The organism is Apilactobacillus ozensis DSM 23829 = JCM 17196 (genome assembly GCF_001435995.1).
In the GTDB taxonomy this organism is placed as follows: Bacteria; Bacillota; Bacilli; order Lactobacillales; family Lactobacillaceae; genus Apilactobacillus; species Apilactobacillus ozensis.
On the sequence record NZ_AYYQ01000001.1, the window covers coordinates 57,672 to 115,342 of the forward strand.

At 32.1% G+C, this 57,671-nt stretch carries 64 protein-coding genes (2 of these 64 cut by a window edge); 11 read left to right on the forward strand and 53 right to left on the reverse strand.

Annotated features, from left to right (window positions below; genetic code table 11):
- The 6 genes from FD06_RS00285 to FD06_RS00310 all read right to left on the reverse strand — a co-directional run.
- Positions 1 to 47 carry the start of an NAD(P)H-dependent oxidoreductase gene (locus tag FD06_RS00285; RefSeq protein ID WP_056965524.1) on the reverse strand. The gene continues 658 nt to the left of window position 1, outside the view, so 47 of the gene's 705 nt are visible here — the first part of the coding sequence; it begins with the start codon at positions 45 to 47; its stop codon lies off the left edge, out of view.
- A gap of 113 nt (positions 48 to 160) precedes the next feature.
- Complete coding sequence (locus FD06_RS00290; RefSeq protein ID WP_056965525.1) at positions 161 to 1,978, reverse strand: ABC transporter substrate-binding protein; 1,818 nt, start codon at positions 1,976 to 1,978, stop codon at positions 161 to 163.
- A 74-nt stretch (positions 1,979 to 2,052) separates the two neighbouring features.
- Positions 2,053 to 3,000, reverse strand: coding sequence for an ABC transporter permease (locus FD06_RS00295; protein WP_056965526.1), 948 nt, complete (start codon positions 2,998 to 3,000; stop codon positions 2,053 to 2,055).
- Between the two features lie 11 nt (positions 3,001 to 3,011).
- On the reverse strand, positions 3,012 to 3,971 hold the full coding sequence (locus FD06_RS00300; protein ID WP_054657313.1) for an ABC transporter permease: 960 nt from the start codon (positions 3,969 to 3,971) through the stop codon (positions 3,012 to 3,014).
- A 2-nt stretch (positions 3,972 to 3,973) separates the two neighbouring features.
- Positions 3,974 to 4,957: an ATP-binding cassette domain-containing protein gene (locus tag FD06_RS00305; RefSeq protein ID WP_056965527.1), complete on the reverse strand. Its 984-nt coding sequence runs from the start codon at positions 4,955 to 4,957 to the stop codon at positions 3,974 to 3,976.
- An 18-nt stretch (positions 4,958 to 4,975) separates the two neighbouring features.
- On the reverse strand, positions 4,976 to 5,965 hold the full coding sequence (locus tag FD06_RS00310) for an ABC transporter ATP-binding protein (RefSeq protein WP_420834738.1): 990 nt from the start codon (positions 5,963 to 5,965) through the stop codon (positions 4,976 to 4,978).
- Positions 5,966 to 6,263: 298 nt separating this feature from the next.
- Here FD06_RS00310 and FD06_RS00315 point away from each other — a divergent pair, with 298 nt between their 5' ends.
- A complete protein-coding gene (locus tag FD06_RS00315; protein WP_054657315.1) occupies positions 6,264 to 6,467 on the forward strand; it encodes a cold-shock protein in 204 nt (67 codons plus the stop codon).
- A 61-nt stretch (positions 6,468 to 6,528) separates the two neighbouring features.
- On the opposite strand, the gene FD06_RS00320 is transcribed toward FD06_RS00315, so the two are convergent.
- The gene (locus tag FD06_RS00320) at positions 6,529 to 7,053 is read right to left on the reverse strand and encodes a TetR/AcrR family transcriptional regulator (protein ID WP_056965529.1); all 525 of its coding nucleotides are present in this window, start codon (positions 7,051 to 7,053) and stop codon (positions 6,529 to 6,531) included.
- A 149-nt stretch (positions 7,054 to 7,202) separates the two neighbouring features.
- Between FD06_RS00320 and FD06_RS00325 the strand changes: the two genes are divergently transcribed.
- Positions 7,203 to 7,436 carry a P8 family protein gene (locus FD06_RS00325; protein WP_054657319.1) on the forward strand — a complete coding sequence of 78 codons (234 nt, stop codon included), beginning with the start codon at positions 7,203 to 7,205 and terminating at the stop codon, positions 7,434 to 7,436.
- Positions 7,437 to 7,529: 93 nt separating this feature from the next.
- Here the strand turns inward: FD06_RS00325 and FD06_RS00330 are convergent, their stop codons facing one another.
- Entirely contained in the window at positions 7,530 to 7,844 is a 315-nt protein-coding gene (locus tag FD06_RS00330) for a DUF7671 family protein (RefSeq protein ID WP_420834740.1), read from the reverse strand.
- A gap of 153 nt (positions 7,845 to 7,997) precedes the next feature.
- Here FD06_RS00330 and FD06_RS00335 point away from each other — a divergent pair, with 153 nt between their 5' ends.
- Positions 7,998 to 8,648, forward strand: coding sequence for a DUF6198 family protein (locus FD06_RS00335; protein ID WP_054657430.1), 651 nt, complete (start codon positions 7,998 to 8,000; stop codon positions 8,646 to 8,648).
- A gap of 4 nt (positions 8,649 to 8,652) precedes the next feature.
- Here FD06_RS00335 and FD06_RS00340 read toward each other — a convergent pair whose 3' ends face one another.
- The 27 genes from FD06_RS00340 to FD06_RS00470 form a co-directional block, all read right to left on the reverse strand.
- On the reverse strand, positions 8,653 to 10,326 hold the full coding sequence (locus FD06_RS00340; protein ID WP_156403060.1) for a glycosyltransferase family protein: 1,674 nt from the start codon (positions 10,324 to 10,326) through the stop codon (positions 8,653 to 8,655).
- Positions 10,327 to 10,381: 55 nt separating this feature from the next.
- Positions 10,382 to 12,112: a glycosyltransferase family protein gene (locus FD06_RS00345; protein ID WP_056965532.1), complete on the reverse strand. Its 1,731-nt coding sequence runs from the start codon at positions 12,110 to 12,112 to the stop codon at positions 10,382 to 10,384.
- 31 nt (positions 12,113 to 12,143) lie between these two features.
- On the reverse strand, positions 12,144 to 13,079 hold the full coding sequence (locus FD06_RS00350; RefSeq protein ID WP_056965533.1) for a DMT family transporter: 936 nt from the start codon (positions 13,077 to 13,079) through the stop codon (positions 12,144 to 12,146).
- 118 nt (positions 13,080 to 13,197) lie between these two features.
- A complete protein-coding gene (locus tag FD06_RS00355) occupies positions 13,198 to 14,109 on the reverse strand; it encodes a DMT family transporter (RefSeq protein ID WP_056965573.1) in 912 nt (303 codons plus the stop codon).
- Positions 14,110 to 14,136: 27 nt separating this feature from the next.
- Entirely contained in the window at positions 14,137 to 15,552 is a 1,416-nt protein-coding gene (locus FD06_RS00360; protein WP_054657331.1) for an amino acid permease, read from the reverse strand.
- Between the two features lie 346 nt (positions 15,553 to 15,898).
- Positions 15,899 to 18,568, reverse strand: coding sequence for an MMPL family transporter (locus FD06_RS00365; protein ID WP_054657333.1), 2,670 nt, complete (start codon positions 18,566 to 18,568; stop codon positions 15,899 to 15,901).
- Positions 18,569 to 18,585: 17 nt separating this feature from the next.
- Positions 18,586 to 19,203 (reverse strand): TetR/AcrR family transcriptional regulator, encoded by a 618-nt coding sequence (locus FD06_RS00370; protein ID WP_056965534.1) that lies wholly within the window; start codon positions 19,201 to 19,203, stop codon positions 18,586 to 18,588.
- 109 nt (positions 19,204 to 19,312) lie between these two features.
- Positions 19,313 to 20,215 (reverse strand): DMT family transporter, encoded by a 903-nt coding sequence (locus tag FD06_RS00375; RefSeq protein WP_056965535.1) that lies wholly within the window; start codon positions 20,213 to 20,215, stop codon positions 19,313 to 19,315.
- A gap of 127 nt (positions 20,216 to 20,342) precedes the next feature.
- On the reverse strand, positions 20,343 to 21,248 hold the full coding sequence (locus FD06_RS00380) for an aldo/keto reductase (protein ID WP_054657338.1): 906 nt from the start codon (positions 21,246 to 21,248) through the stop codon (positions 20,343 to 20,345).
- A gap of 74 nt (positions 21,249 to 21,322) precedes the next feature.
- Complete coding sequence (gene galE, locus FD06_RS00385; protein ID WP_056965536.1) at positions 21,323 to 22,312, reverse strand: UDP-glucose 4-epimerase GalE; 990 nt, start codon at positions 22,310 to 22,312, stop codon at positions 21,323 to 21,325.
- A 120-nt stretch (positions 22,313 to 22,432) separates the two neighbouring features.
- Positions 22,433 to 23,668, reverse strand: a complete 1,236-nt coding sequence (gene fabF, locus FD06_RS00390; protein WP_056965537.1) for a beta-ketoacyl-ACP synthase II — start codon at positions 23,666 to 23,668, stop codon at positions 22,433 to 22,435.
- Positions 23,669 to 23,682: 14 nt separating this feature from the next.
- Positions 23,683 to 24,126: a 3-hydroxyacyl-ACP dehydratase FabZ gene (fabZ, locus tag FD06_RS00395; RefSeq protein WP_056965538.1), complete on the reverse strand. Its 444-nt coding sequence runs from the start codon at positions 24,124 to 24,126 to the stop codon at positions 23,683 to 23,685.
- Between the two features lie 21 nt (positions 24,127 to 24,147).
- Positions 24,148 to 24,873: a biotin--[acetyl-CoA-carboxylase] ligase gene (locus tag FD06_RS00400; protein WP_162255995.1), complete on the reverse strand. Its 726-nt coding sequence runs from the start codon at positions 24,871 to 24,873 to the stop codon at positions 24,148 to 24,150.
- A 44-nt stretch (positions 24,874 to 24,917) separates the two neighbouring features.
- Positions 24,918 to 25,526, reverse strand: coding sequence for a 4'-phosphopantetheinyl transferase family protein (locus FD06_RS00405; RefSeq protein ID WP_237757211.1), 609 nt, complete (start codon positions 25,524 to 25,526; stop codon positions 24,918 to 24,920).
- Positions 25,507 to 26,268, reverse strand: coding sequence for an enoyl-ACP reductase FabI (gene fabI, locus FD06_RS00410; RefSeq protein ID WP_054657346.1), 762 nt, complete (start codon positions 26,266 to 26,268; stop codon positions 25,507 to 25,509). The genes FD06_RS00405 and fabI overlap by 20 nt, the downstream gene beginning before the upstream one ends.
- Before the next feature lie 46 nt (positions 26,269 to 26,314).
- Positions 26,315 to 27,085 (reverse strand): acetyl-CoA carboxylase carboxyltransferase subunit alpha, encoded by a 771-nt coding sequence (accA, locus tag FD06_RS00415; RefSeq protein ID WP_056965541.1) that lies wholly within the window; start codon positions 27,083 to 27,085, stop codon positions 26,315 to 26,317.
- A gap of 12 nt (positions 27,086 to 27,097) precedes the next feature.
- Positions 27,098 to 27,874: an acetyl-CoA carboxylase carboxyltransferase subunit beta gene (locus tag FD06_RS00420; protein WP_056965574.1), complete on the reverse strand. Its 777-nt coding sequence runs from the start codon at positions 27,872 to 27,874 to the stop codon at positions 27,098 to 27,100.
- Between the two features lie 22 nt (positions 27,875 to 27,896).
- Entirely contained in the window at positions 27,897 to 29,273 is a 1,377-nt protein-coding gene (locus tag FD06_RS00425; protein ID WP_056965542.1) for an acetyl-CoA carboxylase biotin carboxylase subunit, read from the reverse strand.
- A 20-nt stretch (positions 29,274 to 29,293) separates the two neighbouring features.
- On the reverse strand, positions 29,294 to 29,707 hold the full coding sequence (locus FD06_RS00430) for a 3-hydroxyacyl-ACP dehydratase FabZ family protein (RefSeq protein ID WP_056965543.1): 414 nt from the start codon (positions 29,705 to 29,707) through the stop codon (positions 29,294 to 29,296).
- Between the two features lie 2 nt (positions 29,708 to 29,709).
- Positions 29,710 to 30,147: an acetyl-CoA carboxylase biotin carboxyl carrier protein gene (locus tag FD06_RS00435; protein ID WP_054657348.1), complete on the reverse strand. Its 438-nt coding sequence runs from the start codon at positions 30,145 to 30,147 to the stop codon at positions 29,710 to 29,712.
- A gap of 45 nt (positions 30,148 to 30,192) precedes the next feature.
- A complete protein-coding gene (gene fabG, locus FD06_RS00440) occupies positions 30,193 to 30,933 on the reverse strand; it encodes a 3-oxoacyl-ACP reductase FabG (RefSeq protein WP_056965544.1) in 741 nt (246 codons plus the stop codon).
- 1 nt (position 30,934) lies between these two features.
- Entirely contained in the window at positions 30,935 to 31,840 is a 906-nt protein-coding gene (locus FD06_RS00445; RefSeq protein WP_054657350.1) for an ACP S-malonyltransferase, read from the reverse strand.
- A 26-nt stretch (positions 31,841 to 31,866) separates the two neighbouring features.
- Entirely contained in the window at positions 31,867 to 32,112 is a 246-nt protein-coding gene (locus FD06_RS00450; protein WP_054657352.1) for an acyl carrier protein, read from the reverse strand.
- A 25-nt stretch (positions 32,113 to 32,137) separates the two neighbouring features.
- Positions 32,138 to 33,091, reverse strand: coding sequence for a beta-ketoacyl-ACP synthase III (locus FD06_RS00455; protein WP_056965545.1), 954 nt, complete (start codon positions 33,089 to 33,091; stop codon positions 32,138 to 32,140).
- Positions 33,092 to 33,300: 209 nt separating this feature from the next.
- Positions 33,301 to 34,239, reverse strand: coding sequence for a DUF4097 family beta strand repeat-containing protein (locus FD06_RS00460; protein WP_056965546.1), 939 nt, complete (start codon positions 34,237 to 34,239; stop codon positions 33,301 to 33,303).
- 15 nt (positions 34,240 to 34,254) lie between these two features.
- Positions 34,255 to 34,836: a DUF1700 domain-containing protein gene (locus tag FD06_RS00465; protein WP_054657360.1), complete on the reverse strand. Its 582-nt coding sequence runs from the start codon at positions 34,834 to 34,836 to the stop codon at positions 34,255 to 34,257.
- The gene (locus FD06_RS00470) at positions 34,829 to 35,146 is read right to left on the reverse strand and encodes a PadR family transcriptional regulator (RefSeq protein WP_054657362.1); all 318 of its coding nucleotides are present in this window, start codon (positions 35,144 to 35,146) and stop codon (positions 34,829 to 34,831) included. Before FD06_RS00470 ends, FD06_RS00465 begins: the two co-directional genes overlap by 8 nt.
- A gap of 176 nt (positions 35,147 to 35,322) precedes the next feature.
- Between FD06_RS00470 and FD06_RS00475 the strand changes: the two genes are divergently transcribed.
- Positions 35,323 to 37,056: a phospho-sugar mutase gene (locus FD06_RS00475; protein ID WP_056965547.1), complete on the forward strand. Its 1,734-nt coding sequence runs from the start codon at positions 35,323 to 35,325 to the stop codon at positions 37,054 to 37,056.
- Between the two features lie 46 nt (positions 37,057 to 37,102).
- On the opposite strand, the gene FD06_RS00480 is transcribed toward FD06_RS00475, so the two are convergent.
- Positions 37,103 to 37,423, reverse strand: coding sequence for a MazG nucleotide pyrophosphohydrolase domain-containing protein (locus FD06_RS00480; protein WP_054657364.1), 321 nt, complete (start codon positions 37,421 to 37,423; stop codon positions 37,103 to 37,105).
- 248 nt (positions 37,424 to 37,671) lie between these two features.
- On the opposite strand from FD06_RS00480, the gene FD06_RS00485 reads away from it, so the two are divergent.
- Complete coding sequence (locus FD06_RS00485) at positions 37,672 to 38,466, forward strand: methylenetetrahydrofolate reductase (RefSeq protein ID WP_056965548.1); 795 nt, start codon at positions 37,672 to 37,674, stop codon at positions 38,464 to 38,466.
- A gap of 17 nt (positions 38,467 to 38,483) precedes the next feature.
- Positions 38,484 to 39,701, forward strand: a complete 1,218-nt coding sequence (locus tag FD06_RS00490; protein ID WP_056965549.1) for a DUF2075 domain-containing protein — start codon at positions 38,484 to 38,486, stop codon at positions 39,699 to 39,701.
- Positions 39,702 to 39,728: 27 nt separating this feature from the next.
- On the opposite strand, the gene FD06_RS00495 is transcribed toward FD06_RS00490, so the two are convergent.
- The 3 genes from FD06_RS00495 to FD06_RS00505 form a co-directional block, all read right to left on the reverse strand.
- Positions 39,729 to 40,721, reverse strand: coding sequence for an SPFH domain-containing protein (locus tag FD06_RS00495; RefSeq protein ID WP_056965550.1), 993 nt, complete (start codon positions 40,719 to 40,721; stop codon positions 39,729 to 39,731).
- A 21-nt stretch (positions 40,722 to 40,742) separates the two neighbouring features.
- Entirely contained in the window at positions 40,743 to 41,099 is a 357-nt protein-coding gene (locus FD06_RS00500; RefSeq protein WP_056965551.1) for a V-type ATP synthase subunit E family protein, read from the reverse strand.
- A 108-nt stretch (positions 41,100 to 41,207) separates the two neighbouring features.
- The gene (locus tag FD06_RS00505; RefSeq protein ID WP_056965552.1) at positions 41,208 to 41,402 is read right to left on the reverse strand and encodes a hypothetical protein; all 195 of its coding nucleotides are present in this window, start codon (positions 41,400 to 41,402) and stop codon (positions 41,208 to 41,210) included.
- Positions 41,403 to 41,543: 141 nt separating this feature from the next.
- On the opposite strand from FD06_RS00505, the gene FD06_RS00510 reads away from it, so the two are divergent.
- Positions 41,544 to 42,656: a hypothetical protein gene (locus tag FD06_RS00510; protein ID WP_056965553.1), complete on the forward strand. Its 1,113-nt coding sequence runs from the start codon at positions 41,544 to 41,546 to the stop codon at positions 42,654 to 42,656.
- 45 nt (positions 42,657 to 42,701) lie between these two features.
- Here FD06_RS00510 and FD06_RS00515 read toward each other — a convergent pair whose 3' ends face one another.
- The 3 genes from FD06_RS00515 to FD06_RS00525 all read right to left on the reverse strand — a co-directional run bounded on the left by FD06_RS00515 (position 42,702) and on the right by FD06_RS00525 (position 46,127).
- Positions 42,702 to 43,601, reverse strand: coding sequence for a C39 family peptidase (locus FD06_RS00515; RefSeq protein ID WP_056965554.1), 900 nt, complete (start codon positions 43,599 to 43,601; stop codon positions 42,702 to 42,704).
- Positions 43,602 to 43,705: 104 nt separating this feature from the next.
- Positions 43,706 to 45,328, reverse strand: a complete 1,623-nt coding sequence (locus FD06_RS00520; RefSeq protein ID WP_056965555.1) for an ABC-F family ATP-binding cassette domain-containing protein — start codon at positions 45,326 to 45,328, stop codon at positions 43,706 to 43,708.
- A 145-nt stretch (positions 45,329 to 45,473) separates the two neighbouring features.
- A complete protein-coding gene (locus FD06_RS00525; protein WP_054657378.1) occupies positions 45,474 to 46,127 on the reverse strand; it encodes an SDR family oxidoreductase in 654 nt (217 codons plus the stop codon).
- A gap of 186 nt (positions 46,128 to 46,313) precedes the next feature.
- Between FD06_RS00525 and FD06_RS00530 the strand changes: the two genes are divergently transcribed.
- Positions 46,314 to 46,985, forward strand: coding sequence for a GH25 family lysozyme (locus FD06_RS00530; RefSeq protein ID WP_054657380.1), 672 nt, complete (start codon positions 46,314 to 46,316; stop codon positions 46,983 to 46,985).
- Positions 46,986 to 47,024: 39 nt separating this feature from the next.
- On the opposite strand, the gene FD06_RS00535 is transcribed toward FD06_RS00530, so the two are convergent.
- The 5 genes from FD06_RS00535 to FD06_RS00555 all read right to left on the reverse strand — a co-directional run bounded on the left by FD06_RS00535 (position 47,025) and on the right by FD06_RS00555 (position 50,867).
- On the reverse strand, positions 47,025 to 47,366 hold the full coding sequence (locus tag FD06_RS00535) for an iron-sulfur cluster biosynthesis family protein (RefSeq protein ID WP_054657382.1): 342 nt from the start codon (positions 47,364 to 47,366) through the stop codon (positions 47,025 to 47,027).
- A gap of 72 nt (positions 47,367 to 47,438) precedes the next feature.
- Positions 47,439 to 48,857, reverse strand: a complete 1,419-nt coding sequence (locus FD06_RS00540) for a PH domain-containing protein (RefSeq protein WP_056965556.1) — start codon at positions 48,855 to 48,857, stop codon at positions 47,439 to 47,441.
- Positions 48,847 to 49,311 (reverse strand): PH domain-containing protein, encoded by a 465-nt coding sequence (locus tag FD06_RS00545; protein WP_056965557.1) that lies wholly within the window; start codon positions 49,309 to 49,311, stop codon positions 48,847 to 48,849. The genes FD06_RS00540 and FD06_RS00545 overlap by 11 nt, the downstream gene beginning before the upstream one ends.
- A 14-nt stretch (positions 49,312 to 49,325) precedes the next feature.
- A complete protein-coding gene (locus FD06_RS00550; protein ID WP_056965558.1) occupies positions 49,326 to 50,141 on the reverse strand; it encodes a DNA/RNA non-specific endonuclease in 816 nt (271 codons plus the stop codon).
- A gap of 102 nt (positions 50,142 to 50,243) precedes the next feature.
- A complete protein-coding gene (locus FD06_RS00555) occupies positions 50,244 to 50,867 on the reverse strand; it encodes a C40 family peptidase (protein WP_056965559.1) in 624 nt (207 codons plus the stop codon).
- A 172-nt stretch (positions 50,868 to 51,039) separates the two neighbouring features.
- Here FD06_RS00555 and FD06_RS07470 point away from each other — a divergent pair, with 172 nt between their 5' ends.
- Positions 51,040 to 52,215, forward strand: coding sequence for a DUF3290 family protein (locus FD06_RS07470; RefSeq protein ID WP_082605225.1), 1,176 nt, complete (start codon positions 51,040 to 51,042; stop codon positions 52,213 to 52,215).
- A 34-nt stretch (positions 52,216 to 52,249) separates the two neighbouring features.
- Here the strand turns inward: FD06_RS07470 and FD06_RS00565 are convergent, their stop codons facing one another.
- Positions 52,250 to 52,852, reverse strand: a complete 603-nt coding sequence (locus FD06_RS00565; protein WP_054657394.1) for a nitroreductase family protein — start codon at positions 52,850 to 52,852, stop codon at positions 52,250 to 52,252.
- Positions 52,853 to 53,002: 150 nt separating this feature from the next.
- Between FD06_RS00565 and FD06_RS00570 the strand changes: the two genes are divergently transcribed.
- Entirely contained in the window at positions 53,003 to 53,326 is a 324-nt protein-coding gene (locus FD06_RS00570) for a DMT family transporter (protein WP_054657396.1), read from the forward strand.
- 24 nt (positions 53,327 to 53,350) lie between these two features.
- Here FD06_RS00570 and FD06_RS00575 read toward each other — a convergent pair whose 3' ends face one another.
- Entirely contained in the window at positions 53,351 to 54,475 is a 1,125-nt protein-coding gene (locus tag FD06_RS00575) for a glycerate kinase family protein (protein WP_056965560.1), read from the reverse strand.
- A gap of 168 nt (positions 54,476 to 54,643) precedes the next feature.
- Between FD06_RS00575 and FD06_RS00580 the strand changes: the two genes are divergently transcribed.
- Complete coding sequence (locus FD06_RS00580; protein ID WP_054657398.1) at positions 54,644 to 54,883, forward strand: hypothetical protein; 240 nt, start codon at positions 54,644 to 54,646, stop codon at positions 54,881 to 54,883.
- Between the two features lie 36 nt (positions 54,884 to 54,919).
- Here FD06_RS00580 and FD06_RS00585 read toward each other — a convergent pair whose 3' ends face one another.
- From FD06_RS00585 to FD06_RS00600, 4 genes are all read right to left on the reverse strand, one after another.
- Positions 54,920 to 55,615 carry a class I SAM-dependent methyltransferase gene (locus FD06_RS00585; protein ID WP_056965561.1) on the reverse strand — a complete coding sequence of 232 codons (696 nt, stop codon included), beginning with the start codon at positions 55,613 to 55,615 and terminating at the stop codon, positions 54,920 to 54,922.
- Between the two features lie 101 nt (positions 55,616 to 55,716).
- Complete coding sequence (locus FD06_RS00590; RefSeq protein ID WP_056965562.1) at positions 55,717 to 56,331, reverse strand: LemA family protein; 615 nt, start codon at positions 56,329 to 56,331, stop codon at positions 55,717 to 55,719.
- Positions 56,332 to 56,349: 18 nt separating this feature from the next.
- The gene (locus tag FD06_RS00595; protein WP_054657402.1) at positions 56,350 to 57,090 is read right to left on the reverse strand and encodes a hypothetical protein; all 741 of its coding nucleotides are present in this window, start codon (positions 57,088 to 57,090) and stop codon (positions 56,350 to 56,352) included.
- Positions 57,091 to 57,122: 32 nt separating this feature from the next.
- Positions 57,123 to 57,671: the 3' portion of a TPM domain-containing protein gene (locus FD06_RS00600; RefSeq protein WP_237757207.1), read on the reverse strand. Its footprint extends 258 nt past the window's final position; the window shows 549 of its 807 coding nt (coding positions 259-807); its start codon lies off the right edge, out of view — the gene reads right to left on this strand; its stop codon occupies positions 57,123 to 57,125.

Consider the following 57,671-nt stretch of genomic DNA (forward strand, 5'->3'; position numbering starts at 1 on the left):
ATCGAATTGTCATACTTGGGATGTGCTATGATTACTAAAGTTTTCATTCGATATCTCCTTTTAGGATTTTATAATCCGTTATCACCAATTCTAAATTAATCCCAAAGAAAATAACACTATTAAGCATTAATTCTTAACAGTGTTATTTTTTAATTACAAATTATTCAGGTTTAGATGATGTTAATGATAGATTGCTCCAGAATTCATTATTACCAGGTCTTATATCATAACCCTTAACACGTTTATTAACAGGATACCAGTTTAATCCCATTGATGTTGGTATATATGCAGCTTGTTCCTGCATATATGTTTGCCAATCTTTAAATTGTTTGGCTCTGTAACTATCATTCCAAGCTTTATCATTATTCATATCATTAAGCAATTGAGTATTTTTCTTGGTAGCAAAATGAGCCATGTTGAAAGATGCACCGGAACCATAAAATCCTGTAGGCGTAGGCTCAGAAGCTGTTCCAAATGCCCCAGAAAATACATCAAATTGATCTTGTTTTGGTTTTTCTAGAATGGCATAGAACTTGTTCATATCCATTGGACGACCACCAGCAAATTGAGCATTCAGGCCTAGCTTTCTCCATTGTTGTAGATAGTAATTATATTGTGCTTCACCTACAGGAGTACTTGTCATAGCACCATAATTGATGGTAAGTGGTTTTCCATTTGGTTGAACACGCCATTTACCCTTCTTTTTATAACCGGCCTGGTCTAATAGTTGATTAGCTTTTTTCATATTTAGCATATAACGTGGTGATTTGCTATTGTAGTATTTCTTGTAGTATGGCGAAATTAGTGAATTTGGATACCATGCTAAGCCATTATTAAACTTCTTACGTAATGCTCCAATATCTAGTGCGTAAAGCATTGCTTGACGAAGTTTCAAATTAGCCATTTTGGTGTTTTTATCCATAACATTTTGTTGGGTCTTGGTATCCATATGACCTAAGTTAAATGCAAGATAAGAGTATTGACTTTGTGGGCCTTCTAGTGTATTCCCCATACTTCCAACGGTAGTATAATTATTCATTTTGCTTACTTGAGGATAATCACTACTAATTCCACCACTAATAGAAAAGTCGAATTGTTTAGACTTCAAAGAACTAACAAAATTACTTGTGTTAACAACTTGAATGTCAACATGCTTAATTTGTGCTTGTTTACCATAGTAGTACTTGTTAGGTACCCAAGAAGTTGATTCACCAACAACTTGTTTACTCATCTTGTAAGGACCAGCCCAAATTGGGTTTTTACGAATTTGTGAAGACGAACCTAACTTAGAAATTGGAACATTCTTAATGTATTCATAAGGTTCAATTGAGGACCACATATATGAGTTTCCACCATATTGAAGTGAAGGAGCAAATCTATTGTAGTGAATAACTACCTTATTACCTTTAGGACCGTCTGGCATCTTAATACCTGAAATGGTTTTGGCTTTACCAGCATGGTAAGCTGCCATCCCATCAATCGCTTGCCAATCATCAGAGTATTGTTGAGAAGTAGTATCTTTAGCTGCAATAATTTCATATGGATACTCTACATCTTTAGCAGTGATTTTAGAGCCATTCGACCATTTAGCGTTATCACGCAAAGTAATCGTTGCTGTTTTTGATTTCTTATCTAGTTTCAGATTTGCTAATCCACCATCAACAACTTTATTATCAGCATCGGTTTTAAATAGCGAAACTGATCCAGGAGCATATACATCACCGTCTTCACCATTAGTTTGCAACGATGGTGATGTCATCCCAACGAATGGTGATGAATTATATTCAGCAACTTTCAAGGTCCCATTGTTATATGTAGACGTAGATTTTGCTTTATTATCATAGTAATCAGACATTTTAACTGATGGCTTTAATCCAGATTTAGCTTCATTATTGCCACCATTATTTGAACATGCGGCTAATGTTAATGCTGAAACCATTGTAATTCCAGCAGCTAGCCATTTTTTATAAGCTTTCATAATAAAATTCCCCCTAATTATTTAAAACCTTAAACTAAAAAACCACCACCACCTTTAATGGAATTAATCAAAATTTAGTCTGTGCTGCGTCTTTGTGTGGAGTTAGTTGCTCTACGCAAAGCTGCACCAATGTAACTAATTGCCAAACATAGTAAGATAATTTCAATAGTTGCAGGCAACCAAGTCCACCAATAAATAGTGATGTTATCTGCATCATTTGCATTTGCAATCAAGGTTCCTAATGAAGGTGTGCCAACTGGCAATCCAAAACCTAAATAGGAAAGACCAGTTTCAACCCCAATATTTTCAGCAAATGAAATTGTCGTATCAACGATAATCAATGAAGAAATATTGGGCATGATTTGTTTAAAAATAATGCTTAAATTACTACTACCAGATGTTTTAGAAGCTGAAACATAATCTTTTTGTGATTCAGCTAATACTTGTGAACGAATCAATCTTTGGGTTCCCATCCAGTAAAATAGCGAAAGTAATAAAGTTAAAGTAATTGCGTTGTAGTTTGGAATGATATTAACAATTTCAATAATAATCATAAAAGATGGAATAATCATCATGAAATCATAAACTCTTTGCATTGACAAATCAGCTACTTTACCAAAATATCCGGATATTAAACCATAGCAAATTCCGAATGCAGAAGAGATAACCGTTAAACCTAAAGCGATTAAAATTGAATTTCTTGATCCAACAATCAATTGTTCTAAAATAGGTCTACCACCAGCATCTGCTCCTAACAAAAAGTCAGAAGTAAATGGTTTCGCAAAATAATTCATAATATTGGTTTGCATCATTTGCGAAACGTTAATAAACATCGAAGCGATAATAACGAACAAGATAAATGCAACTAAAAATATTAATGAAAACAAGGCCATCTTATCAGCTTTAAATTCTTTCCAAAGAATTTTAAATGTCGATGGAGTGGCATTATTCTTTGCTTCTTCGGATAACTTAATTAAATCTTCTTTAGAGAGTTGCGCTCCGGTTTGTACACTTTTTTGCATTTAAACACCTCCTATTCAACACGAATTCTTGGATCAACTACACTTAACGCAATATCTGAAAGTAGTGTTCCTAATAAACTTAAGAAACCATATAGTAGAACTAAAGCGGTCATAACCGTATAATCACGGAAGTTAACTGCATTTAAGAATAGTAACCCCATACCTGGGTATGAAAAGATTTGTTCTGTAAATAGTGAACCACCTAATACTCCAACAATTGAGTAACCGGCAAAAGCTGCGATGGGTAGAAAGGCATTTCGCATAATATGATGTTTATAAATGTCTTTCATTGGTACCCCCTTAGCTTGGGCAGTTTTAACATAATTTGACTTTCTAGCATCGATGACTCCTGAACGTAGGTATTGAGTAATCCCTGAAGTCGCAAATAAAGCTCCTAAAGTTGCTGGTAAAATCATGTGGTAGATTTTAGATAATACAACTGGTAAAAATCCACTAGCACTTGGTGAAACTGAACCGTTAGTTGGGAAGAGGTTTAAATCGTATCCAAAAATCCAACAACCGATAACTAACACGACGAAAAATGGAATTGACATAGTAACGTAAGTGTAAATTCTTACCAAAGCATCTTGTAACTTACCTTCGTGTCTACCTGCATATAATCCCATTGGTAAACCAATAGCGTAGGTCATTATCATTGTTAAAAATGATAGCCAGAAAGTATTTACCGCTCTTTCAGCAATCAAACGGGTTACTGGTTCTTGATATTGATAACTATTCCCCAAATTACCGTGGAACAGTGAAACTACCCAGTTCCAATATTGTTGATACCATGGATCATAAAGTCCGTTGATTCGCATTAAATGATGAATTTGTGACATGGAAGCTTTAGGATTAATTGATCCAGTAAATGGGTCCCCAGGCAATTGCTTAGAAATAATAAACACAATTACACTTAAAATTACTAATTCTGGAATCATTATTAAAACACGTCTTAAAATTGTTTTCCACATATCTAATCACTTACCTTCCCAGAGCCACTTTTTAATAAATTAACTCTATTTTTTGGAATCGCTGCAAAATGTGTATCAGATATTTTTTGAAGTGGTAAAGCTTCACCATTTTTATCATAGTATTCGTCTTTATGCTCCTGATACATTTTTTCTACTGCTAAACGATTCTCATGATGCGCTTTTCTTTGATTAACATTAGTCTCTGGAATGGCAGCCAAAAGTCGTTCTGTATAAATATGCATTGGGTGATTATAGATGTCGTCCTTAGTTCCAACTTCGACTAATCTCCCACGATTCATAATCGCAATATGATTACACATATGTCTAACTACCCCTAAATCATGTGAAATAAAGAGATAGGATATATTAAATTTAGCTTGAATTTTTTTCATAAAATTAAGCACTTGGGCTTGAACTGACAAATCCAAAGCTGAGACTGGTTCGTCAGCTACAATTAATTTAGGATGTGTAGCCACTGCTCTAGCAACCCCAATTCTTTGACGTTGACCACCTGAGAATTGATGCGGATATTTATATAAAGCTTCTGGTCCCAACCCCACAATATCTAGTAACTGAATAACGCGAATTTTCTCTTCTTCTTTAGAAAGTTTTTCAAAGTTACGCAATGGCTCAGCAATAATATCAGCAATTCTTTTTTCAGGGTTCAAACTTAACTGTGGGTCCTGAAATATCATCTGTACTTCTCGGTTGTATTTTAATTTTCGTCTGGTTAATTTTTTAGTAATATCCATCCCTTGATAATAGATATTCCCCTTGGTGGCGTTTTCTAAACCAACGATTGCCTTACCAGTCGTTGATTTGCCTGAACCAGATTCACCAATCAAACCGTATGTATCACCTTGATGAATAGTTATCGTAACTCCATCAACAGCCTTAACATTGTCTACAATACGGTTCCAAAATCCACCTCTAACTGGATAATGAACCCTTAAATTATTAACTTTTAATAGTTCTTTATTTTTCATACAAAATACCTTCTTTAATTAATCATTAGGAAAATGAAAATTTTTATAACAAGTACATCTTACCCAGTGATGATTTTCTACTTCATGCATCTTAGGATTAGCTTCATGGTCAGATGATGGTATCCATGGGATTCTAGGTGCAAATCGGTCGCCTTGCTCAGGCATTTTCTTTAAAGAAGGTACACTACCTTCAATTACATATAATTCGTCACCTTCATTTTCTTTTTGTGGCATTGAACGTAACAATGAACGTGTGTAGGGATGCATTGGATTATTAAATATCTCTTCTACTGAGGCTAATTCAACAATTTGTCCAGCATACATAACAGCAACTCGATCAGCTGTTTCAGCAACTACACCTAAGTCATGCGTGATTAAAATAATTCCACAATGATTAGTTTTTTGAATATCTTTTAATAAATCTAAAATTTGGGCTTGAATAGTAACATCCAAAGCAGTCGTTGGTTCATCAGCAATAATTAAATCTGGTTCACAAGCAATCGCCATCGCAATTACGACTCTTTGACGCATTCCACCAGATAACTGATGAGGAAATTGATGTGCAGTTAATTTTGGATTTACAATTCCTACTTTATCTAATAATTCTAAGACCCGTTGATATCTTTTTTCTGCATTATCATCAGTGTGATAAACCAATGATTCTGCAACTTGATCTTCAATTCGCTTAAGTGGATCTAACGCAGATAATGGATCTTGAAATATCATGCCAATTTTGACACCACGAACTTCATTTATTTTTTTCTCATTTAAATCTAATAAGTTTTGACCCTCAAAAACAATTTTACCTTCACTTTTAGCTTCTTTACTATCTTGGAGGCGCATAATAGTTTCAGCTAAAGTTGATTTACCACAACCAGATTCACCCACCAATGAGAGAATCTCATCTCGGTTAACACTTAGGTTAATGTCTGAAATAGCCTTATAAAACTTACCATCAATTTTAAATGCGGTACTGACGTTTTGTACATCTAATACTGATTCACTCACTATAACTTCCTCCTTTTCAAAACATTATTTATTTACCCTAATAAAATTTAATGTAATTCTAATCTTATTTTAATTTATTTTCAATGTTTTTTGACAAAAAAAGCAATTTTACAAAAAATATAGTTATTAATTTGACATTTTTAAAATTATGATATATAGTAATACCAATGTGTTAGATAGGTTCGAGTTAAAGGTTACTTGTTTTATATGTTTTATGAAATAACTTCCTTGAACGATTCAAGCTTTATTATGATACATTAGAAATTTATAGCGCTATGCGCAACGGAGGTTTCATATTATGAAACAAGGTACTGTTAAATGGTTTAACGCCGATAAAGGTTACGGATTTATTACTACTGAAGATGGCGATGTATTCGTTCACTTCTCAGCTATCAACAAAGACGGCTTCAAGACTTTAGAAGAAGGCGAAAAGGTTTCATTGGACGTTGAAGAAGGCGACCGTGGACCACAAGCTGCTAACGTTACACCTGTTGAAGGTTAATTCGTTAGTTAACAAAAAAGAGTTATCGTTAATTCGATAACTCTTTTTTTGTGCAAATGTTTTAATTTATCTTAAAGTGCATGTACTTAGATACAAAGATAACTAATGATTGGATTGGTTCACGCATCCCATCTTCAGTCCAAGTAATTATTATTTCGGTTAATCCACCAGCTATTAATGAAACTAATAACTTTGAAGATTGTTCACGAGTTTCTAAAACTTCTTCATTTATCAAAGTGGAAATATAACGTTTTAAATTTTCTAATAAAAACATGGATAGATTGTTTTTTATGATTATTTCCATCATAGTTTGATCTTCTTTAATTAATTCAAAAAAAATTGTGGCAATGTCAGTTAAATTATGTGAGTGACTAGTTGCTAATCTTTGTACAAAAGTAGTAAATGCACTATCAAAACGATAAGCTAATACATCTTTTTTACTATGAAAATTGCGATAATAAGTCATACGTGACACTCCCGCATCCTCACATATGTCTTTGACATTTATATCATCAAATGACTTATTTTTTAACAATTCAAACATAGATGTAACTATTTTGTTTTTTGTAGAAAATTTATCTTTCATTATTTTGCCTCAATTCAGTAATACTTAATTACTAGGTTTAACATAACTTAATCATACATCAAAATGATTATGAGCATATTTTTATACATTTTTATAAATAGAACTATAATAGAAATTGAGCTTACATATAAACAAGGAGGAATTTAATTATGGCAGAAACTGCAGAAGAAAAACTTGAAGAAAAAACAAAGGTATTGGATACACCAATGAATGAAGAATTTGATTGGTCAGATGACAAGAACCCAGTTCGTGATGCTTTATGGAATCACTACATGGATAACAACAACAAAGACACTATGAAGACTGAATCCGAAATGGAAAAGTACTTAGACATGAGTAATGAAGATGTCAAAAAGGCTGCTGTTGATCTATTAAAGAAATAGATTAAATTACAATTCGACGCTCCTTTTTTAAGAAACGTTTAAGTAAGCTCAACTTAAATTAAATAGAAACGCCAATAAAAGGAACCGACTGCTTTAAGCATTCAGTTCTTTTTTTAGTCCAATAATTAAATCTTTATCGACGTACTCAGAAGTAAATCTTTGTAACGGAGTGTACTCATGACGGTGATTGAATTTAACGTCATACACGGCTATAACTGCGACCATCATATTATTTTCGGTTAAGAAAACTTGTCCTAATTTTTTAAAATTACCTTTAGTATGTTTTCCGGTTCGCCAATTATGAAATTTATAATTACCATTGTCATCTTTTTTTATTATATATTGTCCAGAAGAGTTAGTTTCTACAGGTACACCGACATATCGATGAACTTCATATTTTTCCTTAATGTTAATCATTCCTTTGATATGTAATAACTAAATTCTATCATTAAAGCCAGCATAATACATTATTTTTAGATAAGTAAATATGATGTATAATAATACTACAATATTATGGGAGATGTTAACATTAACGATAAAAATACTTTAAAAGCAAGAATTATGGCCCTAGTATGCGGATTAATACTAAATGCATTCGGTAATGCACTTACAATTGTATCTAGCTGCGGATCTGGAATCTGGACAGCAGCGGCCGTTAACATTAATAAGTTATTGGGTTTTAATTTAGGCCTTTTAATTTTCACTTTTGGAATAATAAATGCTATCACAAATCAAGTACTTTTAAGACGCATTGACATTCCCAGGTTCGTTGAAGAAATTATATTCATCTCAGGATTTAGTTATTTTATAAACATTTTCACCAGACTATTCACTACTTTGGGATGGGAAAATAGTGCCATTTGGATTAGAATTCCGATGTCACTCATTGGTGTAATGTGCTTTTGTACTGCCATCTCTTTGTATCAAAGAGCTAATCTATTTATGCATCCTAACGATGATACTACCAACATTTTACGATTTAAATTTTTAAATGGTAGTGCTGTTTTGTCACAATTGATTGATATGATTCCACCAATCATTATAATAATTGTATGCTCTATTCCTTTAGGTCAGGTCTATTCTGTAGGTGTTGGAACCATTTTTTCTGTTATTTGTAACGGTATAATAATTCAAAATGCTGATAAATTAGTATTTCCTAGTTTGAAACATAATAAAAATATTAATGAACAACTTCAAAATAAAAGAGAATGATTTTTTAATCATTCTCTTTTTGTTTATGCATATTGCAAGTTATCATAATCCACGTCAATATAAAAATTATCCACGCAAACAAGGAAATCAACATTAATATATAAACATATTTATCAGCATTGTATTCAATTGTAATATTATTTTTTCCTTTTTTAGATTGTAATAACATCGCTCCAATAGAAGATGTTTTAACATTATCTAACTTTTTACCATTGAATACTACTTCAGTGTTTTTATATTTCACAACCGGCACTCTAATGACACGGTTGTGTTTAGAATTCCAAGTTACGTTTAAGCGGCCATTATAATCTACCAAATAATTAAATTTATGATGATGATTAATAAACTCTAAGTTATATAGTCGATATGGATGCAAATTATAGTATTGCTGAGCATCATATTTATGATCAACTGGTAAGTAATCAGGTGTCCCCTTGTCCATTAAAGAAAACACTGTCGATAAATTGGAACCAACAAAAGCATCTCGGACTTCATGAGCACTAAAATGCTTTTTAAAGTAAACATTGCTATGCATCGAAATCACTTTATCAGAATGCCAGGCATCAATTTGTTTATATTGATTATTAATGATTTGCGTATAATTAGTAACAATTAACAATAGCGCCATAAAAGCAATCTTTATTAAGTCATTACGTAAAATTAAATCACTGCTCATTAATTTCCCAAATGTTAACAAAATTAAAACGTATGCCACTGTAACAAAGCGTTTAGGTGATTGGATATTAAAAGCAATACTTGGCACTAAGGATTGTAAAGCATCCCAAGGAAATAATTTAGTCGAAATTAATAAAAAGATTAATCCAACAATTCCAAAAATCCTTAAATCCAAGCTAATTGTTCTAAATTTCCAAACGAAAACTATAATAAAACAACCTATGATAATTAAATACGTTAACGGAATAAATTGAAGTACATCATTGTCTAAAAAACTTAACCCGACCGTTCCTACACTCATGTGTTCTCTAGGAAACACGGGCAATAAGTGATTAGAAGTGAAGGTTTCTAGCATAACTGACCATACATTAGCTGTTAAAACTAGCGTTAATCCAATAGATAAAAACAACTTTTTTAAAATATCTAAACGATTAGTAGTTTTCATAAAAGTAGTAATAAAAAACGGTATTAAAGCTAGCGCAGAAATTAAACTGGTCATCACATGGACTTGTAAAACTAATGACATAACAAAAGCTAAACTAAAGACATTAATATCTAGCTTTTTAAGCATCAAAGTTCCCTGTACAATTACCAGCGGAGTAACGGCTGCTCCTAATCCTGTAAACTGATTTCCGTTGACCCACTCCATAATTGGTGGGCATAACATAAACAGTAAACCTAAAAAAGTTGAAAAAATCATGTTGATATCATTTTTTCTACATAGGTAATACATAGAAGCACCAGCTACAAACATAACTAAAACCGAAGTTATCAGCTGAAAATGAAACCAGCTACCTGCACATAAAACAATTAGTCCCATTAAATAAGCTAAACCAGGTCCATAAAGACTATTAACCATTCTTCCTGAATGTTCAAAACCGAACTGCGATATAAAATAGTTAAAGTGACCCGTTTTTATTTGCATTGCTGTATCATAAAAACGGTTTATATGGAAAATAGTATCTACTCCAACAATAGTTGCCCGATTAATAATTTGCGGCAATACGAAACAAATAGCAATAATTAATATTAGTAAGTAAGGCCAGATTCGGCACAATCTATTTTTTAGAATAATACTTTACTCCCCTCTTTAGCAACCTTAAAATAAAATATCCGATAAGAATGATCCAACTAATGGAAGTTATCCACAATAAGATAGTTAACCAGTGTTCAGGTTGATATTTAACCTCAATAACATTTTTCCCCGATTTCATATTTAAATAGATCGAGCCAATATGAGAAGTCTTAACATTTTTTTGTAATACGTTATTCAAATAAATCTGAGTATTATGGTATTTAATAACTGGCAATTCAATCGTTTTATTACCATTATTATTTTCATATATTAATTTTAAATTACCCTTAGTATTTACAGACTTTTTCAAAGGTAATCGATTTTCAATAATTCTTTGATCATAATTTCCATATGGATGATAATCAAAATAATTAGTTGGCGTTACTTTATAGTCAATTGGCAAATAGTCAGGAGTAGCTTTCGTTAGAGCTTTAATTGCGTACTCAGCATCCCTACTTCTTAAACTATTTCTAAGTTGATTATTATCATAAGACTGGTAGTGAACGTTATAGTCATTATATAAAACGCCTGGCGAATTGTAGGCCTTAACTCCTTGATGAATCAAAGTACTTCCTTGTAAGAATACTAAAATAACGGCTATGAAAGGAGTAACCAACTTCAGTAGATTAATTGATTTTGACGCTGATTTTTCAGTCATGATCATCCCAAAGCATAGTATAAGTAAGATAAATGCGATTACTGAGAATCTTCTAGGCATTTGGATAAAATAAGCAATCCCTGGCACTAACTTATAAAATGTATTCCATGGAAATAAGCATGATGAAATCCACAGAAAAAACATCCCGTTTAAAAATGTAACATGACTAATTAAAGTAATCTTTTTCCAAAAGATAATAAAGTACAAAATGACAAAAATAATTATCCCTGAGTAAATAGGATTTAAAACAAAAACGTGTTTACCAAATAAAGCAATTGAATCAGATGCCATTTCAGTTTGTGGTGCAACTGGTAATAATTTATTTTTGCTATAAACCTCAAGCATACCGCCCCACACGTTAGCAGTTAGTGCTAAGGTAATAAATACTGTTGAAATCGCATTTAGAAACATTTTTTTACGATTATTAGAATAATAAAATCCATAAAAAAAGAATGGAATTAATGCACAAGCCCCAATTAAACTACTCATAATGTGTGTCTGTAATAAAAGCGTCATTGGTATTGCTAATAACAAAATTCTAACACGATGGGCTTTGGCCATGTCTAATCCAGAAATCATTAAGAACGGAAGCAAAGCTGCTCCCCATCCAGTGAACTGCTCGCCTACGACCCAGGCCATTACCAGGTTAGATAACATATATATAATTGCAACTACTAAAGCATTAAATTTATCAACATTTAACTTAAAAGATAGGTGATACATAGTAGCACCACTTAAAAATAAAACTATCGTAGATGACAATAATTGGTATCGAAACCAACTACCACCTATCAATAGTAACAAACCATTAAAGTATGCTGATAATGGGCCATAGAGTGGATTAACCATTCTTGCTGATTGCTGAAAGCCAAACACAGATAGAAAATAATTATACCTGCCAGTTTTCATCTGCATTGCTGTATCATAAAAGCGATTCATATGAAAAACAGAATCAATTCCCACAATTGTAGACTTCGAAACTATTTGCGGCAGCAATAATAGTATCGCTGCTGCAAATATCAATAGGTATGGAAATAAGCGAGAAGCCTTTTTCATGATGTTAGCTTCCTTTCTTAGAGACTATTAATTAACCATTTTTATCAATGCTTAATTTACGATGTGAACGCTGTAAAATGAAGATGGCTAAAATAACTAACCCAGCTCCAAAAACTTTAATTAAGTTTAAACCAGTGTTGAAAAAAACAAAGCTAAGGATAAATGTTACTACCGGCTGAACCGCATCTACTAAACTAACTGCCTCTGATGGCGCAAATTTTAAAGCATGTAATATAATTAAAAATGGCAGAATCGTCCCGAATAAAATAATGGCCCCTATACCTAAAATAGTAAACAAACTAAGTTTAGGTGTATCAATCCAAATAGGTTGATGCAGATTAAAAATAATCCCTGCAACTAAAGTTCCCCACCCTAATACGACTACTGGCGGATATTTTTTCAGAACTGGCCTTGGTAATACAACATAAAAGGCTGCTGTGACTCCTGAAAGAATTCCCCAAATCAATGAGTTCATTGGAATGGACAATTTATGAATATCGCCTTGAGTAATTGATAGAAAAACCCCTAATAATGAAATTAAGAATACTACCATATCCGACTTCATTGGACGACGGTGTTGAAATACAATCGATCCAATTAATATAAATACTGGAGATAGGTATTGTAAAATGGTTGATGCGTCAGCATTTCCCGTCTGGACACTTAAATAAAAAGTCATTAAATTAGCGCCTAATCCCAAAACTCCATATGCTAATAACCATAAAATGACTGATTTATCTTTCCATACGTTAAATATTTCTTTGTGATACATAAAACCACCGATTGATAATAAAACAATTCCAGAAATTATTGTACGAGTCGATAAGAACCAACCTGCTGGTATCGATGCGTTTTGCGATACAAATTGTAATATTGTACCAGAAGTCCCCCATAAAGCAGACGCCAGCATCGCCCACATAATTCCCTTTAAAATATTTGTTTCTAAAATTCCTTTTTCACTTTCCATTTTTTCACCTCAAAAAAATAAAACCATAATTAATTTTAAATTAATCTAACTAAAAGTCAATCTAACTAAAAGTCAATCTAACTAAAAAAGCTAAGGTCATGTAAACCTTAGCTTTTTACTAATCTAATTTAGCTCGTTTTTGATGTGATTTTTGTAAAATATAAATTGCAACAATGATTAATGCTGAACCTAAAACTTCAATCATATCAATTTTCAAGCCTAAGAAAATAATACTTAAAATAAATGTAACTACTGGTTCTACCGCATCCACGATACTGGAAACTTCGGATGGTGCAAATTTCAAACTGTAAAGAACTGCGGAGAACGCAAAAATAGTTCCAATCAAAATAACTCCACCAATTCCTAAAACGATTCCCGTGTTTAATTTAGGAGCTCCAACCCAAAATGGATGATAAAGATTAAAACCAAATCCCGCAATTAAAGTTCCCCAGCCTAATACAACAAATGGTGAATTTTCTTCCATTAACTTTTTAGGAACGGAATAATAGATTGCAGCAGAAATAGCTGATAATAATCCAAAAACGATTGAAATCATAGGAATCGATAGTGAATGGAAATTACCCTTAGTAATTGCTAGAAAGACACCAACCAAAGCAATTAGGAAAGATATAACATCCACCAGCATTGGTTTCTTTCTTAAAAAGATAAGTCCATATAAGACAATAAATATTGGAGCCAAGTATTGTAAGATGGTAGCTGAAGCAGCGTTACCAGTTTGAATACTTACATAAAATGTTGACATATTTACTGCTAAACCGAAAATTGCATAAATAAATAATCTAATAATCGATTCTTTATTTTTAAAAACATCAAAAATTCTTTTACCAACATGTATATAACCAATTCCTAGCAATAACACACCAGCAAAAAGAGTTCTAACTGATATAAACCAGTTAGTAGGAACAGCTTCGTTTTTCGCAACGAATTGCATGATTGTTCCGGATACCCCCCATAGAGCCGCAGCTAATCCAGACCAAAATATACCACGCATGACATGTTCATGTTTCATTTCCATTTTTTACACCCCAAATAAAAATTACTTCTTATTATTTACATTCAATTTACTATGTGAAATACCATATCCGAAGTAAATAACCAAACCAATTATAAACCAAACTATAGCGATAATCCATGTTTCAGCAGGTAACTGAGTCATTAATCCTAGACACAACAATGTAGAAACGATTGGCAATATTGGATATAGTGGCACTTTAAATCCATCTTTATTATCAATATCTTTTCTTTTACGTAATGGAATAACTCCTAAAGATATGAAAGTAAATGCAATCAATGTTCCAATATTAACCAAACTAGCTAATTTACTTAATGAAACAAATCCACCCATAAAAGCAATAATAATCGTTACGATAATAACACTATGCTTTGGAATATTATTTTTACTATTAATCTTACCTAAAAACTTAGGTAATAAACCATCTCGACCAATTGAGTAAATCAATCTAGAGCTACTGTAAATCATAGTAACCATCATTGTAAACATTCCAGCTAAAGCACCTAATGAGATAATTCCGGATAGCTTACCTTGACCAACTACTTGTAAAGCAAATGCTACTGGATCAGAAACGTCCAATCTACTGTAATGAACCATTCCAGTTAAAACAATAGAAACTAAAATATATAAGGCTGTACAGATAATTAATGTACCAAAGATTCCAATCGGCATGTTACGTTTAGGATTTTTAACCTCAGCGGCAGACGATGACACACAATCAAATCCTAAGTACGCAAAGAATACTAATGAAGCCCCTTTAAATATTCCAGAAGTTCCGAAAGGTAAAAATGGTGTCCAATTACTTGGTTTAACGTAGAAGAACCCAACTATAACGAATAAAATTATGATTGCAATTTTTATTACAACGATGATACTGTTAATTCTAACTGATGATTTTAATCCAAAAGATAAAATCCAAGCAATTAATAAAACTATTAATACCGCAAACAAGTTAAAATAAGTTCCATGTGAGGGATCATAAAAACCAGTTAAAGCTTTTGGGATATGAATACCAAATCCACTCAATAACGACTGAAAATAAGCTGACCATCCAGAAGATACTGCTGCAACTGACAGCATATATTCTAAGACTAGCGCCCATCCTAGTATCCAACCGGTTAATTCACCAAACACTACACTTCCATATGAGTAAGCACTTCCTGCAATTGGTAATGCTGACGAAAATTCAGCATAACATAGCGCACTAGTAGAACAAACTAAAGTCGCTAATATAAAAGAAATTATAATTCCTGGACCTGTATGTTGTGCTGATACGGTTCCTGGAAGAATAAAGATTCCAGTTCCAATAACTGCACCTACCCCTAACATAATTAAATCTTTAGCAGTTAAAGTACGCTCTAGTTGATTATCACGAGCTAAATAATTATCTAAAGATTCTTTTTGATTCATTCTCGAAACAATCCCCGATATTTTTCCCATAAATATCCTCCTTGAAATAAAACGATAAAAAAAATCGCACTAGCTAGTTATTCACTGCTAGTGCGAAAAAACACTAGCCAAACAACTTACTTATAAGTTATCTGACTAGTGTTTTGGAAGTTTTATAGTAAGACACACTTTTAAAATTTCTCCTTCGAACTAGACAAGATAACTAGAAAAATTAAAGAAGAAATTATTAAAATTAGATATAGATGTTCGTCTATAAATTGTCATACCGTACCTCCGTTATTTATATCGTTAAATTAATTTAATGTAATTCTACATAATTTCTAATTTAATTGCAAGTAAAAAGAGACCTTTTTTACAAAGAGGTCTCTTTTTTAGATTATTTTCTATGTTTTCCTTCACCATAAGTTAATTGAATAAAACTTGGTATAGTTATCGGAATAATAATTACTAGAATAACTAAACCAACAATTACTCCCATAGCAACTTGAATTAGAGTTAAAACTCCAGAAGGCATTAATGCAGCAAAAGTGCCTCCTAAAATAACTGCTGCAGAAATAACTACGGTTCCGATTACAGAACATGCATGAATAATTTGTTGAGCGGGATTTGCATCAACATTATGATATTCACGATATTTCATCATTAAGAAGATGCTGTAATCAACACCTAAAGCAATTAACATTACAAATGTAAAGAATGGTGTATTCCAAGTCAGCATATTTTGGCCTAGTAAAGCACCACTAATCATCTTAGTAATTCCTAATGAAGCTACATAGGCAAATAACAATGTTCCTAAAATATACAATGGTTGTAAGATTGATCGAGTAATTACCATTAAAGCTACTGTAATTCCTATAACCATAATGATAGCTGTTCGCATAAAGTCAGAACTAGCAATTTTTCTAGTATCAGAAATGTTTGATGTTTGACCACCAATTGCCACTGTTGATGCAGATAAACTAGTTCCTTTTAAGTTATGTTCAACTTGACTTTGTAAATCATTTACTTGATTCATTGCAGTTTCAGAACTCGGATTATTATTTAGAACCAAAGTAATCTTAGCTGTTTTTTTGTCTTGTGATAAATAAGTGTCAACTGATTCTTTAAAGGTATCGCTCTTTAAAACTTTATTTGGAATATAGAAAGTATCGGCAGCTTGTGACTTACCTAATGCTTTTAGATATTCATTAGATTGTCCCATTCCATTGCCAATTTGTTTAAGACCTTTATTAGCCTTCTTCAATTTAGCTTCCATAGCTTTTAATTGTTTAGCTAAGGTCTTAGTATCATTACCTATACTTTGAGTATCAGAAGCAATTCCTTGCAATCCACTAAGTGCGGCTTGTTGTTGGCTAGCTTGTTGTTGTAAAGCCATAGTCAAAATTCTAGTTTGTGCAACTGAAAGTGGTTGATTTACCGCAGCCATACGTTTTTGTAAAGCTTTTACAGTGGAACTTACTGACTGACCACTAGTAGAAGTTTGCATTGATTGTAGTGAACTTGCAATCGATTGTGCTGATTGACCAATGTTTTGTAATGACGAAGTATCAAAAGATGATTTAGTAGCGGCTTTATTAATTTTGTTCAAACCACTTTTAGCTTTACCCATTTTATTAGTTAGTGTGCCTAACTGATCACTAACATATAGTTGATCAACTGGCATTCCACTTGGTTGAGTAACTGAAGCAGCAGTTTTAATGCCCTTTTGATTACTTAATTGTGTTGTAACTCGGTCAATTTCATTTAAATCTTTTTCGTTATCTAAACGGTGATTAGACTTAATGTAAACTGTAGATGGTTCAGCAGTTCCTTTAGAGAAATGACCTTGAACAACTAATAATCCTTGTTTAGAAGGTACATCGTTATGCAATTCAACAGTGTCATCATAATTTAAGTTATTATGATAACTTACCATAAATGGAACTGTTACAATTAGTGCTACTACTAAAGCTATGATTGGTTGTTTGGTAGAAACTGAAGCAATCCATTTCCAAACTTTATTTTGACCTTCACCGTTAAAGTTCTTAGATGGCCAGAAAATATTTTTACCCAATAATGACATAAAGAATGGGTTCAATGTCGTTAGAACTAATAATAAGACTGCTACTCCAACGGCTACCCCAACTGCAGAACGGTAAATAGAGAAGTTAGCTAATCCTAAAGTAGCAAAACCAATTAGAACAGATAATCCTGAGAATAAGATAGTCTTACCGGCAACTTTTCTAGCATGAATGGTTGCCGTAACGTTATCCTTACCTCGACTGAGTTCTTCTTTAAACTGATTATATAAGAGAATATTGTAATCAGTTCCTATTCCAAATAGCACAACCACTAAAAATACCCTTGTAAAATTGGAAAGTGGGAAATTAAATGCTGAAACTAAATTCATTACAATACTTAGTGAAACAATTAATGAAACTCCCACCGTTAATAGTGAAATTAATGGTACTACTGGAGAACGGAAAACTAGTATTAAAACAATTAAAATAAAAATAGCTGCAATAACTTCTGTCTTCTTAATTCCATTTTCAGTTGAAACTCTAAAGTCATCATTTAAAATATCTCCACCAGTTACATAGGTGTATACACCTTCAGTCGAAACTGATTTAGATAGTTGTTGATTAATACTTTGAATTGAACGGTCTTTTGTGACGTTTAACTGCACTAATTCAGTTGTTTTATCTTTTGAAACTAATTGTTTCTGAGTTGCAGCATTATCAAATGGCGCGGTAATACCTTTTATACCATACTTATTTTTATTATCACGCAATTTTTGAATGGTACTATTGATATTACTTTGTTGAGTATTATCAATCGCCTTGTTACCAGTATTAAATACTATAACTGCTTCCGTCGTGTTGCTAATATTATGACCCCAACCGCCTTGAATCGATTGAGCCACTTGACTTTGCATGTTGGATGGTATTTTAGTTTGACCCTTTTGACTAACTAATGTAGACATGTTGGGTAAAAATACAATACTCAAAATAACTGCTACAAGCCAAGCAATTGCAACACCAGAATATTTCTTAATAAAATTTGGCATATTATGTTTCCTTTCTTTTAGCTTTCCGTATCAAAACTAATTAATTGATGAGGAGCTATGCGTTGTGAAGCAATAATGATTTTAGCAATATCCATTGGTTTTTCTGGATTATCTTTTTTAAGCCAAAAAATAACAATGTCCATTAATCGATCCATCATTAGTTCTTTAATGTAGTCTTTTGGAACTTCTGGATTATATCTAACCTTTCCAGACATATCATTAAAATATTTATTTACAACTTTATTAAATAGTTTTTTAGTTTTACCCACAAAAAAGGGATCACCTTTTTCACTTAATAAAGCTGCTAAGAGTTTTCGATTAGTATAAAAATAATTTAATGCTTTTATAACCACTGCTGAAGGTGCATCAGTTATTTCTTTTTGATAGCTATGATTTAATTCTTCAGGCATAAATTTATTTAATAAATCTTCTATATCTAGCATTAACTTACTCTCAACTTTGTCTAATAAATCAAACTTGTCTAAATAATGGATATAAAAAGTACCGCGACTAATCTTAGCCTGTCTGGTCAAATCAGTAACCTTAATATTGTTAAAGCCTTTTTGGTTAATCAAGATAATAAGCGAATCAATTATTGCTTTTTTAGTTTTTAGTATTCGCTCGTCTTGCTTCAATCACTCACCTCCTAATAAATTAACTATACAATGACTAATTATATTCATTTAGACAAACAAGTCAACACGGTGTTCATTATTTATAAAAATTAAAAAGGCAGCTATTAAATTAGCTACCTTTTTTAGCTCCTAATGAAAGAATAAAGACCGTGCTTAAAATCATAATTCCACCAAAAATTTCATAAACATTAAATGGCGTGTTTAAAAATAATATTGTGCCTAAAGTAGCTGATAATGGTTCAAAAGTGTTCAAAAGTCCAGCTACCGTTGGCGAAATAAATTTAAGACTGTTAATGAAACATAAGAACGAGGTCATAGTCCCAAATAGCACAATAAATGAAACTCCTAAAACCGTTCCTAAATTTAAATTAGGCATTTCATGCCAAAAGGGATGAATAATGGTGAAAATAAAGCCACCAATTATCATGGCCCATCCCACTACTAATAATGAGCTGAATTTCTTTAATAAATTAACGGGTAACATAGTTTGAATCGCTCCTGAAAGAGCTAGCAATAGACCTAAAGTTAAAGCTACATTGGTTATGGCCAAGTGAGTTAAATGTCCCTTCGTCACTAATAACCACGTTCCCATTAACGCTACTAGCACAGCAATTAATTCATATTTACTAGGTGCATGTTTATAAATAATGACCGTTAAAATTACTATAAAAACGGTTCCTAAGCTTTGTAAAATGGTTGCTGTCCCAGCGTTACTAGCTCTAACCGTTACCAAATATAAATATTGCACTGCTGATAATCCGAAGACTGCATACAGTAAAAAAACAATAACATTATTTTTACCCTTCCAGATCTTTAAAATATGTTCATGTTTAATGAACTTGGTGAATAATAATATTAAAATTCCAGAAACACCCATTTTGACGCCCATCAACCATTCAGGTGATAGATGATTATCCGCAAATAAATACTGTGATACTGGACCTTGAATTCCCCATAATAATGAACCAAAGATTGCCAAAAATGCGCCAAAAACTTTTTTATGTACATTCAATTTAAAAACTTCCAATCGTAAATTATTAACTTTTGCATTATAACATAGTTAACTGCCACGGTTATCTCGTAAAAAGCTTAAATAAAAATGCATACCACAATAAATGTAGTATGCATTTCTTAAATAATTAATCTTTGTAGTTTTTAGGTGAATCATCCCAGTGGTCAACTTCGTCCACGTATTCACCACCATGCCATGCAAAATTTTCATACCATAGACTACGTTTACCCTTATCTAGTTGGTTAATTGCATCCATTTCAGCTTCGGATAATTCAAAGTCGAAAATATCAGAATTTTGGATAATTCTGGCTTCGTGTGAAGACTTAGGAATGGTTACAAAACCACGTTGCCAATCCCAACGTAAAATAACTTGAGCAGCTGATTTATTATGTTTTTCAGCTATTTTATTAACTTCTGGATTTGATAAGGCTTCACCACCACCAAGAGGTGACCAAGCTTCTAATTGAATTCCAGCGTGATTGTTGAATTCCAAAATACCCTTTTCTTGGTTGATTGGGTTAGTTTCCATTTGGTTAACTGCAGGTACGATATCCGCATGATTCAATAAATCTTGTAGACGGTCATTGTCAAAGTTAGATACTCCAATTGCTCTAATTTTGCCTTGACGGTATAGTTCTTCCATTGCTTTCCAAGTATCAATGTACTTACCATCAACTGGCCAGTGAACCAAATATAAGTCTAAATAAGTTAAATCTAAACGTTTTAAAGTACCTTCTAAAGCGTTGATTGTACTTTCATAACCTTGGTCACCGTTAAATAACTTGGTGGTAATAAATAAATCTTTACGATTCATGCCAGTTTCAGCTAAGGCTTCTTTAATTCCTTCACCAACACCAGTTTCATTTCCGTATTGTTTAGCTGTATCAATTAAATGATAACCCTTTTTAATTGCAGTTTTTACAGATTCTTTTGCACTTTTATTATCAGTTTTCCAAACACCTAAACCTAATTTAGGCATTTTAACACCATTGTTTAAGGTGGTTGTTTGTTCTAGACCTTCTAATCTATCCATGAACGTGTTCCTCCTTTGAATTACTACTATTATATGCTATCGAAATTAACATTAAAATTCAACAATGCTGTTTACTATTTAGATAATCCATTAGGATGTTTTTCAACAAAATTCCAAGCGGATTGAATTATTTTTTCAACGTTTTCGTATTTGGGTTGCCAGTTAAGCACTGTACGAGCTTTAGTGGAATCGGCAATTAAAGTAGCGGGATCGCCAGGTCGTCTAGCTGCAAATTCAGCAGGAATTCCCTTATTGGTAACTTTACGAGCAGCGTCTAAAATTTCCATGTTAGAAAAGCCATGTGATGAACCCAAATTGAATACATCAGACTTACCACCATTTAAAAGATATTGCATAGCTAAAACATGTGCATCAGCTAAATCTACTACATGAACATAATCTCTAATGTTAGTTCCATCATTAGTATCGTAATTAGTTCCATAAATTTGCAATTTATCACGCTTACCCTCAGCAACTTGTAACACGATTGGAATCAAATGCGTCTCTGGATTATGGTTTTCACCAATGGAACCATCAACGCTGGCTCCACCAACATTAAAGTAACGTAAGGCGACTGAATTGATTCCATAAGCTTTATCAGCCCACTTCATAATTCTTTCAATAATTAGCTTACTTTCTCCATAAGGATTGGTTGGATTAGTAATATCAGACTCCTTGATTGGTACTTGCTTAGGTTCACCGTATACTGCGGCAGATGAAGAAAATACTAAATTTTTGACATGATATTTTTCCATCATTTCCAATAAAGTAATCATTCCATAAACATTATTGTCAAAATATTTAATTGGGTTATTCATCGATTCTGGAACTATTGAACTTCCCGCAAAATGTATAACTGCATCTATGCTTTCCTTATCAAAGATTTCACTCATAAATTCTTTATCACGAATGTCACCTTCATATAGTCTAGCCTTAGGATTAACACTTTTAGAATATCCCGTTGCTAAATTATCAACAACTGCAACATCATATCCATTTTTGATTAAATAATTAACCGTATGCGAACCGATATAGCCGGCTCCTCCTGGAACTAAAATCGTCATATTATTAAAACTCCCATCGAATTCTTTAACTCTATTATTTATAATCTGAATTAATTAATCAAGAATAAATACTTTAATTATATATAAATAATAAAAAAAGACCTAAAAAAGGTCTTTTTATTATTTGCTATATTTTTTAAATGCGAGAACGGCGTTATGACCACCAAAACCAAATGAATTACTAATTGCAGTAGTTACATCGGATTTTTTATTTTCTTCATTTACTAAATTAACATCACATTCAGGATCTTGTTCTTTAACACCAACATTGACCGGCATTTGACCACGGTTTAAAGCACCTACAGTAATAACCGCTTCTAAAGCCCCAGCAGCACCTAAAGCATGACCTGTCATTCCCTTAGTACTACTTACTTTGATATGGTCGTTATCACTGAATAAAGTACTAATAGCCTTAGATTCAGCAGAATCATTAGCATGGGTACTAGTTCCATGTGCATTAACGTAATCTAAATCAGATGTTTTAATGTCACCCTCATCAACTGCTTGTTTCATAGCAGCAATTGCACCGGCACCATCAGGTCTAGGTGCAGTTAAATGATAAGCATCACTTGTAGTTCCGTATCCAACAATTTCACCTAAAATTTTAGCACCACGAGCTTTAGCATGGTCATAATCTTCAAGGATTAATGTACCAGCACCTTCACCCATAACAAAACCATTTCGGTTTTTATCAAATGGAATTGAACCATTTTCAACTGTTTCAGATGTTGATAGTGCAGATAATGCCGCAAAACCAGCAATTCCTAGTTCATTGACTGAAGCTTCAGAACCACCAGCAATCATTAACTTTGCTTTACCATTTTTAATGTGTTCGTAAGCATCCCCAATTGCATTGGTTCCTGAAGAACATGCTGTAACAATGGCTTGACTGGTATTTCTAGCATCTAAATTAATAGAAATGTTTCCCGCCGCCATGTTGATAATTGAGTTTGGAACGAAGAATGGTGAAACACGACCAGGTCCCTTTTTACTCATCTTAATAGCTTGTTCTTGAATCGTTGTTAAGCCACCAATTCCTGAACCATAAATAACTCCCAAGTCATAGGGATCATAGTCGCCCTTACTTAATCCGGCGTTTTCCATAGCTTCCATTGCAGAATAAACTGCATATCTAGAAAAATTATCCATACGTTTTGAAACTTTTTTATCTAAACGTTGTAATGGATCAAAATCATTTACTTCAGCAGCCAATGTAACTCCAGTTTCACTAGCATCAAAATGTGTGATTGGGGCAATTCCTGTTTCAGAAGCAAAAATACCATCTAAAAATGAATCTAAATCGTTACCTAAAGGACTAACTGCTCCCATTCCAGTAACTACAACTCGATGTTGCATTTTAATGTCCTCCTTTATTTACGTTTAACATCAGGAACGATGAAAGTTAATTGTGCTTGACAAGCTTTCTTGTCATCAACATATGCTGTACAATCAACAACTCCCATGTTTTTCTTTTGTTTACCCATGATGATTTCAAAAGTAATAACATCACCAGGTTTAACCATTTTTCTAAATTTAGCGTTTTTAATTTCACCCATGTAAGCTGTTTTATCTTTGTACTTTTCACTCTTTAGAATCAAGATAGATGCAGCTTGTGCCATCGATTCAATAATTAAAACTCCAGGCATTACAGGGTTTCCAGGAAAATGACCTTGGAAGTAGTTTTCATTGATTGTAACGTTCTTAGTAGCTACAATTTTTTCGTCTGGAACTAGTTCTTCCACCCTGTCAATGTATAAAATAGGATAACGGTTAGGAATTAAATCCATAATTTCTGTTGTATTTAGTACGCTCAAAATCAGCACTCCTTATTGATATTATTCTATAAGTCTAAGATTAGAAGCATCAGAGTAGTTGCAGTGATATACATGTCCGGTATCTATTTTAACCAGCAATCTTGATAAATCATCTATTCCCTGTATTACTCCATACACTAATCCATTTTTTTCAATGTTAATCTGTACTTTTTTACCAACCCATATTAACATATTTCGGTATTTATCCAATATATATCGATTAGATTGATTAAAATACATATTAACAACATTATTATATATTTTAGCAATGATTTTTTCGTTTGAAAAACTATGCTGTTTAAATAAAAAACCAGCTCTATGACGAATATCACTGGGAAAATCATTAGGATATAAGTTCAAACCTACTCCAATGACAAAACTTTGGATGTGATTATCTTCATCCATGTTAGTTTCAACCAAAATTCCAATGCATTTATGATTATTCAAATAAACATCGTTAATCCATTTCAGGCCTACTTTAATTCCACTCAGTTCATAAATAGCTTTTGACACTGCAACTCCAGCCCCAATTGTTAACATCCCAGGATTAACCAAAAAACGAGTTGAAACTGGTAAAACCATTGAAAAATATATTCCAGTATCCTTAGGTGAATAAAATTTATGACCTCTTTGACCTCTTCCAGCAGTTTGCTTCTTAGAAACTATAATCGAGGCATCAACAACATTATTATCTAAACAATATTGATTAGTAGAATTTAATTCATTAAAAATCTTAATGTTCGGCACGTGTTTTGATTCCAGCATTTCATAAAGCTTGCTTTCGTCCACAGTTAATCACACTTTTCTTGTTTTATCGCTATTGTACCTAGATACTTATCAAAAAAATTTAAATCTTGTAAAAGGTAGATACAATTATCACGGTTGGCATACTGTAAGTTTTCCAAATCAATATGAACGCTTTTAGGGTTTCCAGATAAACCTACCCCAACCTGTTTTAAAACCGATTCTTTGATAGTCCATAATTTTAAAGTCATGATGCTTTGTTCAGTACCAACCTGCTTAGATAAATAATCTAATTCGTCAGGATTAAAAGCACTAGTAATTCGTTTATACGAAAAATCACGTTTTTTTTCAATATCTACGCCTAAATCACTTGAACCAGTTACTAAAATAACCAGTTCGTATGAGTTAGAAATATTAAAAAAACATTTTTTCGACTTTAAATATGGCTTAGCGTGTTTATTTTTCACAAAAGGTATGCCCTTTAAAACATCCAGATAAGGTAACCCCAAATACTTAGCTTTAAGATGTTGACCTACAATCTTTTGACGTTCATGAAACTTATTAAAATCTACTTTTCTTTGTTTAAATTCATTTTGATAAGTTGGGTTATTAATACTATCGATATAAATGTTCATATTATGATAATAAGTGAACACCTTTATCAACGTAAATTAGGTCACCGGTAATTCCTGAAGATAAATCACTCATTAAGAAAGCTGCAGTGCCGCCAACTTGAAAAATATCGACACTCTTGCCATCTACGGTACGAATTTCAGATTCTTTAAGTAAGTCACCGTGATTCTTAATTCCAGTAACCGCTAAAGTCTTAATGGCACCGGCAGAAATAGCGTTAACACGGATTTCCTTTTCACCTAAGTCACGAGCTAAATATCTAACATTTGCTTCAAGGGCTGCTTTAGCAACCCCCATCATATTGTATGAAGGAATAGCTCTAGTAGAACCCATGTAAGTTAAAGTCGCAATACTTCCGCCAGCATGCATAATTTTACTTGCATATCTAGAAACCGAAATTAATGAATATGCACTAATGTCTTGTGCAAGATTGTAACCATCTTTTTCAACGTCAATAACGCCACCAGATAAAGTCTTTTTATCAGCATATGCAATTGCGTGAACAACACCGTCAATGTTACCGTATTCTTCTTTAATAGTATTAAAAGTATTTTCTACGTTAGCATCTTCGGCAACGTCACATTGAATCATTGGCGTATTTTCTGGAGCAATTTTTTCTAGTTGACGTTTTAGACGGTCATTTTGATAAGTCAAAATAACTTGAGCACCTTGATCCATAAGGGTCTTGGCACATCCCCAAGCAATACTACGTCTATTAGCAACTCCCATTACAACAATTCTTTTTCCGTCTAAGATTCCTGCCATCAGATTTGGCCTCCTAAATTAATAAAATCATTATTAGAAATTACGTTTAGTTAAACTTTCGATAACGTTTATGACGGTTGTCTAACAGTTCATCTTTAGGTAGTTTCTTTAGTTTATTTATCTGTGTCAATAATTCATTTTTTAAATTGTTCATTGTTTCTTCGTCATGAACTTCAGGAATTATTTTGTCAATAATTCCATTTTTAATTAAATCTTCGGGAGTTAATCCCATTTGTTCAGCTGCTTCAGCTGCCCTACTTGAATCTTTCCATAAAATGGTGGCATAACCTTCAGGCGATAAAATTGAATAGACACTATTTTCCATTGCCCAGACACAATCACCTACAGCCAGTGCTAAAGCACCGCCACTGCCACCTTCACCAACAATGATACTAATGTATGGTACCGATAAATTTAAGCCTTGCATAATGGATTGCGCAATCATATAACCTTGGCCATGATACTCAGCATCTACCCCAGGATAAGCTCCTGGCGTATTTATTAAATTAATAATTGGTCGGTTAAATTTTTCAGCTTGTTTCATTAAACGCAAGGCTTTTCTATAACCATCCGGTTCTGCTGATCCAAAATGACGCTCAATATTTGAATCAGTATCAAATCCCTTTTGAATACTGGTAATCGTTACTGGCAAACCATCAATTGTTCCAATCCCAGTATAAACTGCTGGATCATCACCATATGCTCGATCACCATGTAATTCCATAAAATCATCAGTTAGACCAGCTACTAAGTCATGGATACTAATTTTATTAGAACCTCTTGCAGCCATTACACGTTCATATGCTGATTTAGTCATAATAGTGTCCTCCTAGTTCCATGCTAATAACTTAGCTAATGTAGATTTCATTTCTGAACGCTTAACAATTGCATCTAGAAAACCATTTTTTAATAAAGTTTCCGCTCTTTGAAAATCTTTTGGCGGACGTTGTTGAATTGTCTTTTCAATTACTCGACGTCCCGCAAAACCAATCAAAGTATGCGGTTCAGAAATATTAATATCGCCTTCCATTGCAAAACTAGCTGTTACCCCACCAGTTGTTGGATCGGTTAATACAGATATGTACAACAGACCTTTTTTAGAATGATCAGCAACTGCTTGAGAAACTTTAGCCATTTGCATCAACGAATGAATTCCTTCTTGCATTCTAGCACCACCAGATGCCGAAAAAACAATTACTGGTAAATTATCTTCTGTACACTTTTCAAATAAACGCGTTAATTTTTCACCGGTTGCAGTTCCTAGACTACCCATGATAAAACGCCAATCCATAACTGCAATTCCAAAACTTTTGTCACCAATTTTTCCAATTCCAGTTTGAACACCTTCATTTAAGCCAGTTACTTCACGTGATTTTTTTAGTTTACCTAAATATTTTTCATCATTGAAACAACTGGAAGTTTTCAAATCAGTATTAATTGGCGTAAATTTATCACAAATCATTGAAATACGTTTTTCATGGCCTATTCTAAAACCAAAACTACATTCAGGACATTCGTAATACTTGCCTAATTTTTTTCTATAAAAACTTGCTTTACAAAATGGACACTTAACCCATAAATCATCGGGAATTTTATCCATTAGCATTTGCAAGTCTTGTGTATCAGAATTATTTTGTGTCAAATTGCTTCAACCACTCTTTCAAGAATGAGTTTTCAATGTACAAATTATTAAAATTAGAATCATTGAAATTCTTATCTTCTAACAAGTCACATAGAAATTGTCGATTAGTATTAACGCCTTCAATTTCAAACTCTTTGATTACTCGTTTCATCTTAGTAACTGCCTGCGCCTTAGTTGGCATATGCACAATAATTTTAGCAATCATTGAATCATAGAAAGGTGAAATCACACTACCTTCTTCTACTCCTGAATCAATTCGAACCCCTTTAGTCCCAAATGGAAAACTTAACTTAGTAATTTTACCTGGTGAAGGTAAAAAACCATTTTGAGGGTCTTCAGCATTAATTCGACATTCAATCGCATAGCTATCTTCACGAATATCTGCTTGAGTAAATGGTAGCTTTTCGCCTTCAGCTACTAATACTTGATCTTTAATTAGTTGAACTCCAGCCACTTCTTCCGTAACTGTATGCTCCACTTGTAAACGAGTATTCATTTCCATGAAGTAAAATTTCATATTTTCTTCATCAAGTAAAAATTCGAAAGTTCCAGTGTTTTCATAACCAATTTCTTTAGTTGCCTTGGTAACTAGTTCACCTAGATAGTGTCGTTGCTCTGGTGAAACCTTCATACATGGACTTTCTTCCAAAATCTTTTGATGCTCACGTTGTAATGAACAATCACGTTCTGGAAAATAGACTACGTTGCCAAATTGGTCCGCAATAACCTGCATTTCAATATGTTTAGCATTGCTCAAATCTTTTTCCATGTATACTGCATCATCACCAAATGACATCTTAGCTTCATGCTTAGTGGTAGCAAAAACATTTTTTAGTTCGGCTTCATTAGAAATTTTTCTAATTCCTTTACCACCACCACCAGCTGCGGCTTTTAACATCACAGGATAAACAATTTCATCAGCAATTTTAATGGCTTCATCAATATCTTTAATAAATCCATCACTACCTGGAATAGTTGGAACACCACTTTTTTTCATGGCAGCTTTGGCATGTGATTTATTACCCATCAAATCAATAACCTTAGAACTAGGGCCAATAAATTTAATATGACATTGTTCACATAACTCAGCAAATTCAGCATTTTCAGAAAGAAAACCATATCCAGGATGAATTGCATCACAATTAGTTAAACAAGCCGCATCAATAATTGATGGCATATCCAAATACGATTCATTTGGGAAGGGGCCACCGATACAAACTGATTTATCAGCTAATTTAACAAACATGCTATCCTTGTCAGCTGTAGAGTAAACTGCAACTGCTTCGATGTTCATTTCATGTAGCGAGCGAATAATTTGTACCGCAATCTCGCCACGGTTTGCGACTAAAACTCTCTTAAACATTAAATCACCCTTATATAAAGCTATTCAATCGCAAAAATTAAATTAGCTTCACAAATAATCTTGCCGTCTCTAGTAATCGTTCCGTGACCTTCGCCAATGTTACGTTTTAATTTAATCATTTGAACGGCTAGGTCTAACTTATCTCCAGGTCTAAAACTGTCTTCAAAAGTAGCATTTTTAATTCCACCAAAGAAAACATTACGACCTTTATATTCAGGCATAGAAAGCAATGATACTACCCCTGTTTGAGCTAGCATTTCCATCGCTAAAGGTCGAGGCATTCCAAACTCTTTATGTTGATTTTGAAAAAACCATTCGTTGACATTCAAAAGCTTAGTTGCTTTTGCGCCCTCTCCTGGTTTTGCTTCTTCAATCTTATCAATCATTTGAAATGGATATCTTTGTGGAATAAATTCTTGTACGTTATATTCCAAGATTAGTCCTCCTCCACTTCAAAAATAGGTTGGTTATATTCAACCATTGAACCATTATCAGTCATTTTCTTAGTAATCGTACCATTTACAGTACTCTTAACTTCATTAATAACTTTCATGGCTTCAATGACACAAACAACTTCGCCTTTTTTAACGTGGTCGCCAATATTTTTATAAACTGGTTTTTCAGGGCTTGGTGAGAAATATACGATGCCTACTAAAGGTGCAGTGATCTTACTACTGTTGTTAGCAGGCTTAGTTTCAGTATTAGGAACTGATGAGGTTGCAGCTGGAGCATTATCACTAACTACATTGGCGCTATCTTTACTACTTAATTTGCTGAAGTAAATGTTAGTTCCATCTTCACCATCAATTTTAAGTTCTTGTATACTGGAATTATCAAACTTATCCATTAATTTTTCGATATCTTTTTCGTTCATTACAGATTCTCCCGTTAATTAAGATTTGTTCTTATTTAACTCAGTTTACATAGTTAAGCCGCCATCAACAGTGATTACTTGACCAGTTACATAGCTACTGTGAATTAAGAATTCAACAACTTCTGCAACTTCGTCTGGATTTCCAAAACGGCCAAGCGGAATTTGTTCTTCCCACTTCTTGATGTTTTTATCACTTAACTTAGCAGTCATATCAGAAGTAATCATCCCTGGAGCTACTGCATTACAACGAATTCCACGTAACGCACCTTCTTGTGCAGTCGTCTTAGTCAATCCAACAATTCCCGCTTTACTTGAAGAATAGTTAGCTTGACCTAAATTACCGTGTAATCCCGCAATACTAGCCATGTTGATAATACAACCTTGACGTTTCTTTTGCATGTTCTTTAAAGCAAATTTAGTCATGTTGAATACTCCAAACAAGTTAGTATCCAAAACTTGTTTAAATGATTCTGCTTTCATTCTAGTTAATAAAGTATCTTGCGTAATTCCAGCGTTATTGATTAAAACATCAATGCGGCCGTACTTATCAACCACTTCATTTACCATAGACTTAGCATCGTCTTCTGAAGCAACATCTCCAACTAAAATATCAACTGGATTAGCAAACTTGCTTTGTAGTTCATCGCGTTCAGCTTCTGACAAATCACGATGAGAATTAGCAATCACAATGTTATTGCTATCTTTGGCTAATCTAATGGCATCTGCCAGACCAAGTCCTTTGGTGGCACCAGTAATTAAAATAACTTTTTTATCAGTATTATCCATGCTAATCCTCCTTTAATTTATCAAGTAATGCATTTAATGAATCGACACTATCAACATTGTAGGTAGGAACACCTTTAACAGTTTTCTTAGCTAGTTTGCTCAATGTATTACCTGGTCCAATTTCAATGAATGCATCAATTTGATTATCTTCAACTGCCTGTAAATCCTGCATAAAATGCGTTGGATTAATCAATTGTTGTACTAGTGTTTCCTTAATTGAACTAGCTGCGAATGGTTTTGCGGTAGTATTACTCATTACCGTAAATTCAGGTTCATTAAAATCTTCATTTGCCAAACGTTCTGATAATTTATCAGATGCTAGTTGCATTAAAGGCGTGTGTGATGCTACTGCAACTTTCAACGGAATAACTCTTTTAACACCTTGTGCTTTAAAGACTTCCATTGCTTTTTTTACACCATCTTTAGTTCCACCGATTACGGTTTGTTTTGCGGTATTGTAGTTAGCAGGATAAACTCCATCAATATCATCACAAACTTGCTTAACAGTATCCGGACTAATTCCTAAGACAGCTGCCATTGCACCTGGGTTCTTTTCACCAGCTTCATCCATGTACATAGAACGATCATGTACTAATTTTAGCCCTGATTGAAAAGATAGTGCTTTAGCAGCAACTAAAGCACTATACTCACCTAAGCTCAAACCCATTCCAACACTAGCTTTTGGTAACTTATCAGCTAAAATGCGATAAATTGCCACGCTCATTGTTAAGATTGCGATTTGAGTATTCTTAGAATTATCAAAAATGTCTGGATCTGATAAGTTTAAATTTAAAACACTAGATGCTTCATCAATGGTCTTTTTATAGATAGCATTCGATTTATATAAATCTTGGCCCATCTTTGGAAATTGACTTCCTTGTCCACTGAATAAATAACAAATATTCAAATTTAAACACTCCTAAGCAAATCTAATTATTTTTCGTCTAATTGTTTTGCAACGTAATCAACTAATTGATTTACAGTTTCAATATCATTGTCTGAATCAATTTCAATGTCGTATTCGTCTTCTAAAGCGTCAACGATTTCAAATAAGTCAAGACTGTCTAAATCCAAGTTTTCTTTGAAGTTAGTGTCCATTTTAATGTCTTCAGCCTTAACGTCTGATTGGTCCACAACGATTTCTTTTACTTTATCAAAAATTGCATTCTTGTCTGCCATAATATAATTCACTCCATAATATAATTTAGTATTTTAAAATAACAGTTCCAGTGGTTAGGCCGCCACCAAAACCAGAAAGGGCAACAATGTTACCCCTAGTTATTGTACCATGCTGTGTCAATTCTTCTAACAAAATCGGTTCGCTAGCTGCTGCAGTATTCCCGTAGTGATTAATGTTGATTGGAAAACGATCAATGCTGATACCTAATTTCCTAGAAACACTTTTTATAATCCTAGCATTCGCCTGATGCAAAACAAAATAATCAATGTCTTTTAAGTCAAGTTTTGCAACATCAGCAGCTCTTGTAATAGAAGCTGGAACGCTATGCGTAGCAAAATCATAAACTGCTCGACCATCCATGTGAAAGTAAATATCAGCGTTTTTATCTGTTTTACTCATATGTCCAGCAGTTAGGGAACTTCCTTTATCACCATAAGTCTTTAAATCTTTAGATAATATTTGACCACTGCCTTGATTCGAAACTAAAACTCCACCAGCTCCATCACCAAATAATACCGCAGTGCTACGGTCGTTCCAATCAATCATTTTGCTAAGTGTTTCACCACCAATCAGAATTCCCTTAGATTCAACTTTTTGATTCAATAATGAATTCAAAATGTCTAATCCAAACACAAATCCTGAACAAGCAGCATTAATATCAAATGCAACTGCATTTGTCGCCCCAATTAGGCCTTGAACAGCAGCTGCAGTCGAAGGCGTTTGATAATCAGAAGACATAGTTCCAACAATTATGAAATCTATTTCTGAAACATCAACCCTCGCTCTTTGAAGCAGTTTTTCAGCAACATTAGTACATAAAGAAGTAGTCGTCTCCTTATTAGCAATGTGACGCGTTTTAATCCCAGTTCTTCTGGTAATCCATTCATCAGAAGTATCCATGATTTTTGCTAAATCGTCATTAGTAACTACTTTTTCAGGAACAGCTTTAGCAGTCGATAAAATGGAAAAACCGCTCATGATGTCTCCTTCAATAATAAAAAATAAGTATAATTTCTAAAACTACTGTTATAGTTTCTGATATTTTTAACTTTTTTTCAACCATTAAGAATATCATACTTACTAAATCAAAGTGAAAATAGCCAATCTTATACAGGCTTTCAGCAAATATAATCACATCAAAAAAAATAAGTTACGATTATTTTAATCTGTAACTTATTTTATACGTATTACTTAGATACGTTAATATCACCATCGCTAGTATAAAAATCATAATTCTTAATATTTTTAGAATTTAAATAGTTATTAGGTTGATAAACATTTGTACTGCCATCATCAGATTTAGCAGATATTCTCACATTCTTATCGTTAACTAATCGACCTGAAATATCACCGTCTTCAGACTGTATCTTCAAATGCTTATTAGCCACTAGATTATTAAATCCAATATTACCATTACTGGAATCACAGTAAAGTGAATCAAATACTACGTTTCTAAATTTAATATCACCGTTACTAGAAACAATCTGGCTTTCACCCTTGTTAAAATTACTATCACTCACAGAGACATTTCCATCATCACTATTAAGAACCGCATTGTTAGCTTTAATATTTTTTAAAATAACGTCACCATCAGTACTACCAACTTTTAATTCGCCATTAATCGCCATATTTTGTAAGTTAACACTACCGCCACTTAGATTTAACGCCTTAGTATTTATATTTTTAATAGAGACGTCACCAGATTGATTATATTGATGAATATAATTTAAATAAGTTTTGCCTGGTAAGTAAATTTCAACTTTATTGGTAACATCTTGGAAAAAACCAATAAGCATAAATCCAGAATTACTGTTACCACTGATATCAAGGTTATTATCACCAGATATTTTGACTTTAATATTGTTTTCTCTAACGTCATGAACCACAACTCTAGGATTGGAGCTAGGTCGAATTAATACATTGGCATCGTTTCCAATGTTAATTGATTTAACATTAGCAACTTTTTTACCGTTAATTTCATGATAAGTATGTTTATTTTTAGATGCAACCATTAAGTTATGGTTACTGAAGTAGATTGGATGAATTCCATCTCGCATAAATCCTATAAACATAAGAACTATTCCAATTAGTATAACAATCAAACTAATTGCGTACTTTTTTTTCATATTATCTTCACTCTCCTACTTTGTAATTCTAGAAAATATATTTTTCACTTGATTACAAGACCAAACAAAAGCTTTCTTGGTACTTACAACTAAGTTAACAATTAACCATTTCACGGGATCGAATATAATAGCAACAAATCCAATCGTGGCTAAAGTTAAGCCTAAATAAAACAAGCCAATCCAAAAATTTGTGAATAGCAACCAAAAAGATAAAAAGAAAATAATTATAGCCGCTAAACCTAAAGCAGCAATTGTCACAAAAATAGAAAATACAATTGAAAATATTGCTACAAGTATTGAAAAAATAATTGAAACCGCAGTAATTACAAATGGAATCGCAATAATGCATAACATTAATATTAATACAGTAGAAACGTTTCTTTTATCGCGTGTATATCCGTTGTAACTGTCATTACGATAGTTAGCGATAATTTTATTAGCTAACATTTGAGGAGTTCCCAATCTTTCAAAACATTCTTCAAAAGTTTTAAAACCACCGTCTTGTAAATATTCAGTATAAAAACTAAGTGCGTCCTGCCTATCTTGATTAGAAAGCACATTTAATAGTTTACTTAATTCTTCTATATATTTATTCATGTATATCCCCCCTTAGCATGGTATCAACAGAATTCTTGAACTGACTCCACTCTAAGCTAATACTTTTTAAATGATTCAAGCCCAAGTTTGTTATGCGATAGTATCTACGATTTCGGCCTTGATAGGGTTCATCATATGTAGTAACTAAACCGTTAGACTTCAAGCGACGCAGCACTGGATACATTGTTGATTCAGAAACTGCTATATATTTTTGGACCTCCTGAGTTAATGCATATCCATAATAATCTTTAACAGATAATAAACCGAGGACACTTCCATCTAGTAATTTGGAACTAATTTGAACAGTCATATTATCACCTCAACAATATTATATTACATATAATATTGTTTGTTAACTATTGGCACAAAATTAAGGTCAAAACGTTTGGAAAAAGATATAATGTTATATGTATTAAATTGACTTAAAATGTTGGTTTAACTATAATCACAAATAGTAACATAATCGAATTTATTGGGGATTTTATTATGATTAAAAATGAAATGTATAAACAATGGAAGAAAATAAAAGACCTTCCAGAATCAATTAAATTGGACCTTAATGAGATGAATAAACAAGATGATATAATCGAAGATGCCTTCAATGGATTTTTATCCTTCGGAACCGCTGGAATGCGTGGTTTAATGGGAGCCGGAACTAACCGTATAAATATATTTACAATTAGACAGGCTACTGAAGGACTATCTAATTATATGGATACTTTAGACGAGGAAACTAAAAAACGTGGCGTTGCCATTAGTTTTGATTCGAGATACAACTCTAAAGAATTTGCATATGAGGCCGCTCGAGTTTTAGGTCATCACAATATTCCATCATATGTTTTTGATGGAATTAGACCTACTCCAGAATTGTCATTTGCGGTAAGACATCTAAACGCATTTGCCGGAATTATGATTACGGCTAGTCACAATCCTAAACAATATAATGGCTTTAAAATATATGGTGAAGATGGTGGTCAAATGCCACCTAAAGCTTCGGACATGATTACTAGTTTTGTTAGAAAAGCTTCAGACTTATTTGCTATTCAAGCCATGCCAATCCGTGATTTAAGAAAAAATAGCTTAATAAAAATTATTGGCGAAGATGTTGACGAAGCTTATTTGAAGGAAGCTAAATCAGTTAACATTAATCATACTTTAATCAAAAAAGCCGGAAAAAACTTAAAATTTGTATATACTCCGCTTCATGGAACCGGTAAAGTATTGGCTAGAAGAGCCTTACAAGATGCAGGTTTTATGAACTACTCAATCGTAGCTGAACAAACTATTTCAGATCCTGAATTTCCAACGGTTAAATTCCCTAATCCAGAATTCCCTGAGGCCTTTAATTTATCAATCAAATTAGGTAATAAGGTATCAGCAGATATTTTAATTGCAACTGATCCTGATGCTGACCGACTTGGAGCAGCTGTTAGACAACCAGACGGTAGTTATGAACTAATGTCTGGTAATCAAATTGCTGTGGTCTTGATGAACTACATTTTAAAAGCTAAGCAAGATAATGATGAGCTGCCTGAAAATGGTGTAATTGTTAAATCAATTGTTTCAACTGAATTAGCAAGCAAAATTGCTGAAAGTTATGATATAAAAACAATCAACGTCTTAACTGGTTTTAAATTTATTGCTGAACAAATTAAACACTTTGAATCGAATCATAACCACACTTTCTTATTTGGATTTGAAGAAAGTTTTGGCTATCTAATCAAACCATTTGTCCGTGATAAAGATGCAATTCAATCAACTATGCTGTTAGCTGAAGTCGCTGCCTACTATAAAGAAAAAGGCAAAACTGTCTATGATGGCTTACAAGATATTTATAAAAAGTATGGTTTTTATGAAGAAAAAACTATTTCTAAAGTATTCAATGGTTCTGATGGTAAAAAGCAAATGACTAAAATCATGGAAAAACTAAGAAATACTAATTTAGATACTTTTGGTAACCAGAAAGTAGTCTCAACAGAAGATTTTCAGGAATCTGTTAAGACTAGTCAAAATGGTCAACAAACCAAAATTGATTTGCCAAAATCTAATGTTTTAAAATATTGGTTATCAGATGGTACCTGGTTAGCAGTTAGACCTTCAGGAACTGAGCCTAAAATCAAATTTTATGTTGGTACTAATGCTTCAAATAAAGATACTGCATTAGAAAAATTAAACAACTTTGAAGAATATGTTCATAAATTAGTAGAAAAATTACTATAAATAAAAAGGCGGCTTAATACTATTTAGTATTGAGCCGCCTTTTTATTTAAAAGTTAAAACGTTTATGTAATTTATTTTCACTATATTTCAATAACTCTTCACCAGATATACCATATTTGGAAGCCAATATTAATACTTGATCTAATAGATCTGCTAATTCTTCATGTAAATTGTCATCCCATTGAGAATGGGACTTTTTCTTTTCACCAGGATGGTCTCTCCCAATTTCTAATGCTCTAACCGCTCTGGCAAGTTCTCCAATTTCTTCAGATATAAAATTCATTCTAATAAATGGAGATAATTCATACCATTCTTTGCTGTTATAAAAATCTTTTAACCAAGCTTGATGTTCATTAATTTCTTTCAATCCCGTATTCCCCCTAACTAATGTTCTCTATAAAAAGCAACTAAATCTAACCTACGCTACTACATAAATCTAATAACATTTTTATTGGTATATGCTTATTTAACGAATATTTCATGCTAATTTCCTTATTTTCTTAAGATTATATCATGAATAACAACATTTTTATAAAACAATAAAATAAGGTTGTATCAATTAAACATATTAATTAGTATGTAATTAATATACAATTTTGAAAGGGAAATAAATTTATGAGCAATAAAATGTTTTCTATTGAAATATCTGCCGAGTTAAATCAAATACAGTTAATAAAACACTATTTAGGTAAATGGAAACCAAGCTTTGTATCAATAAATAACCTGAGTGAAACTAAATTTGAAGATGTTGTACAGATTACAAACTACATTAAAAAAGATTTGGGAATCCCCGTATTAGTACACATGTCAGGAATTAGCAAAACTAAGGATGAAATCGTTAAAGAGTTAAAAACCATGGAAAAATATGGAATCCATCGAGTGCTAGCATTGCAAGGCAATTTATACCATGGAATTAAAATAAAAAAAGATTTTCAATATGCTAGTGATTTAGTCAAGTTCATTAAATCATATGATAACTCAATTGAAGTTTTTGGTACTTGTTACCCAGAAAAGCATCCAAAAGCTAAAAATTTAGAATCAGATATTGAACATCTTAAAATAAAAGTTGATGCTGGAGCTATTGGATTAATTTCTCAAATTTGCTTTGATAACCAAAAAGTATATCAATTTATAAATAAAATTCGTGAGCATGGAATTAACGTTCCACTGTTTTCAGGAATCATGCCAATAACTAAGGAATATCAACTACATTGGCTAGAACATAATAAAATATCTACTCATAATAGCTTTGATAATGTTAAAGACTTAGATCAATATGGAATTAACTTTTCAATTAAACAAATTAATGATTTACTAATGCATAATGTGGATGGAATTCATCTTTATACTATGAATGACTGGCAAACTACCGATGCTATCTATGATAAAATTAAACATAATTTTAAATAGAAAGAATGTTATCTTAAATGAATTCAGATAATTCTGCTGTAAAAAAATTATCGCCTAGCAAAAAATTAACTGATGAACAACAAAAATTAGTTAATAAGATTAAAGCATTTGCGAAAAAGAATCTTAATTCCAAAAAACACGCTGTATTCACAATTTATGGAGATGCTGGAACTGGAAAAAGTGTTGTATTAAGTCAATTATTTTATGATTTACAACAAATGACTAAACTAGAGGGCGTATTTAAAAATACTAAAAATTATTTTTTAGTTAACCATCCCGAAATTTTAAAAGTATATAAACAGATAGCAGGAAATGAACCTAATGTTTTAAAAAAGAACTTTAATCGACCAACATCATTTATCAACCAAATGAATAAAAAGCGACTTAATGCTGACGTAACAATTGTTGATGAAGCTCATTTATTATTGTCACGTCCTGACCATTACAATAATTTCTACCAAGAAAATCAACTCGAAGAAATTATTAAAAAATCGAAAGTCACTATCATTGTTTTTGATAAGCGCCAAGTAATTAGAACTAAAATGTTCTGGAATGAGGAACGCTTGAAAAAATTATTAAAGCCATACCACAACGATGAGTATCATCTAACTAAACAGTTCAGAATGACAGCTAGTAATGATTTAGTAAAATGGATTAATGCATTTACAGATGGAAACCTAACCAAAATACCAGATAGTGCTAATGCTAATTATGATTTTCGAATCTTTGATGATGCTGAAAAAATGCGAGAAGCTATTTTTGATAAAAATGAAAGCATGGGACTATCAAGAATCGTATCCACATCTGGATATCCTTCAACTTTAGATGGTGGCAAGCATTACGTTATTGAAGGAAACTTCAAAATGCCATGGGATCAATATAACTTCACTCAAACTCCTTGGGCTGAAATTCCAGAAACAATTAATGAAGTTGGTTCTATTTTTACTTGCCAAGGCTTTGATTTAAACTATGTTGGAGTAATTTTAGGTCCACCTATTTTTTTAGATAAGCATAATCATAAAATTAAAGTTAATTTGTCTAAATATACAGATGTCGAATCGTTAAAAAAACGACCAGATATGAAAAACGATGAGAACTTTGAGGCGATTAAAAAGCAGTTAATTTTAAACTCAATTAACGTTTTAATGAAACGAGGAGTGCATGGATTATACATTTTTGCACATGATGTAGAGCTTAGAAAACAGTTGTTAAAATATTTTAAAGATATTAAATAAAGAAGTGCCCATTTTATGGACACTTCTTTATTTATTGTTGCTAGAATTATCGTTTTGATTATTTTGTGTAATGCTATTTTTCAAATGTTCAAAGAAAGTATTATCTGTTTTAGCAATTTTAATAGCTTCCGCCGTCTTGGTTGCCGTATTAACTTCTTTTTGTGGCACTACTACTGTATTAGCAGAACTATTAGCAATATCTCGATAAGCTTGAATTTGCTTTAATGATATATAGTTATCATTAGTGAATCCGTTATTGGCAAAAGCATTGATTACAGTATTATTTGCTTCAGCTGTGGCTTTAGCTTCTTGAATTTTTTGATATGCTTTAGCATCAGCATTTTGTCTTGTTGTGTAAGCTTCAGCATCGGCTGTCTTACGCAAAGAATATGCTTTCCCATCAGCTTGATTTTGCGCCGCTTGTTTTTCACCTTGTGATTTCATAATAGCGGCTTCTCGTTGTCTTTCAGCTGCTGCTTGTTGATTCATAGCTTTTTCAATTTCTGGATCTGGTTTTAAACCAGAAATGGCAATATTATCAACTTGAGTTCCATATCGAGCAGTCGTATCGTTTAAATCATTGGCAAGACGTTCGTTAATTTTCCCTGAACCTTCTAAAACATCATTTAACTTCATCCCACCAATGATGCTACGTAAACTAGATTGCACGTCTTGTATCATTGACTGTTCAGCATTACTATTTTTAAGTTCGTATTCAACCGCGTCAGTAACATGGTATTTTAATTGTTCAGTAGCAAGCACTGTTGCGTTGTCACGCGTGATTAACGATTGTTCTTTAATGTTTAGTGGCTTTTGTCTAGTATCAACTTTTATAACTGAGTAAATAATTGGAATTACAAAATGCCATCCCGGGCTTAAAGTTTCAACGTACTTACCAAGACGCATTTTTAATCCAACTTCTCCTTGGCTTTCATTAATGATAATAACGGTATGTAAAATCATCCATAAAAGTAAAACTATTATTAATACTGCAAATATTGTTCCTACAACGGTTCCCATAAGATCATTCTTTTCTATATTTTATTTTTTAAATGCCTCAATCGGTACTAAAATTACGGTATTATTGTTAACCCCTGTAACCCGGTATTGATTATTAGCTGATTTTAATACTATTTTATAATTATAATATGTTCCATTAAGCTTTATTACGCTATCGTTTTTTTTAATGGATACTATTTTTTGAATTAAATCAGCATCGACGTTATTCAGCTGATCATTACTATTAGGTGACAATAGCGCCTCTAAGATAGCTTTTTGAACATCAGCATCTAAAGTTTTAATATATTCTTTTTCATCCTTACTTAAAGAGAATACTGCTGAAAAAGGTTCTTTTCGATGATTACCACTTAATAATTTTTTCAGAATTCCATCAATCAATCGCACCACAACCTTTCTTATCAAGATGGCGCAAATTATAGACTACAATTTTAAAATATTCAATAAAAATAAAAAAAGTTTCAATTATTCAATTGAAACTTTTCAAACTTATCCAAATACGCCATTTATAAATCCATAAATGACCTCAATTGCAAATGGAATTAATATTCCTGCAGATAATACATAAATACTTACTTTTTTGATGAGACTTAATTCGCCAAAATCCTTTCTCAAAGTAAACAATAAGATTAAAATACCAACGGTACTTATAAAATTACCAATGTAATGAACTAAAGATAACATAATTTCACTTCCAATTTACAAAATTAATAAAATATTATGCGTAAATAATTATATCATTAAGTATGATAAGTGTTATTTATTTACTTTAAAAAAAATATTTTATACAATTTTCATATAATACGAAATGGAGAGATGACATTTATGAATAAATACATTAAGATACTAGGTTTTACATTACTTAGTACTTTTGTACTAAGTAGCAATGTTTCTGCAAATAATAAATATATCACTAAGAAGAGTAAACTAACAACTTATCAAGGCTTTAAAGGTAAAGCTTATGCTGATAAAAAACTGAAAAAGCACAGCTTTTCACTTAAAAAATACAAAAATACTAAGCTGTATTCAAACAAATACATTTTAGTAAAGAAGAACAACACAAATAAAAAATATTTATATGTACATTCTAAGAATAACAAGCTAAAAGGCTTCACTGGCTCAAATAATGTCAAAGTTTACCCAGAGAAAAAGGTAAGTAAAAAAATAGTTAAAAACTTGAATATAAAATCAAAAGAACAGCTCATGAGTTACATAAGACAATGTCCTGACTTATTACCTGAAGGTCAAGTGTTGAATTTAAGCAAGTCTTCATATAATAACTATAAGAATTTATTATCCAAACAATTTAACATCAACAAATATAGCAGCTCTCCAGCATTTAAAGATGGGCATGCTTTCTTATATACCGATGACAAAGATCTACAAACTCCACTAAAGGATGCCATCAACAATTGGAACAAAGCTTTTGGCAGCAATATTTTTGAATTGGGTAATGTTCAAGATGAAACTTTAAAAGTTGAATTGGTTACTAAGGATAATAACGATTGGGATGGTATGTTCTCAAACAACTCCATTCTAGTTAATAAAAATAACTTTTATAATCAAAAATATAATAAACAAATCAACCAAATTAATGGTGCTAAAGTAAATGTTAACGATTTAATTGATGGGAAAAATGCAAAAAGTAAGGAACAAAATGAGTTTAACAATGCTTCTAATAGTCCCTTAGATAATAAATATTGGACTGGTGTTATAATGCATGAAATGGCCCATGCAATGGGATTAGGACATACGCCTTATGCCAATGACATTGTATTTGCCGAATCTAGTGAAGAACAAGAACAAAGTAATTTACCATTAAAATATACATGGAGTACTTTAAGAGCTAATAACGAAAAAATTGCTACGATGACCAATAAATTATCACAAAGAGATTTAAATCGTGCTAGATTAGCTAAGAACATGGGTGTTTGGTAAAACATAAAAAGACATTGCATTTTATAAAAAATGCAATGTCTTTTTTTATCTAACAACGACTGCCTTTTTACCATAGTCGTTATAAATTCTCATAAAGTTATCAACTGAAGTCCAGAAAATGTAGCCTTTACTATTTTTTCTAGAAGATGGATCTGCCATCAAGAAATAACCATCTTTATATCCAACAACTGTAAGCATATGACCAGTTGCTTTCCCCTGCATGCGGTAAGAACCAGCAATAACTAATGGGTTACCATGCTTAATTTCAGAAATTAGGTCGTCTTTAGAAGCACCTGTAATGTCATAAACATTGGAATAATATGTTCTACCATATTGAGCTAGTGGTTTTGGATTAATAGTCCAATCTTGGTTAGTATGGTTAACTTTATAGGGATTTCCTACAAAACCATCATCAGCATTGTTTTTACTACGTGGCATATTGTCAATGAAAGTTCTCAAGCTAACATCTTTTCCAATACCTTTAACTGATAAAGCCATTTTAAGACTAGTGACCTCACAAGCATTAGCTGCTTCTAAAGGAGTGTGTTGACTAGTGTAAGTGAATGGAAGGACATATTCAGAAGTACTCTCTAATCCATCGGAGTTAATCCATCCATAGTCTTTACCATTGTAACTAATGTGATAGTAAGTATAGTTACCTGCAGTAGCAACTTGATCTAATTGTACTAATTTACCACTAATATCTTTAGTATTCCCGACTGAATAAGCTAAAGAACTATATGGTTGATTAAATAATTGCCAATTGCCACTTTTAACTTTCATAGAATTTAAATTTCTAGCAGATTTTATATCATATTTTAAATTATTATCACTTATATTAACAACGCTATCAGCTGAAGCAGTAAGGGCTTGACTATTCATAAAAGGAAAAGCCGTACTAGATAGCATTGCAGCAATTCCCAAGGTTAGAATTGTTTTTTTCATCGTTATTCCTCCTAAACACTATGTTTTCTATGTTTAAAAGAATAACTAATATAACTTAAGGTTAGCTTAAAATAAAAAAGATATTCGAAAAAACGAATATCTTTTTAGTAAATTGAATTAACTTGTTTTTGAACTTCTGGATGGCTTAAAAATTCTTCATAGCTAGTTTCAGCTCTACTAACTAATCCTTTACTTGAAACTTCAATAATGTGGTCGGCAATGGTTTCAATAAATTGACGGTCATGTGATGTAAAAATGATTGAACCATCAAATGGAATTAAGCTATCATTTAAAGCTGTGATTGATTCCATATCTAAATGGTTTGTTGGGTCATCTAATAGCAGCACATTTCCTTTTTGTAACATCATTTTAGATAACATACATCTAACTTTTTCCCCACCAGATAATACCTTAATTTGTTTATCAATATTATCTCCTGAGAATAACATTCTTCCTAAGAAACCGCGTAGGAAAGTGTCATCACTTTCTTCTTTTGAAGCATATTGACGCAACCAATCAATGATGGTCATGGAGTCGTCCTCAAAGTCAGAGTTGATGTTTTTGGGCATGTAAGATACCTTAGTCGTTTGACCCCAAGTCACAGTTCCAGTGTCCGGAGTCATTTTACCGGCTATAATTTGCATTAAAGTATTTGTAGCTAAATCGTTACGACTAATGAATGCAGTCTTTTCACCTGGACGCAAAGTCAAGGTAATGTTATCCAAAATTTTAACTCCATCGATAGTTTTAGAGACATTATCCACCCTTAACAAATCATTTCCGAGTTCTCTTTCCATTTCAAATTTAATGAATGGGTACTTACGTGAGGAAGGCTTAATGTCATCAAGCGTGATTTTATCCAATTGTTTCTTACGCGAAGTTGCTTGCTTAGATTTAGAAGCATTAGCACTAAATCGAGCAATAAATTCTTTTAACTCTTTAATTTGGTCTTCTTTTTTAGCATTTGATTCTTGACGCATCTTAGTAGCTAATTGACTGGATTTTAACCAGAAATCATAATTACCCACATAGATTTGAATCTTTTGAAAATCAACATCACACATCATTGTGCAGACTTGATTTAAGAAGTAACGGTCATGCGATACTACGATAGCTGTATTTTCATAATTAGCTAGAAAATCTTGTAGCCATTCAATTGTATTGTTATCAAGACCGTTAGTTGGTTCATCTAAAAGCAAAATATCTGGTTTTCCAAACAATGCTTGAGCTAATAAAACTTTAACTTTTTGACTTTCATTTAGCTCACTCATTTTTTGAGTATGCATACTTTCATGAATGCCTAAGTTTTGTAATAGTTGGGCAGCATCTGCTTCTGCATTCCAACCATCCATTTCAGCAAATTCACCCTCAAGCTCGGCTGCTTTAACTCCATCGGCATCAGAGAAATCAGCTTTGGCATATAAAGCATCTTTTTCTTTCATTACGCTGTATAGTTTTTCATAACCTTGAATTACCGTATCTAAAACTTCGCATTCTTCAAAACCATAATGATTTTGATTTAGACTAGAAATTCGTTCATTTTTACCAATAGAAATATTTCCACTAGTTGGCTCAATTTTACCTTCCAATAACTTTAGGAAGGTTGATTTACCTGCTCCATTGGCACCAATCACACCGTAACAATTACCTGGTGTGAACTTTAAATTAACATTTTCGTACAGTTTTTTCCCTGAGAAATGTAATCCCATATTACTTACTGTTATCATCTCATACCCCACTTACATCTGAAATAAGCTTTAATCTAAAAAATTCATCCCTTTTTCACTCAGAATCAAGGACGAACTTTTTATTTTGATTCAAATTTTAAGACTCGCATAACTTTATCATAGATAATTGATATAAACAAGTTAATTAGAGAACATCACTAATGGTTTTATCACCATCACTAAAGGCATATTCTTTATTAATTGTGCCATTATCTTCTAGTACAGCACTAATAAATTTGGCAACATTTTGTCGAGAAACTTTTCGATTGTATAAATCACTAGGATTTAGTTCTACTTTTCCATTACCCGCTGTGTCAGACAAGGTTGCTGGTCTCAAAATCGTATAATCTAAATCGGTATTATGTGTTAAATATTCATCAGCATAATGTTTAGCAATGAAGTAGCCATGTAAATTAGACTTATCCCATACACTACGGTCATCACTACCCATTGAACTAACCATTACATATCTTTTGATTTGCGCCTTTTGCGTAGCTAGCATACTTTTTATGGCACCATCTAAATCTATAACCAAAGTTTGGTCATCTCCAGTGTTACCACCTGAACCAGCCGAAAAGACTACACTATCAATTGCGTTATCTTTAAAAATGTCAGCCATATCATCTGCTTGAGCGGTTAAGTCGAACGTAACCGGCGTAACATTTGTCATATTGTCATATTCGCTAAATTGGCTAGCATTCCTTAATCCAGCAAAAACGTGTTCATTATCTTTTTGTGATAACTCTTGAACTAACAATTTACCTACTTTACCATGTGCACCAATTACAAATGTATTCATTTATACTGCTCCCTTCGATGTTTAATTATTATGACCATTCTATCAAGATAAAATTAACAAAACAAATAAATTGTTTGAGTGTTACTAATGCAATATCTCTTAACAATTTTGCAATGTAAATGCAATCACTGTGTATCAATCATAAGTTAGAATAACCATAATAATTATATTTAACGGAGGATTTTTATGAAAATGGTCAAAAAGATATTAGTTGCAATTTTTGTACTATCAGTTGCGATTATTTCTATGAATGTATCAGCTAACGCTAGTGGCAAAAAAATTGCTGATGTTTCACAATACCAAGGAAACATTAACTGGAATAAGGCTGCTAAAGATTTAAAATATGTTCTTATTCGTGTACAGCATGGGACTAAAGATGATAAAGATTATCGTCTTGATACTCATCGAAACATTAATGCTAACGGCGCTTACAAGCATAATATTCCTTTTGGTCAGTATGGTTTTGCTGAATTCACCAGCAAAAAAGATGCTGAAAATGAAGCTAAAACTTTCTTTAAGCATTCAAACAAAAATGCTAAGTTTTATGTACTAGACAATGAAAAGCGTATGCCTAAAGCAAAAGCTAAAGAGCAAAAATACGTTGATATTTGGTTAAAAACTATGCGTAAATTGACTGACAAGCCACTTATCTATTACTCATATCAAAGTTTTGTTTCTTCTCATAAAATTGATTATTCTAGATTTGACGGTTCATGGATTGCAAATTACAGTGCTAAACCAATTCAAAACCCAGACTTATGGCAATATACTAGTCATGGTAGAGTTTCCGGAATTAAAGGTAATGTCGATTTAAATCGTATTTTAAATCGTAGTCAAGTTAACAAATGGTTTAGATAATATTAAAAAATGCGAACACTACTAAGTGTTCGCATTTTTTTATCTTTCATCTTTTAAAGCAACGTTGCCATCAAGCATTCCAGCGTCACCCTTGAGTACTAATTCATTATAATTTACATCTAATTTTAAACCTTGATCAAGGTATGATTTACTATATCCTTTAATATAAATAGGACCTAAATCAGAATCCAAACTATCATCAAAAGCTGGATCGTTATCTTCTGGTTTAACAGCTAATAAATCAAAAGAAATTCCGATAGCACAAGAGCCAACATCAGAATAATTACCAACTCCATCGTCAAAGTTTAATAATAATTTATATTCACCATTTAATCTATTTTTTATTTTAGACTTTGCTGCGTCTGTAATAGTAATTTTCATAATTATCTTCCTCCTTTTAAGTAACTAAATTGTATACTTAAGGAAGGTAAAAGCAAAACATCTTAACTTAAATTAAGATAACTTATACCAATCAATGATTTTCTTAGCATCATCATACTTCAAATACCTACATTCGATTTTTTTAGCATGTTCGCCCACACGAATGTTAATTTCTAAATGTGCTAAATTGTGGTATTTTTTCATGAAATAAGTTTGTTTTAAACTCATCGATTGAATTTTATCCCATTGAACAAAATTAGTATAGTAATTAAATAAATGTACATCTTTAATTTTAACTATCCCTTGTTTATTTAAAGGCAATAAACTAATTTCAACATTTTTAGATTTAATAAACGCATTAATAATCGTTAAAACTGAAAAAATGATTAGTATCAAAATAGCTAACCCCAAAACATTTACAAAAATGTAATCTCTAATGAAAAACAGCATAATCAATAAAGTTAGTGGTATCCATAAAACATTACGAGTAAATAACCAAAAAGCATTTTTATAAGATGTAAAGCTTAAAAACGGTTTTGAACAAACATAGCTAAATGATTGCCCTATTTTTTCATAGACTAGTTGACTTTTTATGAATGGAATAAGGAGTCCATTATTTATATTTTCATCATCATTTTCGGTAATTAAGTCAACATTAACCGTCGTAATATTTAGCATTTTTCTAATTATATTTTGACTAAACACAATATTTTGAATCTTATCAATTGGAATTTTGTCAACCTTCCGTTTAAATAAGCCTGAACTAATTCTAAAATATGTGTCCTCAGAATGAACTGTAAATTTATAATACTTTAATTGGGTCTTTATAAAACCCACTATATAAATTAATATCATAAAACCTACTAAAAAAGATATGACAAAGTAAAATGAGGCATGGTTAATGCTTTCAAAAGATTTTTTATCATTTAAAAATAATTGAAATATCAAAACAGTAATTAAAGAAATTGCTGAAATAAATGAAAAGTTTGTAGCCGCAAATAATTTCATATCGTGTGTAGTAGCTCGATAAAAACAGTTATCAGAATAATTAGAATCTTTTTCTTTTGGTATCTTTTTACCTGCAGATTTGGCATGCTTAGTTTCAATAAATTGACCCGCATCTATACTAATCACTCTCAAGTCTACCTTTGATTTACTATCACTGTGAGAAGCCGTATCTAAAATAACTTGTTCTAAGTTGAATGGTTTTAAAAAGAACCACTGATTATGTTGAATAACTTGAATTTTATCATATGGAATATGAAGTTCTTTTTTTAAAAATAGACCATATTTAATTAAAATCTGATCATCTAAGACTGAATATCGATAAGTTAAATATCTCACTAAAACAATAAGAACTAATATTAAAGTTATCAAAATTCCTAAGATTGGTTTTGCAGCAATTAAAGCTATAACGAATACAAAAATATTTTTAAATGCTGAATATAAGTAAAATAGAATTGAAAAAATATTCAATCGTTTATTGGACATTTTTGGCCTCCATCGCTAGTTTAATCACTTTTAGTCTCAACTCATCAGCATCCTTAGGAACTAACGCTTCTATAATATGCGAATTACTAGCAGTTACAATTGATACACTAGTCAAGTATTGTAATCTAAGCAATGGTCCCTGTGATAAATGCACATTTTGAACTCGTGCAATTGGAATTGAAGTTTCACTACGAAAGATAAATCCCTTCCTTATTCTCACCTCAGTTTCAGAAACTTCGTAACTGTAAAATTTATATCGATAAGGAATCAATGCGTACTCAATCATTACTTCTAATAAACCTAAGCTTAAAATAATTATATATACAATAAGTGGCAATGAATAAAAATACCGTGAAACTAAATATACTACCAATAAAGCTGTTAGCCATCCTATTAATGAAATGAAAGCACTTTGTGACCATACTTTTTTAACTTTGGCTGGTAATCTAGTCATCATAATAACTCCTTTTATTTATGATAGTGAGTGTAGTGGTGGTTATAACTACGGTTCAAATGATAGTTTTTATTATTAAAGCTTGGCGCACCTTCTGGAGTAGGAACTTGCATATTACGATCTATTCTAGAACGTCCAGTTTCATAATCAAAACTAATACCTGGTTGAACGTTAAAGATGTATACATTAAAATCTAAGGACTTATCAGTAGAAAGTGCTTGTAAATTAATTCCGCGAGCCATTAACTCATTTCCTCTAAAAATAGGTTTAGCATAAAAAATAACTTTTTTGTTATCACGCAAAGCATTCCTTACCTTAGCCTCGTAAATAGTTTGCACCTTCTGGTTAGAAAATGCAGTTTGAGTAAATAAGTTCTTCAAATTATTTTGGTCACCAGTTTGATGACGGTTTTGATACTGCCCATCACTATTTATCCCACCTGAAATACTGTAAGCAATTAAATGGCCGCGATTAATAATAGCTTCACGGTTAACCATTTTTTGATGCCATGCCGTTGGATATACATATTGGCGTGTTCTCAGTGCAGAGTTAGCTAAATTGCGTTTTTCTAAATAACCTACATTAGCTGAAGAAGTTCGATTTAAGTCATCTAAATTAGCATAATCAACATGATTATATTTCCAATCACTAGTTTTTAAATTAGCATGATTTCCGTTGAGCTCAACATATGCTTTATCGCCTGAATTATAATTTAATTCGCTCAAATTAACGTTGGAGCTACTTGTTTTTTTATCATTTTGTTTGTTTGAACATCCCACTAACAAAATCATTGCTAATGTTACAAAAATTGCATTCGATATTTTTTTCATTTTATTTTCCTCCAATATAAAATTCGCATTTAATCGTAATTTTTATGTATCATCAAAAGAATAACACGAAAACAAAAAAAGCTCACTTTTAAAAGTTAGCTTTTAATTAAATTTATATGGTCTGGAATAACCAACCGCTTTCCACCATGGAGCGTTAACGTTTTCTACGACCACGCCTCTATTTTGAGCGTCTATCATCTTACCATCACCGATGTACAATCCAACATGCGTAATGTTATGTTTACTAGATCCAAAGAATACCAAATCGCCTGATTTACGTTCTGATTTAGTAACCTTTTTAGCACTTCTATATTGTTGAGCTGCTGTTCTCGGCAATTTTTTATTTAAGGCCTTCTTATAAACATATTTAGTGAAACCAGAACAATCAAAGCTTTTAGAACCAGTAGCACCATAACGGTATTTTTTACCTAATTCTTTTTTAGCTTGTTTGTACAATTTTTTGTATTTCTTATCTATTTTTTTCTTTTTGTCATCTTGACTATTTTCTTTTTTATCAGATTTATCGTTTGCATTATTTTCAGAATTATTGTCAGCGTTATTATTGTTTGCATTATTTTCAGGCAAAACATTATTGGAAGCATCCGTTAAGTTTGTGCTTGTAGAATCTGTTCCTGGGTTAATTTCGTCAGCATTAGCAGCAGAAATTTTTACAAAAAATACACATATCAAAGCTGTTAAACAAATCGTTAATATTTTCCTTTTCAAATTATTCATACCCCTAATCTTTTATATTTATTGTTTGTAATTATAAATATAAAATAATACCGTTAGGGGTCAAAATGATGTCAATATGTTGACTATTTTATGTCAAAATCGTTACATATTTGAAACTTCCAATGATACAATTATATTAAATCAATAATTTAGGAGCGATATTATGAATTTATATTCCTATGAATATCTAAATAATTCTAATGCTTACGTAGCTTATTTGTTGCTACTGTTTGCACTAATTTTAGGTATTACCATAATCTTTAATGGAATTAAATACATGCGTGATCGTACTAATTTAAAATATAGAGATTTCTTTGTTATGTTAACTTTAATATCTATATTAGCTATCAGTATGGTCTTTAGCCATGTTATGGATCAAAAAGCAACATCATCCAGAAATAATCAAACTGTTAAGATGATTCAAGATATTAGCAAAAATAAAAAAGTTTCTGTTAATAAAATTTATACTAGTTCCACCAACTTAAGTAATGGCATGACCGTAAAAGTTGATAAACAATACTATGAGGTTAATTTAAATGCTAATTTGAATAGTTACACCTTAACGCCTATTAGGTTGATTGATAATAATTTTAATTATGTTACTAACTCATCTTCTATCATTTCAAGAATTAGCAACTACCAATACTTAACAATTGCTTTAAAATTAATAATTGGTTTTATTGTTTTAGTTCTACAGATTAATCTTTCAGGAAAAGGAAACCTGGCACCATCTAACGCCATCGACCAACTGCAAAATTACGTTCTAGGTGGTATTATTGGTGGAATGATTTATAGCCAAGATGTGTCCATTCTACAATTCTTTATTGTTCTATTGATTTGGTCAATTATAGTTTTCGGCAGTAAAATTCTAAATCGTCAGAGTGCTTTCTTTAGAAAAATATTTACTGGTAGTCCTCAAGTCGTAATTCAAAATGGTATTATTAACGTTGATACTGCCTTAAGAAGTGGCCTTTCTGCTTCAGATTTAACTTTTAAGCTACGTACACAAGGTGTTAGTAACTTTAAAGATGTAAAATCAGCAACTTTAGAACAAAACGGACAACTAACCATTACTACTTTTGGAACTGAATCTGTGAACTACCCCGTTATTACCGATGGTTCTATTAATGAAGATGTTGTTAAGAGAATGGGCAAAACTCCCGAATGGTTAGAACAAATGTTAGAAGATGAAGGAAAAGATATTTCACAAATTTATCTAGGTCAATATGTCCACGATAATTTAATGATAATATCATTCCCTAGTCATTCTAAACGCCCTTGGTACTATTACCTTAAATATCAAAATATTAAAAACTCATATAACAATCGTAAAAAATAATAAAAAGCTCCTATGTCAATATAGGAGCTTTTTATTATTCAAATACTATAAATCTTTTATCATCATCGATATAATCTTTAGCTTGTGCTGGATTTTCAATCGATCCAAAGACCATTTCTCCGCGCAATTTCCAATTACTTGGAATGTCAAATTCTTTTCTAACGTCATCATCGATTAATGGATTATAATGTTGCAAATTAGCACCAATTTCATTATCAGCTAAGCCTGTCCAAACTGCATACTGTGCATTACCTTGTGATTGTTCTGACCAATCGTAAAAATTGTCTTTATAAGCTGGAAATTGTTCTTCCAATCCTTTAACAACGTCACTATCAGTAAAGTAAAGAATAGTAGCATATCCCGCTTTAAAAGCATCAATTTTAGCAGTTGTTTTGTTTAAAGCATCCTCATCTTTTAAATGTGGTTTCAAATTATCTAACACAATATCCCATAGCTTGTCGTGGTTTTCGTTAAATAAAATAGCAGCTCTAACAGATTGACTGTTAAATGGCGATGGTGATTCTTTAATAGTATCTTCAATGAACGAAACTAACTCACCATTACTTTGTTGAATGTTTTTACCCAAAGCATAAACGCTTCGACGCTTTTTTTGAATTTCTAAAAAATCATTTTTCATAATTAGTTCCTCCTCATTTATTATAACAGTGACCACATTATATCAACTTACTTTTCGTTAGTAAAATAATTAGACTGGTTTTACTAAACATTTTTAGTACCTTAATGTTATTATCAATATAGGTAACTTTTTTATAATTAGGAGGTTCAAATGTATTACTATGTTTTCTTACTATTAGCTATTTTAGGTGAATTAGTTGGAACTAATTTATTAAAAATATCAATGGGATTCAGTAAGTTGTTGCCAACAATTGGATCGTTACTATCTTTTGCAGTATGTTTTTATTGCTTATCCATCGCCATGATTAAAGTTCCGCTAAACATCGCCTATGCTACATGGAGTGGAATTGGATTATTATTATCCACCGTAGTTGCGGTAATCCTATATAAAGAAGCTATAAACATATCAACAATTATCGGTTTAACTTTAATAATAGTTGGAGTTGTAATTTTAAATTTATACAGCACAAAATAAACACCATCATATATCCGATGGTGTTTATTTTATTAGATAAGCAATATTTTTGCTTAAGTTAATAATTAAATTACTGGCATTCTGCATCGATTCATCTATAGACATTGCACCGTTAGTTATTGAAAAGACGGCATCTATATCTAATGACTTAATGTCATTGGCAACAATTCCTCCAAGTCCGATAACTTTACATTTTGGATTAACCAATTTGGCCAAGTGAGTAACTTTACTAGTAACTTTTCCATACGCAGTCTGTGAATCAATACTACCTTCACCGGTGAATACATAATCACAATCTAATAATTTAGACTTTAAATCATATTTTTGAATAATAAAATCTGCTCCGGAAACAAATCCACTATTAAAAAACGCTAAAAAAGCTGCTCCCATTCCACCAGCTGCACCTGCACCGGGAAATTTATCTACGTTTACACCTAAATTATTAAAAATAACTTCAGCATATAATTTTAAATTATTGTCCAAGTTTGAAACCAAATCGGGGGTACTAGCTCCCTTTTGCGGACCAAAAACTACTGAAGCTCCCTCATCACCCGTCAAGGGATTTTTAACGTCAGATAAGATTGTAAACTTTATATTCTTAATTCTACTATTAATATCATCTATATTAATGTGTCCTAGACGTGATAATTCTGAATTACCTAAACCTATATCATTTCCGTTTTTATCGAAAAATGCTACTCCTAAAGCCTTGGCCATTCCTTGCCCACCATCATTAGTGGCAGAACCACCAAGGCCTATGTATATACGTTTTACGCCATGCTTAGCAGCATCCAGTATTAATTGTCCAGTTCCATAACTGGTAGCTTTTAGAGGGTTTAAATCACACTTATTGACTAAATCAATTCCACTGGCCTCTGCCATCGATATAACAGCAGCTTGTCCATTTTCAATTAGACCATATTTAGCATTGACAATATTACCTAAGGGTCCCATAACGTCACAATTTATGTAATGGCCATGGTATAAATTCACTAAAGTTTCTAGAGTCCCATCACCTCCGTCGGCCATTGGAACTTTGACTATTCGTGCTGATGGAAGAGCCTTTTTGATTCCAATGCTCATGAAATCACAAACTTGCTTAGATGATAGACTGCCTTTGAAAGAATCTGGTGCTAAAACAAATTTCATATTATTCCTCCTATGCTTAATATAATAAAGATAAACAAGTAATACTGTATACTTTAATCTAAAAAGTTACAAACTGTAAAAAATTGTGAATTTTTTTCATAAAATAATTGACTTTTAAAATAACAGGTGGCAGAATTAGGGCAGAAAATGAAATAGGAGATGAGTAACATGATTGGTATGATCAAAAATCTATTGATTGTTTTAATGTATATTGTATGGGTAGGCGTTGGTGTGGCCTTAATTGCTTCAATCAGCCAAATATTACCTGGACAGTTAGGGGCCTTAGTAATTATTGTATTGCTATTCCCATTAACCTATCTGCCAATCAGGTTATTTAATGCCGAAACGTTAAACAAAGTAAAGAAAAACTACAAAAACAACAATCAAATTAAAAAAGATATTTTATAAAAAATAAAAATAATTCAGAATCCATTAGGTTCTGAATTATTTTTTTACTACAGAAAAGATTCTCATTCCATATAGAAATTGAAATTTATAGTCGTAGAAGAATACTTGATTACCCTGCTTAATAAATTCATTGGCCATTTTTTTAGATAAATAACTAGTGTTAAATATATAAGCAGTTCCGTTGTGACCTAATAAACGATTAATTTCGCTACATACTTTTTTACAGTCAGATTTTTTGTAACTACTTAAAAAACTATTTAAGCTATTTGCAGCCGTGATAGTATCAAAAGATTTATCAGAATATGGCAAGTTACGAATGTCACCATTGACCAAATTAATTCGATATTTAACTCGATTATTAACAGCGTTAGTATGAAAATCTTTATTACTAAATTGATTTTTATCTTCCACAGCGATAATTAAAGTTCGTGAAGATACTGATAATTTATTAGCTATCTGAATAATTAAAAAACCATCGTTGCTGCCCAAATCTAGAATGGATTGGCTATCTTGAACATCAATTGAATCCACAAATTCTTTAAAAAGTCTATTTCTTAAATAAGCGTTACGCAAAAAACTCATTACAGTAAAAATCAAAAAAGCCAGGGACCATAATAAATAAATAGTTTTCAAACCGGTTGCTAAATAGGTCATAAATAAAACAGCAAATGCAATGAAAAATGTAACTTCTACGAACTGATTATTAGACCTATGTTTAAACTTTTTATACATACTTACCACCTTTATTAACATAACCTATCTATATATTAACAGTGTAATCAAAATAATGATAAACATATTTATTTAAAAAGAATGGCATAAAGCCATTCTTTTTAAAAGTTTACAGATGGTGCCTTTTGAGCACTAGTATCAGCGCTAAAGTAGTTTATTTTTTGATGTCCAGTCATTCCAGCAACAATTGAGCCTGGAAATTTAACGACTTGATTATTATATTCCCTAGCAACTCGATTGTATTTATTACGTTCAACTGAAATTCTATTTTCAGTGCCTTCCATTTGTACGATTAAATCGTGCATTGTATTGCTAGATGCCAAGTTAGGATAAGCTTCTTTGATTGATCCAACTAAAACATTTAATGATTTAGACTGTTCATCTAATGCTTTTACTTTATCATTTGTATTATTTGAATCGCTATATTTTTTCTGTGAATTATAGTATTCCGTTCTGGCTTTACTAATTTCGCCATATACTTCTTTTTCTTGTTTTTGTTGCCCTTTGACTGCATTTACTAGGTTAGGAATCAAATCCGCTCTTCGTTGTAAAACAGTTTGAACTTGTCCCAGTTGGGCCTCAACATCTTGTTCTTTTGTAGCCAACTTGTTTGAAGTTCTTATAAAACCACTCGCAATAATAATCACAATTAGTATTGCTACTATTAAACTAATAAAAGATTTTTTCCTATAAAAAGGCGTCGCTGTATTTACCATAGTTCCTCCAATATTTTCCTAATAATTTTCATCATCATGATCATAAGAGTTATCAGAATCGATTAAATATTGATCGTATTCTTCGTCTAAAACTTCATTTTGACGTTCTTCTTCCTCTTTATCCCAATCATCATCTAAGTCATCACTGTCTAGGTCATCATCATTATCTAAATCATTTGAGTCGTCGTCATCTAGATAATCGTCATCCCAGTCATAATCCAAGTTAACGTCATTATCACTCAACTCGTCGTCTGAAGTACTGTCTAAATAATTATCAGATAAATCGTAGTTATTTAAAGCATTATAACTACTTTGACTAGTTTCAGAATTTTGCATAGCCAAATCATTTTGGTAATTATTCTTATTTTTAATAATATTATCTTGATAGCTATTTTTATAATTTTGGTTAATTAAATATTGGTCATATTCTTCTTCCAAAATTGCATGTTTCCTTTTGTCATATTCTTTATCCCAGTCATCATCTTCTAAATCATAAGGGCCATCTGAAATTAAGTGATAGTCAATATAGTTTCCGCTAATCAATATATCGGTTAGACTGCATAATTTTAAAGTTTTCAATGTAAACTTATGCAACGCAACATTTTTACTTATTTCATAGCCATCCACTGTATGAGCAAACGATTGCACTTCATGCTTTTGTAGGGCTACTTTTTTATTCTTATACCTAAAATAATACGAAAAACCGATTCCAACATAAATAGTAATTCTTAATATTAAACTCCAATTCCAATTTTCCAAGATAACACTTCTTTAACTTTAAGTTAGGCATTCTAGATTGAAGAACCGCCACCACCAAAGTCACCACCGCCGCCAGAATCACTGAATCCGCCACTATCAAATCCACCAGAGAAAGTATTATTATTTCCACTACTGCCGGCACCAATTAAAAATGGTAACAGCCAGCTACTATCCCCGCCAGAAGAGCCTGGACCATTATGATGATTATTATTTTTAGCTATCTTAATCACGATTAAAATAACCCCGATTAAGACTATAAATAAAATAATAAAAACTATCATATTGGTACGTTTTTTGGCAGCTTGGTCTTTTTTAATTTGCTGAAGTGATTTATTGGCATATCGTTTACTAATAATTTTAGATACCGACTGGAAAACATTATCAATTCCCCTATCAACATCTGATGTATCACTAGATTTTAACAACGGCTTATTCTTCATTAAAATGTCGTTAGATTGAGCATCGGTTAAAATATCCTCAACTCCATACCCTGTGCTTATTCTAACATTATTTTTACCACCGTTATATGCAAATAAAATCAATAAGCCATTATCTAAACCTTTTTTACCAAAGTGCCATCG

Excerpts from the sequence above, each read along its gene's own strand:
- FD06_RS00290 (WP_056965525.1), bottom strand. The coding sequence starts at position 1,978 with ATGAAAGCTTATAAAAAATGGCTAGCTGCTGGAATTACAATGGTTTCA.
- FD06_RS00295 (WP_056965526.1), bottom strand. The coding sequence starts at position 3,000 with ATGCAAAAAAGTGTACAAACCGGAGCGCAACTCTCTAAAGAAGATTTA.
- FD06_RS00300 (WP_054657313.1), bottom strand. The coding sequence starts at position 3,971 with ATGTGGAAAACAATTTTAAGACGTGTTTTAATAATGATTCCAGAATTA.
- FD06_RS00305 (WP_056965527.1), bottom strand. The coding sequence starts at position 4,957 with ATGAAAAATAAAGAACTATTAAAAGTTAATAATTTAAGGGTTCATTAT.
- FD06_RS00315 (WP_054657315.1), top strand. The coding sequence starts at position 6,264 with ATGAAACAAGGTACTGTTAAATGGTTTAACGCCGATAAAGGTTACGGA.
- FD06_RS00320 (WP_056965529.1), bottom strand. The coding sequence starts at position 7,053 with ATGAAAGATAAATTTTCTACAAAAAACAAAATAGTTACATCTATGTTT.
- FD06_RS00325 (WP_054657319.1), top strand. The coding sequence starts at position 7,203 with ATGGCAGAAACTGCAGAAGAAAAACTTGAAGAAAAAACAAAGGTATTG.
- FD06_RS00335 (WP_054657430.1), top strand. The coding sequence starts at position 7,998 with ATGGCCCTAGTATGCGGATTAATACTAAATGCATTCGGTAATGCACTT.
- FD06_RS00345 (WP_056965532.1), bottom strand. The coding sequence starts at position 12,112 with ATGAAAAAGGCTTCTCGCTTATTTCCATACCTATTGATATTTGCAGCA.
- FD06_RS00350 (WP_056965533.1), bottom strand. The coding sequence starts at position 13,079 with ATGGAAAGTGAAAAAGGAATTTTAGAAACAAATATTTTAAAGGGAATT.
- FD06_RS00355 (WP_056965573.1), bottom strand. The coding sequence starts at position 14,109 with ATGAAACATGAACATGTCATGCGTGGTATATTTTGGTCTGGATTAGCT.
- FD06_RS00360 (WP_054657331.1), bottom strand. The coding sequence starts at position 15,552 with ATGGGAAAAATATCGGGGATTGTTTCGAGAATGAATCAAAAAGAATCT.
- FD06_RS00365 (WP_054657333.1), bottom strand. The coding sequence starts at position 18,568 with ATGCCAAATTTTATTAAGAAATATTCTGGTGTTGCAATTGCTTGGCTT.
- FD06_RS00380 (WP_054657338.1), bottom strand. The coding sequence starts at position 21,248 with ATGGATAGATTAGAAGGTCTAGAACAAACAACCACCTTAAACAATGGT.
- galE (WP_056965536.1), bottom strand. The coding sequence starts at position 22,312 with ATGACGATTTTAGTTCCAGGAGGAGCCGGCTATATCGGTTCGCATACG.
- fabF (WP_056965537.1), bottom strand. The coding sequence starts at position 23,668 with ATGCAACATCGAGTTGTAGTTACTGGAATGGGAGCAGTTAGTCCTTTA.
- fabI (WP_054657346.1), bottom strand. The coding sequence starts at position 26,268 with ATGGCAGGAATCTTAGACGGAAAAAGAATTGTTGTAATGGGAGTTGCT.
- accA (WP_056965541.1), bottom strand. The coding sequence starts at position 27,085 with ATGACTAAATCAGCATATGAACGTGTAATGGCTGCAAGAGGTTCTAAT.
- FD06_RS00420 (WP_056965574.1), bottom strand. The coding sequence starts at position 27,874 with ATGCTAATGGATAAAATTCCCGATGATTTATGGGTTAAGTGTCCATTT.
- FD06_RS00425 (WP_056965542.1), bottom strand. The coding sequence starts at position 29,273 with ATGTTTAAGAGAGTTTTAGTCGCAAACCGTGGCGAGATTGCGGTACAA.
- FD06_RS00435 (WP_054657348.1), bottom strand. The coding sequence starts at position 30,147 with ATGAACGAAAAAGATATCGAAAAATTAATGGATAAGTTTGATAATTCC.
- fabG (WP_056965544.1), bottom strand. The coding sequence starts at position 30,933 with ATGGATAATACTGATAAAAAAGTTATTTTAATTACTGGTGCCACCAAA.
- FD06_RS00450 (WP_054657352.1), bottom strand. The coding sequence starts at position 32,112 with ATGGCAGACAAGAATGCAATTTTTGATAAAGTAAAAGAAATCGTTGTG.
- FD06_RS00455 (WP_056965545.1), bottom strand. The coding sequence starts at position 33,091 with ATGAGCGGTTTTTCCATTTTATCGACTGCTAAAGCTGTTCCTGAAAAA.
- FD06_RS00460 (WP_056965546.1), bottom strand. The coding sequence starts at position 34,239 with ATGAAAAAAAAGTACGCAATTAGTTTGATTGTTATACTAATTGGAATA.
- FD06_RS00465 (WP_054657360.1), bottom strand. The coding sequence starts at position 34,836 with ATGAATAAATATATAGAAGAATTAAGTAAACTATTAAATGTGCTTTCT.
- FD06_RS00470 (WP_054657362.1), bottom strand. The coding sequence starts at position 35,146 with ATGACTGTTCAAATTAGTTCCAAATTACTAGATGGAAGTGTCCTCGGT.
- FD06_RS00475 (WP_056965547.1), top strand. The coding sequence starts at position 35,323 with ATGATTAAAAATGAAATGTATAAACAATGGAAGAAAATAAAAGACCTT.
- FD06_RS00485 (WP_056965548.1), top strand. The coding sequence starts at position 37,672 with ATGAGCAATAAAATGTTTTCTATTGAAATATCTGCCGAGTTAAATCAA.
- FD06_RS00490 (WP_056965549.1), top strand. The coding sequence starts at position 38,484 with ATGAATTCAGATAATTCTGCTGTAAAAAAATTATCGCCTAGCAAAAAA.
- FD06_RS00495 (WP_056965550.1), bottom strand. The coding sequence starts at position 40,721 with ATGGGAACCGTTGTAGGAACAATATTTGCAGTATTAATAATAGTTTTA.
- FD06_RS00505 (WP_056965552.1), bottom strand. The coding sequence starts at position 41,402 with ATGTTATCTTTAGTTCATTACATTGGTAATTTTATAAGTACCGTTGGT.
- FD06_RS00510 (WP_056965553.1), top strand. The coding sequence starts at position 41,544 with ATGAATAAATACATTAAGATACTAGGTTTTACATTACTTAGTACTTTT.
- FD06_RS00515 (WP_056965554.1), bottom strand. The coding sequence starts at position 43,601 with ATGAAAAAAACAATTCTAACCTTGGGAATTGCTGCAATGCTATCTAGT.
- FD06_RS00520 (WP_056965555.1), bottom strand. The coding sequence starts at position 45,328 with ATGATAACAGTAAGTAATATGGGATTACATTTCTCAGGGAAAAAACTG.
- FD06_RS00525 (WP_054657378.1), bottom strand. The coding sequence starts at position 46,127 with ATGAATACATTTGTAATTGGTGCACATGGTAAAGTAGGTAAATTGTTA.
- FD06_RS00530 (WP_054657380.1), top strand. The coding sequence starts at position 46,314 with ATGAAAATGGTCAAAAAGATATTAGTTGCAATTTTTGTACTATCAGTT.
- FD06_RS00535 (WP_054657382.1), bottom strand. The coding sequence starts at position 47,366 with ATGAAAATTACTATTACAGACGCAGCAAAGTCTAAAATAAAAAATAGA.
- FD06_RS00540 (WP_056965556.1), bottom strand. The coding sequence starts at position 48,857 with ATGTCCAATAAACGATTGAATATTTTTTCAATTCTATTTTACTTATAT.
- FD06_RS00545 (WP_056965557.1), bottom strand. The coding sequence starts at position 49,311 with ATGACTAGATTACCAGCCAAAGTTAAAAAAGTATGGTCACAAAGTGCT.
- FD06_RS00550 (WP_056965558.1), bottom strand. The coding sequence starts at position 50,141 with ATGAAAAAAATATCGAATGCAATTTTTGTAACATTAGCAATGATTTTG.
- FD06_RS07470 (WP_082605225.1), top strand. The coding sequence starts at position 51,040 with ATGAATTTATATTCCTATGAATATCTAAATAATTCTAATGCTTACGTA.
- FD06_RS00565 (WP_054657394.1), bottom strand. The coding sequence starts at position 52,852 with ATGAAAAATGATTTTTTAGAAATTCAAAAAAAGCGTCGAAGCGTTTAT.
- FD06_RS00570 (WP_054657396.1), top strand. The coding sequence starts at position 53,003 with ATGTATTACTATGTTTTCTTACTATTAGCTATTTTAGGTGAATTAGTT.
- FD06_RS00575 (WP_056965560.1), bottom strand. The coding sequence starts at position 54,475 with ATGAAATTTGTTTTAGCACCAGATTCTTTCAAAGGCAGTCTATCATCT.
- FD06_RS00580 (WP_054657398.1), top strand. The coding sequence starts at position 54,644 with ATGATTGGTATGATCAAAAATCTATTGATTGTTTTAATGTATATTGTA.
- FD06_RS00585 (WP_056965561.1), bottom strand. The coding sequence starts at position 55,615 with ATGTATAAAAAGTTTAAACATAGGTCTAATAATCAGTTCGTAGAAGTT.
- FD06_RS00590 (WP_056965562.1), bottom strand. The coding sequence starts at position 56,331 with ATGGTAAATACAGCGACGCCTTTTTATAGGAAAAAATCTTTTATTAGT.